The organism is Kiloniellales bacterium (assembly GCA_030066685.1).
Taxonomy (GTDB): Bacteria; Pseudomonadota; Alphaproteobacteria; order Kiloniellales; family JAKSBE01; genus JAKSBE01.
The window spans coordinates 110916-167757 of sequence record JASJBF010000026.1; the positions used below are offsets into that span (position 1 = coordinate 110916).

The 56842-nt window shown below is 69.6% G+C and carries 46 protein-coding genes (2 of these 46 only partly in view); 25 read left to right on the top strand and 21 right to left on the bottom strand.

Translation table 11 applies throughout. The features are described 5' to 3' along the window. The 7 genes from QNJ30_15225 to QNJ30_15255 all read left to right on the top strand — a co-directional run. Positions 1 to 2241, top strand: partial view of a molybdopterin-dependent oxidoreductase gene (locus QNJ30_15225; protein ID MDJ0944818.1) — the 3' portion only. It extends 522 nt beyond the left edge of the window; only the last 2241 of its 2763 coding nucleotides appear in the window; the start codon falls outside the window, past its left edge; it ends in the stop codon at positions 2239 to 2241. After that, positions 2234 to 3721, top strand: a complete 1488-nt coding sequence (locus QNJ30_15230; protein ID MDJ0944819.1) for a 6-hydroxynicotinate reductase — start codon at positions 2234 to 2236, stop codon at positions 3719 to 3721. The genes QNJ30_15225 and QNJ30_15230 overlap by 8 nt, the downstream gene beginning before the upstream one ends. Next, a complete protein-coding gene (locus QNJ30_15235) occupies positions 3718 to 4581 on the top strand; it encodes a UPF0280 family protein (protein MDJ0944820.1) in 864 nt (287 codons plus the stop codon). Before QNJ30_15230 ends, QNJ30_15235 begins: the two co-directional genes overlap by 4 nt. A gap of 18 nt (positions 4582 to 4599) precedes the next feature. Continuing rightward, entirely contained in the window at positions 4600 to 6639 is a 2040-nt protein-coding gene (locus tag QNJ30_15240; GenBank protein ID MDJ0944821.1) for a hydantoinase/oxoprolinase family protein, read from the top strand. A gap of 148 nt (positions 6640 to 6787) precedes the next feature. Beyond that, positions 6788 to 8539, top strand: a complete 1752-nt coding sequence (locus QNJ30_15245; protein ID MDJ0944822.1) for a hydantoinase B/oxoprolinase family protein — start codon at positions 6788 to 6790, stop codon at positions 8537 to 8539. Positions 8540 to 9027: 488 nt separating this feature from the next. Further along, complete coding sequence (locus QNJ30_15250) at positions 9028 to 9609, top strand: hypothetical protein (GenBank protein MDJ0944823.1); 582 nt, start codon at positions 9028 to 9030, stop codon at positions 9607 to 9609. Between the two features lie 327 nt (positions 9610 to 9936). Next, positions 9937 to 10965, top strand: coding sequence for a MerR family transcriptional regulator (locus QNJ30_15255; protein MDJ0944824.1), 1029 nt, complete (start codon positions 9937 to 9939; stop codon positions 10963 to 10965). 166 nt (positions 10966 to 11131) lie between these two features. On the opposite strand, the gene QNJ30_15260 is transcribed toward QNJ30_15255, so the two are convergent. Continuing rightward, positions 11132 to 12022, bottom strand: a complete 891-nt coding sequence (locus tag QNJ30_15260) for a LysR family transcriptional regulator (protein MDJ0944825.1) — start codon at positions 12020 to 12022, stop codon at positions 11132 to 11134. A 156-nt stretch (positions 12023 to 12178) separates the two neighbouring features. On the opposite strand from QNJ30_15260, the gene QNJ30_15265 reads away from it, so the two are divergent. The 3 genes from QNJ30_15265 to QNJ30_15275 all read left to right on the top strand — a co-directional run bounded on the left by QNJ30_15265 (position 12179) and on the right by QNJ30_15275 (position 15940). Further along, the gene (locus tag QNJ30_15265; GenBank protein ID MDJ0944826.1) at positions 12179 to 12832 is read left to right on the top strand and encodes a class I SAM-dependent methyltransferase; all 654 of its coding nucleotides are present in this window, start codon (positions 12179 to 12181) and stop codon (positions 12830 to 12832) included. A gap of 82 nt (positions 12833 to 12914) precedes the next feature. Continuing rightward, complete coding sequence (locus tag QNJ30_15270) at positions 12915 to 13652, top strand: methyltransferase domain-containing protein (protein MDJ0944827.1); 738 nt, start codon at positions 12915 to 12917, stop codon at positions 13650 to 13652. Positions 13653 to 13765: 113 nt separating this feature from the next. After that, positions 13766 to 15940, top strand: coding sequence for a hypothetical protein (locus tag QNJ30_15275; GenBank protein ID MDJ0944828.1), 2175 nt, complete (start codon positions 13766 to 13768; stop codon positions 15938 to 15940). A 49-nt stretch (positions 15941 to 15989) separates the two neighbouring features. Here QNJ30_15275 and QNJ30_15280 read toward each other — a convergent pair whose 3' ends face one another. After that, a complete protein-coding gene (locus QNJ30_15280) occupies positions 15990 to 16271 on the bottom strand; it encodes a hypothetical protein (protein ID MDJ0944829.1) in 282 nt (93 codons plus the stop codon). A 328-nt stretch (positions 16272 to 16599) separates the two neighbouring features. On the opposite strand from QNJ30_15280, the gene QNJ30_15285 reads away from it, so the two are divergent. Together QNJ30_15285 and QNJ30_15290 are read left to right on the top strand one after the other, a co-directional pair. Then, a complete protein-coding gene (locus QNJ30_15285) occupies positions 16600 to 16989 on the top strand; it encodes a CBS domain-containing protein (GenBank protein ID MDJ0944830.1) in 390 nt (129 codons plus the stop codon). A gap of 47 nt (positions 16990 to 17036) precedes the next feature. After that, the gene (locus QNJ30_15290; protein MDJ0944831.1) at positions 17037 to 19475 is read left to right on the top strand and encodes an FAD-dependent oxidoreductase; all 2439 of its coding nucleotides are present in this window, start codon (positions 17037 to 17039) and stop codon (positions 19473 to 19475) included. Positions 19476 to 19586: 111 nt separating this feature from the next. Here the strand turns inward: QNJ30_15290 and QNJ30_15295 are convergent, their stop codons facing one another. After that, a complete protein-coding gene (locus tag QNJ30_15295) occupies positions 19587 to 21431 on the bottom strand; it encodes a radical SAM protein (protein MDJ0944832.1) in 1845 nt (614 codons plus the stop codon). Between the two features lie 675 nt (positions 21432 to 22106). On the opposite strand from QNJ30_15295, the gene QNJ30_15300 reads away from it, so the two are divergent. Beyond that, positions 22107 to 22949 (top strand): aldo/keto reductase, encoded by an 843-nt coding sequence (locus QNJ30_15300; protein ID MDJ0944833.1) that lies wholly within the window; start codon positions 22107 to 22109, stop codon positions 22947 to 22949. Positions 22950 to 23006: 57 nt separating this feature from the next. After that, positions 23007 to 23759 carry a double-CXXCG motif protein gene (locus tag QNJ30_15305; protein ID MDJ0944834.1) on the top strand — a complete coding sequence of 251 codons (753 nt, stop codon included), beginning with the start codon at positions 23007 to 23009 and terminating at the stop codon, positions 23757 to 23759. 67 nt (positions 23760 to 23826) lie between these two features. Here the strand turns inward: QNJ30_15305 and QNJ30_15310 are convergent, their stop codons facing one another. After that, a complete protein-coding gene (locus QNJ30_15310) occupies positions 23827 to 24588 on the bottom strand; it encodes an SDR family oxidoreductase (GenBank protein MDJ0944835.1) in 762 nt (253 codons plus the stop codon). 180 nt (positions 24589 to 24768) lie between these two features. Between QNJ30_15310 and QNJ30_15315 the strand changes: the two genes are divergently transcribed. Then, the gene (locus QNJ30_15315; protein ID MDJ0944836.1) at positions 24769 to 25440 is read left to right on the top strand and encodes an NnrU family protein; all 672 of its coding nucleotides are present in this window, start codon (positions 24769 to 24771) and stop codon (positions 25438 to 25440) included. 182 nt (positions 25441 to 25622) lie between these two features. After that, positions 25623 to 27821 carry a cation:dicarboxylase symporter family transporter gene (locus QNJ30_15320; protein ID MDJ0944837.1) on the top strand — a complete coding sequence of 733 codons (2199 nt, stop codon included), beginning with the start codon at positions 25623 to 25625 and terminating at the stop codon, positions 27819 to 27821. A 25-nt stretch (positions 27822 to 27846) separates the two neighbouring features. On the opposite strand, the gene QNJ30_15325 is transcribed toward QNJ30_15320, so the two are convergent. After that, positions 27847 to 28299 carry a hypothetical protein gene (locus QNJ30_15325; protein ID MDJ0944838.1) on the bottom strand — a complete coding sequence of 151 codons (453 nt, stop codon included), beginning with the start codon at positions 28297 to 28299 and terminating at the stop codon, positions 27847 to 27849. Between the two features lie 153 nt (positions 28300 to 28452). Between QNJ30_15325 and QNJ30_15330 the strand changes: the two genes are divergently transcribed. The 3 genes from QNJ30_15330 to QNJ30_15340 all read left to right on the top strand — a co-directional run bounded on the left by QNJ30_15330 (position 28453) and on the right by QNJ30_15340 (position 32768). Next, positions 28453 to 30561, top strand: coding sequence for a 3-hydroxyacyl-CoA dehydrogenase NAD-binding domain-containing protein (locus QNJ30_15330; protein ID MDJ0944839.1), 2109 nt, complete (start codon positions 28453 to 28455; stop codon positions 30559 to 30561). Positions 30562 to 30587: 26 nt separating this feature from the next. Next, complete coding sequence (locus tag QNJ30_15335) at positions 30588 to 31541, top strand: 3-hydroxyacyl-CoA dehydrogenase (protein ID MDJ0944840.1); 954 nt, start codon at positions 30588 to 30590, stop codon at positions 31539 to 31541. Between the two features lie 294 nt (positions 31542 to 31835). Next, a complete protein-coding gene (locus QNJ30_15340) occupies positions 31836 to 32768 on the top strand; it encodes a 3-keto-5-aminohexanoate cleavage protein (protein ID MDJ0944841.1) in 933 nt (310 codons plus the stop codon). Positions 32769 to 32993: 225 nt separating this feature from the next. On the opposite strand, the gene QNJ30_15345 is transcribed toward QNJ30_15340, so the two are convergent. Then, entirely contained in the window at positions 32994 to 33707 is a 714-nt protein-coding gene (locus QNJ30_15345; protein MDJ0944842.1) for an SDR family oxidoreductase, read from the bottom strand. A 31-nt stretch (positions 33708 to 33738) separates the two neighbouring features. Continuing rightward, positions 33739 to 34317: an S-(hydroxymethyl)glutathione synthase gene (gfa, locus tag QNJ30_15350; protein MDJ0944843.1), complete on the bottom strand. Its 579-nt coding sequence runs from the start codon at positions 34315 to 34317 to the stop codon at positions 33739 to 33741. 273 nt (positions 34318 to 34590) lie between these two features. Between gfa and QNJ30_15355 the strand changes: the two genes are divergently transcribed. Next, positions 34591 to 35214 carry a DUF2799 domain-containing protein gene (locus QNJ30_15355; protein MDJ0944844.1) on the top strand — a complete coding sequence of 208 codons (624 nt, stop codon included), beginning with the start codon at positions 34591 to 34593 and terminating at the stop codon, positions 35212 to 35214. Positions 35215 to 35241: 27 nt separating this feature from the next. On the opposite strand, the gene QNJ30_15360 is transcribed toward QNJ30_15355, so the two are convergent. Next, positions 35242 to 36108: a tyrosine-protein phosphatase gene (locus QNJ30_15360; protein ID MDJ0944845.1), complete on the bottom strand. Its 867-nt coding sequence runs from the start codon at positions 36106 to 36108 to the stop codon at positions 35242 to 35244. A gap of 297 nt (positions 36109 to 36405) precedes the next feature. On the opposite strand from QNJ30_15360, the gene QNJ30_15365 reads away from it, so the two are divergent. Continuing rightward, the gene (locus tag QNJ30_15365; protein ID MDJ0944846.1) at positions 36406 to 37377 is read left to right on the top strand and encodes a 2-oxoglutarate and iron-dependent oxygenase domain-containing protein; all 972 of its coding nucleotides are present in this window, start codon (positions 36406 to 36408) and stop codon (positions 37375 to 37377) included. Between the two features lie 36 nt (positions 37378 to 37413). Here QNJ30_15365 and QNJ30_15370 read toward each other — a convergent pair whose 3' ends face one another. Continuing rightward, positions 37414 to 38430: a hypothetical protein gene (locus tag QNJ30_15370; protein MDJ0944847.1), complete on the bottom strand. Its 1017-nt coding sequence runs from the start codon at positions 38428 to 38430 to the stop codon at positions 37414 to 37416. A 293-nt stretch (positions 38431 to 38723) separates the two neighbouring features. On the opposite strand from QNJ30_15370, the gene QNJ30_15375 reads away from it, so the two are divergent. The 3 genes from QNJ30_15375 (at position 38724) to QNJ30_15385 (ending at position 42680) form a co-directional block, all read left to right on the top strand. Next, positions 38724 to 39752, top strand: coding sequence for a Gfo/Idh/MocA family oxidoreductase (locus QNJ30_15375; GenBank protein MDJ0944848.1), 1029 nt, complete (start codon positions 38724 to 38726; stop codon positions 39750 to 39752). 359 nt (positions 39753 to 40111) lie between these two features. Next, on the top strand, positions 40112 to 40549 hold the full coding sequence (locus QNJ30_15380; GenBank protein ID MDJ0944849.1) for a GFA family protein: 438 nt from the start codon (positions 40112 to 40114) through the stop codon (positions 40547 to 40549). A 523-nt stretch (positions 40550 to 41072) separates the two neighbouring features. Beyond that, positions 41073 to 42680 carry a di-heme oxidoredictase family protein gene (locus QNJ30_15385; GenBank protein MDJ0944850.1) on the top strand — a complete coding sequence of 536 codons (1608 nt, stop codon included), beginning with the start codon at positions 41073 to 41075 and terminating at the stop codon, positions 42678 to 42680. 94 nt (positions 42681 to 42774) lie between these two features. On the opposite strand, the gene QNJ30_15390 is transcribed toward QNJ30_15385, so the two are convergent. The 4 genes from QNJ30_15390 to QNJ30_15405 all read right to left on the bottom strand — a co-directional run bounded on the left by QNJ30_15390 (position 42775) and on the right by QNJ30_15405 (position 46805). Continuing rightward, positions 42775 to 43650 carry a LysM peptidoglycan-binding domain-containing protein gene (locus QNJ30_15390; protein ID MDJ0944851.1) on the bottom strand — a complete coding sequence of 292 codons (876 nt, stop codon included), beginning with the start codon at positions 43648 to 43650 and terminating at the stop codon, positions 42775 to 42777. A 59-nt stretch (positions 43651 to 43709) separates the two neighbouring features. Further along, positions 43710 to 44387: a rhodanese-like domain-containing protein gene (locus QNJ30_15395; GenBank protein MDJ0944852.1), complete on the bottom strand. Its 678-nt coding sequence runs from the start codon at positions 44385 to 44387 to the stop codon at positions 43710 to 43712. Between the two features lie 51 nt (positions 44388 to 44438). Beyond that, positions 44439 to 45665 carry a TAXI family TRAP transporter solute-binding subunit gene (locus QNJ30_15400; protein ID MDJ0944853.1) on the bottom strand — a complete coding sequence of 409 codons (1227 nt, stop codon included), beginning with the start codon at positions 45663 to 45665 and terminating at the stop codon, positions 44439 to 44441. Between the two features lie 570 nt (positions 45666 to 46235). Beyond that, positions 46236 to 46805 carry a hypothetical protein gene (locus QNJ30_15405; GenBank protein MDJ0944854.1) on the bottom strand — a complete coding sequence of 190 codons (570 nt, stop codon included), beginning with the start codon at positions 46803 to 46805 and terminating at the stop codon, positions 46236 to 46238. A 237-nt stretch (positions 46806 to 47042) separates the two neighbouring features. Here QNJ30_15405 and QNJ30_15410 point away from each other — a divergent pair, with 237 nt between their 5' ends. Continuing rightward, the gene (locus QNJ30_15410; protein ID MDJ0944855.1) at positions 47043 to 47714 is read left to right on the top strand and encodes an aspartyl protease family protein; all 672 of its coding nucleotides are present in this window, start codon (positions 47043 to 47045) and stop codon (positions 47712 to 47714) included. A 67-nt stretch (positions 47715 to 47781) separates the two neighbouring features. Here the strand turns inward: QNJ30_15410 and QNJ30_15415 are convergent, their stop codons facing one another. The 8 genes in view from QNJ30_15415 to QNJ30_15450 are tightly spaced (at most 1 nt apart) and all read right to left on the bottom strand, a layout consistent with a single transcriptional unit that may run on beyond the window. Continuing rightward, positions 47782 to 49182, bottom strand: a complete 1401-nt coding sequence (locus tag QNJ30_15415) for an FAD-dependent oxidoreductase (GenBank protein MDJ0944856.1) — start codon at positions 49180 to 49182, stop codon at positions 47782 to 47784. After that, a complete protein-coding gene (locus QNJ30_15420) occupies positions 49179 to 49793 on the bottom strand; it encodes a cysteine hydrolase (protein MDJ0944857.1) in 615 nt (204 codons plus the stop codon). Before QNJ30_15420 ends, QNJ30_15415 begins: the two co-directional genes overlap by 4 nt. 1 nt (position 49794) lies before the next feature. After that, positions 49795 to 51861 (bottom strand): hydantoinase/oxoprolinase family protein, encoded by a 2067-nt coding sequence (locus QNJ30_15425; protein ID MDJ0944858.1) that lies wholly within the window; start codon positions 51859 to 51861, stop codon positions 49795 to 49797. Further along, positions 51858 to 53597 (bottom strand): hydantoinase B/oxoprolinase family protein, encoded by a 1740-nt coding sequence (locus QNJ30_15430; protein ID MDJ0944859.1) that lies wholly within the window; start codon positions 53595 to 53597, stop codon positions 51858 to 51860. The genes QNJ30_15425 and QNJ30_15430 overlap by 4 nt, the downstream gene beginning before the upstream one ends. Then, positions 53594 to 54484 (bottom strand): isocitrate lyase/phosphoenolpyruvate mutase family protein, encoded by an 891-nt coding sequence (locus tag QNJ30_15435; GenBank protein MDJ0944860.1) that lies wholly within the window; start codon positions 54482 to 54484, stop codon positions 53594 to 53596. The genes QNJ30_15430 and QNJ30_15435 overlap by 4 nt, the downstream gene beginning before the upstream one ends. Further along, entirely contained in the window at positions 54481 to 54993 is a 513-nt protein-coding gene (locus QNJ30_15440) for a 3-isopropylmalate dehydratase (GenBank protein ID MDJ0944861.1), read from the bottom strand. Before QNJ30_15440 ends, QNJ30_15435 begins: the two co-directional genes overlap by 4 nt. Further along, positions 54990 to 56273, bottom strand: a complete 1284-nt coding sequence (locus tag QNJ30_15445; protein ID MDJ0944862.1) for a 3-isopropylmalate dehydratase large subunit — start codon at positions 56271 to 56273, stop codon at positions 54990 to 54992. Before QNJ30_15445 ends, QNJ30_15440 begins: the two co-directional genes overlap by 4 nt. Next, a protein-coding gene (locus QNJ30_15450) for a TRAP transporter large permease (protein ID MDJ0944863.1) crosses the window boundary here: on the bottom strand, positions 56274 to 56842 show its 3' portion. Its footprint extends 769 nt past the window's final position; 569 of the gene's 1338 nt are visible here — the last part of the coding sequence; its start codon lies off the right edge, out of view; the stop codon is at positions 56274 to 56276. It abuts the gene before it with no gap.

Here is a 56842-nt window from a genome sequence, read left to right on the forward strand (position 1 = left end):
GTCGACGGCCTGCAGAAGCTCACCGGCGCCGAGGTCTACGCCGCCGACCGGGCCCCGGCGGATGCGCTCTGGCTCCGCGCGCTCCGCTCGCCCCACGCCCGGGCGCGCTTCTCCGTCGGCGACCTGGGACCGCTGCGCGCCGCGCACCCCGGCCTGGTGGCGGTGCTGACGGCGCGCGACGTGCCGGGCAGCAACGCCTTCGGCATCTATCCGGTCGGCAAGGACCAACCGGTCCTGGCGGCCGAGGAGGTGCGCTTTCGCGGCGAGGCGGTGCTGCTCCTGGTCGGCGACCGGCGGAGCATCGACTCGATCCGCGACGACGAGGTCCCGATCGACTGGCGGCCGCTGGACCCGGTCGAGGGCCTGGAGGCGGCCCTGGCCGAGGGCGCGCCGCTGGTCCAGGCCGATAAGCCGGGCAACCTCCTGACCGAGGGCCTGGTCCGCAGGGGCGACCTTGCGGCCGGCTTCGCCGCGGCCGACTTCGTCGCCGAGGGCGCCTGGGAGACCTCCTTCGTCGAGCACGCCTACATCGAGCCCGAGGCCGGCTGGGCCCGGCGCGAGGGCGACCGCCTGACCGTCGCCGTCACCACCCAGACCCCCTACATGGACCGCGACGAGATCGCCCACATCCTCGGCATAGAAAAGGACCAGGTGCGGCTCATCCCGACCGCCTGCGGCGGCGGTTTCGGCGGCAAGCTCGACGCCTCGGTCCAGCTCCTGCTCGGCCTGGCCGCCTGGACCCTCGACCGGCCGGTCCGCTGCAGCTACAGCCGGCCGGAGAGCCTGGCCTCCACGACCAAGCGCCATCCGGCGAAGATCGCCGCACGCGCCGGCTGCGACGCGGCGGGCCGGCTCACGGCCTTCGAGTTCGACGGCGACTTCGACACCGGCGCCTACGCCTCCTGGGGGCCGACGGTCGCCGACCGCGTCCCGATTCACGCCACCGGCCCCTACACCGTGCCCAACGTCCGCAACCGCAGCCGGGCGGTGCACAGCAACGGGCCGCCTTCGGGCGCCTTCCGCGGCTTCGGCGTCCCGCAGTGCGCCTTCGCGCACGAGGCGCTCTGCGACGAGCTGGCCGAGCGCTGCGGCCTCGATCCCTTGGAGTTCCGCCTGCGCAATGTCCTGCGCGTGGGCGACGCCACCGCGACCGGCCAGGTGCTGGAGGCCAGCGCCGGCCTCGCCGATTGCCTGGAGGCCCTGAAGCCGCGCTGGGCCGTGGCGCGCCGCGCCGCCGAGGCCTTCAACGCCGACGCCGGCGAGCTGCGCCGCGGCGTCGGCCTGGGCTGCATGTGGTACGGCTGCGGCAACACCTCGCTCTCCAATCCCTCGACGATGCGGGTCGGGATCGACCGAGACGGCCGGCTGACGCTCTACAACGGCGCGGTCGACATGGGCCAGGGCGCCAACACGATCATGGTTCAGATCTGCGCCGACGCCCTGGGCGTGGCGGCCGGCCGCTTCGCCTACGTCATGGGCGACACCGACCTGACGCCGGATGCCGGCAAGTCCTCGGCCTCGCGCCAGACCTTCGTCTCCGGCCGCGCCGCCCAGCTCGCCGGCGAGGCGCTGCGCGCCGAGATCCTGCGCCTGGGCAACGTCGGCGACGCCGCCGTCATCGAGCTGGGGCAGGGCGAGATCATCCTGCGCGACGCCGGGGCGGAGCGGCGCATCGACCTGACCGCCCTGACCCCGGACGCGCGCGGCGACGTCCTCAGCGGCGAGGGCCACTTCGATCCCCCGACCCGGCCGCTTGACGCGAACGGCCAGGGCGTGCCCTACGCGACCTACGGCTTCGCCGCCCAGATGGCCGAGGTCGAGGTCGATAGGGAACTCGGGACCGTCAAGGTCCGGCGCATCGTCGCCGCCCACGACGTCGGCCGGGTCATCAACCCGATCCAGGTCGAGGGCCAGATCCACGGCGGGATCGCCCAGGGGCTCGGCATGGCCCTGATGGAGGAGTACATCCCGGGCGTCACCGAGAACCTGCACGACTACCTCATCCCCACTTTCGGCGACCTCCCGCCGATCGAGACCATCCTGATCGAGGACCCGGAGCCCCTCGGCCCCTACGGCGCCAAGGGGATCGGCGAGCCGGCCCTGATCCCGACCGCGCCGGCGATCTTCGGCGCGGTCCATCACGCGACCGGAGTCCGTCTGCGCTTCGCCCCGGCGACCCCGCACCGGGTGCGCGCGGCGATCCTGGCGGCGCGGAAGGAGAAGGGAGGCCGCCATGCCTGACGACGCAGCGAAACCCTCGATCATCACCTGCGACGCCTGTCCGGTGCTCTGCCGGATCCGCCCCGGCCGCAGCGGTGCCTGCGACCGTTACGGCAACGTCGACGGCAAGCTGACCCGCCTCGACCCCTTCGTGGTCACCCAGCGGATCGCCGAGGGCGAGGGCGCCCTGGTGCCCTTCGGCGGCAAGGACTGGGACGGCGCCCTGGTCTCCGGCGCGCCGACCTTCGTCACCGGCATCGGCTCGGGCACGACCTATCCGGACTACAAGCCGGCGCCCTTCATCGTCGCCAGCGCGTACGAGGGCGTCGACATGGTGACCGTGGTCTCGGAAGGGATCTTCAGCTACTGCGGCCTCAAGGTGAAGATCGACACCGACCGCTTCCTGGGCCCGGAGACCGCGGCGGTGCGGGCCGCAGGCGAGCAGGTCGGTCACGTCACGACGGCCGAGTACGGCTCGCAGATGCTCTCGCTGGGCGGGGTGCGCCACCTGACCGGCGGCTCCAAGAAGGAGGGCACGGTCACCTGCGACATGATGCTGAAGCTCTGCAGCGGCGAGGCGGTGGAGCTGGCCATCGACGGCGGCGCCGGGATGACTCTCCAGGCGGGCGCGCCGCCGGTGATCAACGGCGTGCATGAGGAGCGCATGCGGGTCGGCTGCGGCTCCGCGACCATCGGCATCTTCGCCCGGCAGTGGCAGGACCATGCCGACGAGGTCATCGTGGTCGACGATCATATCACCGGGGTCCTGACCGAGCACCAGGCCGGCCGCTTCCTCGAAATGAAGCCTTCGGGGATCCGGGTGCGCGGCCGCAGGTCGACGCCGGGCCGCTACTTCCAGGTCGCCGAGCCCGGCACCGGCTGGGGCGGCACCGACATCACCGAGCCGCTGTCGATCATCGAGAAGATCGATCCCAAGACCGCCTGGCCCGGCCTGCGCCTGCTGATGGTCAGCACCACCGGCGAGGACGCCGCCTTCTTCGTCCTCGATGAGAAGCTGGTCCCGGTCCCGGCGCCCATGCCGGCGCCCCTTCAGGTCGTGGTCGAGCGGATCGGCGAGAACTGCGAGCCGGCCCTGGCCACCGTGCTCTTCATGGCCGGCGCCGGCGGCAGCCTGCGCGCCGGGGTGACCGAGAACCCGGTCCGCCTGACCCGCTCGGTCAAGCAGGCCCTGACCCGGGTCACCACCGGCGGGGCGCCGGTCTACGTCTGGCCGGGCGGCGGCATCACCTTCATGGTCGACGTCACCACCCTGCCGGACAAGGCCTTCGGCTACGTGCCGACGCCGGCCCTCGTCGCGCCCATCGAGTTCACCCTGCGGCTCGAGGACTACGCCGCCATGGGCGGCCACCTCGACGCCGTCCGCCGCCTCGAGGAGGTCGCCGCCGAACCCGGGCGCGACGGCCGCCTCAAGACCCTGCGCTGGCACGAACGGGCGCCCTGGCCGGGGGCGCCGCTCACCGGAGAGGAGGACCAGACGTGAGCAGATTCGGCGTTCCCCCCTGCATGTCCGTGCTGCCGGACGGCCGCCGCCGCCACCTCCAGCACGGCCCGATCGACATCATCCTCGAGGCCTTCGGCCCGGCGGCGGAGCGGACCCGGGCCTACGACCAGGCCTGGCAGCGCTTCCACGCGCTGCTCGACGAGCTGGTCGCGGAGCTGCCGCTGCTGCGCCGCCCCGTCGATGGCGGGGACGCTGGGCTGCGCGGCCCGGTGGCGCGGCGCATGTACGCGGTCAGCCGGCCCCACGCCGCGGTCTTCGTAACCCCCATGGCCGCGGTCGCCGGCGCCGTGGCCGACGCCGTCCTCGCGGCGATGGTCGAGGGGCGGCGGCTGGAGCGGGCCTACGTCAACGACGGCGGCGACATCGCCCTCTACCTGGCGCCCGGCCAGAGCTTCACCACCGGCATCGTGACCCTGGGCGAGACCCCGGCCCTGGACGGCGCCTCGCGCATCGCCGCCGAGAGCCCGGTCCGCGGCATCGCGACCAGCGGCTGGCGCGGCCGCAGCTTCTCCCTCGGCATCGCCGACTCGGTCACGGTCCTGGCCGAGAGCGCGGCCGCCGCCGACGTCGCCGCGACCCTGATCGCCAACGCGGTCGACGTCGCCGACCCGGCGGTCCTGCGCGTCCCCGCGCGCGAGCTCTCGCCGGACAACGAGCTCGGCGCGCGCCCGGTCACGGTCGAGGTCGGGCCGCTGTCGCCGGTCCAGGTCGAGCGCGCCCTGGACGCCGGTGCCGCCGTGGCCAGGGACATGGCGGCGCGTGGCCTCATCGTCCAGGCGCTGCTGAGCCTGCAGGGCCGCTCCCGCATGGCCGGTGCGCCCCAGCACGTCGCGGCCTGAGCGTGACGTGATCGCGGCATGACCGGGGCGCGCAAGGTCATCGGGGTCGATGTCGGCGGGACCTTCACCGACCTGATCCTGATGGACGAGGCCGGCGCCGGCCTGCGCGTCGCCAAGGTGCCTTCGACCCCGGAGAACCAGGCCCGGGGCGTGCTCGCCGCGATCGCCGAGACCGGCGTGCCGCTCGACCAGGTGGGGACCATCGTCCACGGCACCACGGCCACCACCAACGCCATGCTGGAGCGCAAGTTCGCGACCGCCGGCCTGATCACCACCCGGGGCTTCCGCGACGTGCTGGAGCTGGGCCGCCGCACCCGGCCCAAGCCCTACGGCCTCAAGGGCTGGTTCGAGCCGCTGATCCCGCGCGAGCGGCGCCTGGAGGTGACCGAGCGCCTCGACGCCGAGGGCGAGGTGCTCGAGCCGCTCGACGAGGCCGGAGTCCGCGCCGCCGCTGAGGCCCTGCGCGCGGCCGGCTGCGATTCCCTGGTCATCCACTTCCTGCACAGCTACGTGAACCCGGCCCACGAGCACCGCGCCGCCGCGATCGCCGCCGAGGTCTGGCCGAACCGCCACATCACCACCGGCCACGCCATCCTCTCCGAGTACCGCGAGTACGAGCGCGGCGTGACCGCGGCGGTCAACGCCTGCGTGCAGCCGGTGCTCGACCGCTACCTCACCCGCCTGCGCGAGGGCCTGGCCGAGCGCGGCTATCCCCGCGACCTGCTGGTCATGCAGGGCAACGGCGGCACGGTCTCCTCGGGCATCGTCGCCGAGGCCGCAGTCAAGACCGTGATGTCGGGGCCGGCCTCGGGGGTCATGGCCGCGGCCTACACCGCCAAGGCCGCCGGCATCGACGACGTCATCACCTACGACATGGGCGGCACCTCCTGCGACGTCGGCCTGATCCGCGGCGGCGTGCCGGCGGTCAGCTCCGAGCTGGAGCTGGAGTACGCCATGCCGATCCACGTCCCCATGGTCGACGTCCACACCATCGGCGCCGGCGGCGGCTCGCTCGCCCGGGTCGACGAGGCCGGGATCCTCCAGGTCGGGCCGGAGAGCGCCGGCGCCGACCCGGGGCCGATCTGCTACGGCCGTGGCGGCCGGCGCCCGACCATCACCGACGCCAACCTGCTGCTCGGCCGGCTCAACCCCGAGGCCCTGCTCGCGGTCGAGAACCCGGTGTCGCTGGACGACCTGCGCGCCGTGTTCCAGCAGGACCTCGGCGAGCCGCTCGGCCTCGACGCCGAGGGAACCGCGGCGGCGGTGCTGCGCATCGCCAACGACCGCATGGCCGGCGCCCTGCGCCTGGTGTCGCTGGCCCGCGGCCAGGACCCGCGCGACTTCGCGCTCTTCGCCTTCGGCGGCGCCGGCCCGCTGCACGCCTCGGCCCTGGCCCGCGAGCTCGGCATCCCCCGAGTCCTGGTGCCGGCGCGCCCGGGGATCACCAACGCGCTGGGCTGCCTCGCCGCCGACCTGCGCCACGACTACGTCAACACGGTCAACCTGCCGGTGCCCGATCTCGACATGACGACGGTGCGCGGGATCCTGGAGGCGCAGATCGCCGAGGGCGAGGCGACCATCGCCCGCGAGGGCGTCGAGATCGACGGCCTCACCGTCCTGCACGGCGCCGACATGCAGTTCCAGGGCCAGAGCCACATCCTGACCGTCCCGCTGCCCGGGGTCGCGGCCACCCGCGAGGACCTGCAGCAGGCCTTCGAGGCCGCCTACTGGACCCGCTTCGAGGTCGAGCTGCCGGAGATCCGCGCCGTGCTGGTCAACCTCAACACCGCGGTCATCGGCCGCCGCAAGGGCGTGCCCCTGGAGGCCCTCGCCGACTCCGGGGCCGAAGCCGGGCCCGGCACCCGCCGCGTGTGGTTTCCCGAAGGCTGGCGAGAGACGCCGATCCACCGCCGCGGCGCCCTGCCGCCCGGCACGACCCTCGAGGGCCCGGCCATCGTCGAGCAGCTCGACAGCACCACCGTCGTCGAGCCCGGCGACCGTGTTACGGTCGATCCACTGGGCAACCTGATCATCGACGTTGCGGGGCGCGCCGCATGACCCGGACGCTGTTACCCACCTGCAAACTTCCGGGAGTCACCCCCACCCAACCCTCCCCCAACAAAGGGGCGGACTTAAATGGGCGGTGGCCACGATGTTCTCCCTCCCCCTCGATGGGGGAGGGCCGGGGAGGGGGTGATACGCCGATATGAGCAAGCCAGCACGCGACCCCGTGACCCTCGACCCCGTCACCCTGGCCGTGATCCAGAACGGCCTGACCCAGGTCTGCAACGAGATGGACCTGGCCTTCGTGCGCGCCGCCTTCAGCCCGGTCATCTCGGAGGCCCTGGACCGCTCCGACGGCATCTACCACCGCGAGACCGGCGCCCTCATCGCCCAGGGCGAGCTCGGCCTGCCGGTCTTCGTCGGCACCATGCAGTTCGGCACCCAGGAGGTGATCCGCCGCGCCAAGGACCTGCGCCCCGGCGACCTCTACATCGTCAACGACCCCTACCTCGGCGGCACGCACCTGATGGACGTGCGCTTCGTGAAGCCCTTCTTCTATCGGGGCGAGCTCTTCTCCTGGCTGGCCAACACCGGCCACTGGCCCGACACCGGCGGCGCGGTGCCCGGCGGCTTCTCGGCCAATGCGACCGAGGTCGAGCAGGAGGGCCTGCGCCTGCCGCCGGTCAAGCTCTTCAAGGCAGGGGTGATGGACGAGGAGATCCTCTCGATCATCCTTTCCAACATTCGCATCGCCGACCAGCGCATCGGCGACATCAAGGCCCAGGCCGCCGCGCTGACCGTCGGCGAGCGCCGCCTGACTGCGCTGCTCGACCGCTACGGCCGCGACACGGTGGAGGCCGCCATGGCCGAACTGGAGGCCCGCGCCGAGCAGCAGATGCGCGCCAAGATCGCGCTCATCCCCGACGGCGTCTACCGGGGCGAGGCCTTCGTCGATTCCGACGGCGTGGTCGACGCGCCCCTGCGCATCGCCATGACCATCACGAAAGAGGACTCGACGCTCACCTTCGACATGGCCGGCTCCTCGCCGCCCTGCCGCGGGCCGATGAACAGCGTCATCGCCACCACCCGCTCCTCGATCTACCTGGCGATGAAGCACATCTTCCCCGAGGTGCCGATCAACGCGGGCACCTTCGCCCCGCTGCAGATCGTCGATCCTGTGGGCACCTTCCTCTACGCCGAATACCCGCGCCCGGTCTCGGGCTGCGCGGCCGAGGTCAGCCAGCGCATCGCCGAGGCGGTCTTCGCCGCCCTGACCCCGGCGATCCCCGAGCTGCTCTTCGCCGCCCCGGCCGGCACCAGCGGCAACTTCGCGGTCGGCGGCCAGGACCCGGCGACCGGCCGCGGCTACGTGATGTATCTCATCTCCGGCGGCGGCTACGGCGGCAGCCGCGACGGCGACGGCATCTCCAACGGCTGCTCGACCATCGGCATCTCCAAGACCACGCCGATCGAGATCATCGAGCAGCGTTATCCGGTCCTGGTCGAGCACTATGCCCTGCACGAGGGCTCCGGCGGCGCGGGGCGGCAGCGCGGCGGCATGGGCGTCGCCTACAAGGTCCGCCTGCGCCGCGGTACGGCGCGCGCCTCCTTCGTCATGGACCACGGCCGCACGGGGCCACTCGGCGCCCTGGGTGGCGCCGACGGCGGCGTCAACCAGGTGATTGTCGAGCGCGACGGCGCCGCCTATCACCCCCCGCACCGCTCCAAGGACCAGGACATCCTGATCGCCGCCGGCGACACCATCACCGTCCGCACCCCCGGCGGCGGCGGCTACGGCGATCCGCTTCAGCGCGACCCGACGCGCGTCGCCCGCGACGTGGCGAGGGGGTACTACACGGCCGAAGAGGCCGCCACGCGCTTCGGCGTGGTCCTGGACCCGGAGACGCTGGCTGTGGACGAGGCGGCGACCGCGGAACGGCGAAAGACGATGTGAGGAAGACCCGCCGCCGTCACCGCCTCCCCGTTGTCACTGTCTCACCGCTGTCATGCCCGGAGTTGATCCGGGCATCCATCGGGCCGTTCACACGATGGTCGACAGGGTATCGCGCGATCGTAGCGCAACCTCAGGCGCGGCCTGCGCAGAGGCCAATTACGCATCGGATGACTGTCGCTGCAGCTTCCGGCGAAGATCGCCGACAAGGTCCCAGCGACCGTCGTCGCCAAGGAAACCGACAAGGAGCTCCAGCAAGTCGGCCGCCTGCCGGTCGTCGATCCGGCTGACATCCCAGCCTGTCCGGCCGAGGTCACAGCCTTGTCGGCCGTACCGAGCAGCAAGACGAGATCCCGCTGCCGCGCCCGCTCCAGGATCTTCTCCGGCCCCCGGCGGCTTCCGTCAGGATCGCGAAGCTGATGGCTCGACCTCAACCCTTTCTTTCAGGCTTCTTGCCATTGTATGGCAGGTGTTCCGAGGGGATGAAGGACATGGCGAAACGCACACCCTTTCACGAGATTCTGGCTGTGGAGGCAAAGGCGCGTGGCTACAAGCGCTGCGGTTCGGCCTGGGCCAAGGACTACGGCGATCTGGTCGCGCACGTCCACATCGATCGATCTGCGAAGGTGAGGCACCACTACAGCTGCTGGATCAGCCTCTTCATCAAGGTGGAGGGCGTCCCGCCCGAGTACACGCAGCTGATAGAAGAGCTGAAGCTGGCCCCAGGGTCCCTCCACATCTACATACCGCCGAAAAGGTCTCCGGATCGGACGAGCCATCTCCTGAAACTCGTCAACAAGCCGCAGATCGGTCCGTCGAAGGACGGTGAGTCTCCTTCATCCCTGACAGAAGAAGAACGGAAGACAGAGGAAACGATCCGCAAGGTTTTCACCCTCTATCCGGACTCGGAACCCGACGCCAAGCAACTGGAACAAGTTCGCCGACTGATGATCGAATGGGGTTTCGACAAACTCGCCCTCTGCAAGTCGAGGGCAGAACTGGCCGAGCGATTCACCGCAGGCGCGCCGCCCTTTGGGGTGTTCTTTGACTACGCGAAGGCGTACCTGACATAGGGCGCAGCGTCTGCTCGCCGCTGGCCCGCGACCCATTGCCCGCCGCGCCACCTCAGTCCCATGTCCGCCACGGGATCTGGAAGATGCGCGCACCGTACTTCGCCAGCTGGCCAGGCGCGGTTCCCTGCTGGAGGGACTGGCCCAGGTGGCGTTGGAACGCGTCCCCGTCCAAAGGGCGCTTGCGCAGGCGATCGGTGACCATGGCGCGGTGCAGGACGCGCCCGCCCAGGACCGGGTCCGCCGTCGCCAGGTCTCGCGAAAAGCCTCTTGACCCGTCCCCTGTGGCCGCCCCTACAAGAAAGGGTCAGACCGACAGGGAGGCGATCCATGAGCTCTGCCGCCGAGTTCCTCACGCCCGCCGAGGCCGCCAAGCGGCTCGGCGTCTCGGCCAAGGCCCTTCGGGTCTACGAGCAGCGCGGGCTGATCCGCCCGACCCGCAGCGCGGCCGGCTGGCGCGCCTATGGTCCGGAGGAGATGAGGCGCGCGGCCGGGATCGTCGCCTTGCGGTCGCTCGGCTTCGGCCTGGCGCAGATCGCGCGGGTGCTGGATGCGGATCCCCGGGGCCTGGAGCAGGCCCTCGCCGGCCATGAGGCTGCGCTCGAAGGCCGGCTGCGCGAGATCTCCGCCACCCTGGACCGGGTGCGCAGCCTGCGCGACGACCTCGCCGGTGGCCGCGCGCCGGCGGGCAGAGAGCTGGCGGGCCTGGGCGCGCCGGCCAAGGCGCCGGTCGTCGCCTTCGACCTGCCCTGGCCCTGGGGCGGGGAAGCCTTCGAGCTGCGCGAGCTCCGCGCGCTGACCTTCATCGTCGGCCCGCTCTTCAGCGGCAAGACACGGCTCGCGCGGTGCCTCGCCGAGCGGCTGCCCGACGCGGCCTTCCTCGGCCTGGAGCGGTTGGACGACGGCGGCGCGGCGGCGCGCCTGGCGGCCGATCCGGCGCTGGGATCGCGGGTCGAGCGGGCGCTGGCCCGGCTGGTCGTGGCGGGCGCGACCCGCTCCGACGCCCTCGTCGCCCTTCTCGCCGGGCTCGAAGCCGAGGGGCCGGCCGCCCTGGTCGTCGACATGGTCGAGCAGGGGCTCGACGCGGCCACGCAGCGCGCCGTGATTGCCCGCCTGCGCCGCCGCGGGCCGCGGGCCAGGCCGCTGTTCCTGATGACCCGGTCCTGCGCGATCCTCGACCCAGCGGCCCTTGGCGACGACGAGGCGATCATCTTCTGCCCGGCGAATCACGGTCCGCCGCTTTGCGTCGAGCCCTACCCCGGCGCCCCGGGTTACGAGGCCGTCGCCACCTGCCTCGCCTCGCCCGAAGTGCGGGCGCGGACGGAGGGGGTCATCGCCTGCCGGCCGGCGGCGGCGTGACGGGCCGCTAGAGCGGGATGGTTTGAAGTCGATTGGACTTCAAATCTGAATCCCGCTCTATTTCAGCAGGTTAGAGCACGATGATATGAGGTTGGTTCAACCTCATATCATCGTGCTCTAGCGCACCTCCCGGTCGGACGCGACTCGTTTGGCCGGATGCAAGGCCCTACAGCTTGCGGAATTCCTCGGCCAGCCAGTCGAAGACCAGGCGGACCCGGCGGCTGGTCTTGAGGTCCCGGTGCGACACCAGCCAGAGCGCGAAGCTGAAGGTTTCGAGCCAGGGCGCGACGCGGCGGACGAGGGGCTCGGCGTCGCCGACCCGGGTATTCATGGCGCCGATCCCGATGCCCTGCTTGGCCAGCTCCCACAGAACGAGGTGATTGCCGCAGATGACCGGGAAGTTGCGCGCGCTCAGGTTCAGGCCCTGCGCGTTGAGCCATGCCAGGTAGGCCTCGTTCTCGTCGAAGCCCAGGAACTCGGCGTCGGCGAAGTCCTCCGGCGTTCGTGGATCGCCGAGCCGCGCGAGATAGCCCTCCGAGGCGTAGAGGCGCGCGGTCTCGTCGCTCAGCTTGCGGGCGATGAGCTCCGGGTCGGAAGGCCGCACGCTGCGAATCGCGATGTCGGCCTCCCGGCGGCGCAGGTCGCGCAGGCTGTTCGAGGCGACGACCTCGACCTGGATCCCGGGCTCGGCGCGGCGCAGCCCGGCGACGATCGGGGGCAGGACGAAGGCCGACTCGACCTCGGTCGCGGTGATGCAGACGCTGCCCTCGATCGACTGCGACTGTCCCGAGGCGGTGAGGGAGACCCGGCTCGCCGCCTCGCCCATGTTGCGGACGTGCTCGACCAGCTCCAGGCCGCTGGGCGTCAGCTCCAGTCCCCGCCCGATGCGCTCGAAGAGGGCGACGCCGAGCTCCTCTTCGAGCGCGCTGACCTGGCGGCCGAGCGTCGGCTGCGTCATCCCCAGGGCGCGGGCCGCAGCCGAAAGGGAGCCCTCCTCGGCGGTGACCAGGAAGGCCCGCGCCCGGTTCCAGTCGAACTTCACGGAACGCCAATCCATGCGTCTACGCATATCAAACAGACGGATTTCGTCAATTCCCCTTCTAGGCTTGCAGAGATACATCCCTCCCGCACAGACTTCTGCCGGCGCCTCGCCCATCTCGGCCGGACCGGCGGAAACCTCAGTTCTCAACACGGCCATCGAAAAGGCAGAGCCATGACCGCAGCCGAACAGACGACATGCACCCCGGATCCGACCGCCCGGTTCTGGGACCGGATCGCCGAGCGCTATGCGCGCAAGCCCGTCGCGGACGAGGCGGCCTACCAGGAGAAGCTGCGGATCACCCGGGACTACCTGCGCCCGGACATGGCGGTCCTGGAGTTCGGCTGCGGGACCGGATCGACCGCGCTCGCCCACGCGCCCTACGTCAGGCAGATCCTGGCGACCGACATCTCGGCGAAGATGATCGAGATCGCCGAAGCAAAGGCGCGGGCCGCCGGGGCGGGCAACGTTGCGTTCCGGCGCGTCGGCATCGGCGAACTCAGCGTGCCCGACGGCAGCTACGACGTCGTGCTCGGCCTGAGCATCCTGCATCTGCTCGCGGACCGGGATGCCGCGATCTCGAAGGTCTACCGGATGCTCAAGCCCGGCGGCGTCTTCGTCTCCAGCACCGCCTGCCTGGGCGATTTCCTGCCGATCTTCAGGTATATCGGGCCGCTCGGCCGGGCTCTCGGGCTGCTGCCCCTATTGAGCGTCTTCACCGTGAAGGAGCTGGAGGCCAGCCTGACCGGGGCCGGCTTCGAGATCGAGCGGCAGTGGCAGCCCGGCAGGCGCAAGGGCATGTTCATAGTGGCCCGAAAGCCCGGCTGACCGCGGCCCTGTCGCCGGACCGCAGGAAAAAAGTCGGGCGCGGCGCGCCCGTAGACCTCCCCGAACACGGACCTTGCACCTCATGAACGCGCACGACGCTCGGCCCGCGGGGCCGGCCAGAGACGGCATGATCCCGGTCTTCGCGCAGTCGATCGGATCCTGGCGCCTGACGCTGCAGCGCCAGCTGCTCGGCCCGGCCGAGCTCGCCGCCAGGTACGACCGCGCCGCCGCCGGCTGGGGCCGGACGATCGACCGGCTCGGCTATCCGCCGGTCTACCAGGGCCTGCTCCGGGCGGCGCTGGCGCGCGGGGCCCCGGGGCGGCGGATCCGCGCGCTCGACTGCGGGACGGGGACCGGCGCCCTGTCCTGCGCGCTCGCCGCGGTCGCTGGCGCCCCGCTGCAGCTGGACGCGCTCGACATCTCCCTGCGGATGCTCGACCGGGCCGGCGAGCGCTTTCGCGAGCGCGGCCTACGGGCGGCGCTCCACCTGGGCGATGCCCAGGCCCTGCATTTCGACGACGCGACCTTCGACATCGTCATGGCCGGGCACGTCCTGGAACACCTGTCCGATCCCGGCCGCGCCCTCGCCGAGATGGTCCGGGTGGTTCGGCCCGGCGGTCTTGTCGTCGTCTTCCTGACCCGGCGCACGCTTCTGGGCCTTTACGTCCACCTGCGCTGGCGGACGCACATGGTCTCCGAGTCCGACGCCGTCGCCTGGCTCCGCCGCGCCGGCCTGGAGCAGGTCCGGCCGCTGGCGTCCGGCCGAGACGGCCTCTTTCGCAAGCTCAGCATCGCCTGCATCGGAACCAAGCCGGCCTAAGCCGAGATCGCTCCCCGGCCGGCCGCGGCCGGGGACTCTTGCTGACAATAGGAATATTGGCGTAGGCTTGCCCCCGGCCGAGAGGGGTAGAGACCGGTTTGACCAGCCAGTCGATGACGCGCGCGCCAGACGCCGACCTTTCCGAGCAGGCCTTTCGGTTCGTCATCCTGGTCGGCCTGACGCCGGCCATCATGACCAGCCTGATCGCGCCGCGCTTCTGGATCGAGCAGTTCGCGCTCTGCCTGGGCAGCTGCCGGCCGGAACGGCTCATCGAGCCCCTCGTCGCGGGTTTCCCGCTCTACACCGCGATCGCGTTCCTGGCCCTCGCGCTGGGCCTCGCCCTCGCCCTGCGCCGGCTTATGCGCTGGCGCACGCTCCTGCTGGCGCCGCTGCTGCTTTTCGTCCTGCGGGGCCCGCTGGACATCGCGCTGGACGGTGTCCTGTCGGCACTGCTCGAACCGGGCCGCTACTTCTTCGGCGAGTGGCTCTACAACGTCTCGACCTCCGTCGTCTTCGTCTGCCTGGCGCTCTCGCCGCGGCGCGTCATCCGCACGCCGGTCTTCGCGGCCTTCGTCGGCTTCCTGGTGCTGGCGATGCTCGTCGAGCCGCATTTCGGCGCGGGCGAGTGGCTCTTCTTCCTCGCCAGCTTCGCCGTCGCGCGGATCGTCGTGGGCTTCGTCCGCGAGAACTGGGCGCTCTTCGCGCGGATCGGCATGGGGCGCACGGCGGTGCTGCTGGGCAGGTCGCTGGTGCTGATGATACCGATCCTGGTGCTGATCGGCTTCGGCGAGCTGCTCCGGCAGAAGCTGGACTCGGCGGTCTCCGCTGCCGCCTACGACAACCGCCCGCTCTGCGCCTATCGGGAGCGGCTGCCGCGTCCAAGCGGCCCGCAGCCCGACGTGGCGGACCCCGGGATCCCGCTCATCCAGTGCAAGCTCGGGCCACTGGAAGGCGAGGCCGAGGCGGCCAGGAAGCTGAAGATCCACCACAAGAAGCTCGCGGCGGCCGACTCCTGCCTCCGCTACCACCGCGAAAACGGTGCTGTGACGCCCGCGCCCGAACTGGAACGCGATCTCTGCTACTACACCGAATACCTCTACGCCGGCCGGGCGGAGGCCATCGACAAGGCCTTGCTGAAGCACACCAACGGCACTGCAAAGACCGCCGACCAGATTCGCAGTGACGCCGAGGCCGCGGTCGAGACCGCCCTGCCCGACGTCAGGATCTACAACCCCAAGGTCCGCTGCACGGATTTCCCCTGGCTGCCCTGCGAGCTTAAGCAGGGTGTCCTCTACATCACCGAGGGCGCGGTCAACGGCGCCATCGGCCGCGCCCGGGGCTCGGTCGTCGACGCCGTCAACGACGTGGTCGGGGAGGCCGAGGAGCTCGATGCAGAGATCACGGAGGCGCTGAGGCAGCGGGTCGAGGACACGACCGAGCAGCTACGCCTGGCGACCCGGGCGGCGCTCGCCAACGGCTTCGATCTGGTCGGCGTCTTCGATCGAGTCCTGCTTGTGCTGCTGGTGCTCGCCTTCCTGAAGAGCCTGCTCTTCATCTTCGCCCGGGTCGTCTTCACCTCGGTCGATCCCAACGCGGTGATCGAGTTCGCCGAGCCCGGGAGCGAGATGCCCCGCGGCCGCATCGTGGTCCACGGCAAGCGCTACACCCTGGAGGGCGAGCAGCGCGTCTTCTACGCCCGGCAGGCGCAGGTCGAGGGCATCGCGCCCAGCATCGCCCTGCCGCGGCCCTTCGCCTGCGTGCTCAACCGCCTCGCCTCGGGGGTCTACCTGATGAACCGGGCCGACCCGGCGCGCGCGCCCGAGGGTCGTATCGTCTTCAAGACCGGCGACGTCCGCCAGTTCGTCGAATGGGACCTCGCGGCGGGCGAGGAGGTGATCTTCCACTTCAAGGATTTCATCGCCGCCGATAAGAGCGTCGGCTTCTCGACCCTTGTCAGCTTCAAGATCCCGACCCTGCTGATGGGCCGCTTTCTCTACCGGGTGGCGCGGGGCCCCGGCCGGCTGATCCTGCGCACCGACGGCGCCGCCGAGACCGTGGACGAGGCCGATGCGACCCTGTCAAAGCCGGTGCACCGGGTCGTCGCCTGGCATCGGGCCGCGCGCTTCAAGCTGGAAGCCGAGCAGAGTTTTGCCGACATCTACCTGAGCGGCGTCCACGTCAAGATGAGCCCGGGCGACATGGTGGTCTTCGTCGCCGAGGCCGGTGACCGCCGCCGCGTCGGCACCGGCGCGGTGCGCTTCCTCAAGAACTTTATCCTGCCGGTCTGAGCCGCCCGGCCCGCCGGCCGCCCCTGGCGACGGCGCCCGCGCGAAAACCCTACTGCGCGGTCGCTTCGATGCGCCCGGTCCTCAGTTCGATCCTCAGCTTCACGGGCTTGTCTTCCCAAAGCGCCCGGGCCTCGCAGATTCGCCCGCCGCAGGTGGTGTTCTCGACCCCGGTGTAGCCCACTTCCTGCAGCGCCGCCGCGACCTTCGTCGCGTGCTGCGCCGCGTTGGTGCCTTCCAGGATCGATTTCATCTGGCTTGGCGGATCTGCGGCCATCGCCGCCGCACTCCCGCCGATCGTCAGAGCCATGCAGAACACCGCTAAACGCGTCATCGCTTCTCTCCTTCCCAAAGCTGTCATCTGCCCCGAGACCCGGCCTCGGCAAATCGCCCGTGTCGACTTCACGGCGACGGACACGAAGGCGCCGAAGTGCAGCACCCGGAACCGGTGAATTGCGACGTACTCTTGCGATACGGTGGGGTCGTCTTCTCCAGATCACCCTCAGACCCTTCGTGACCCTGCTTTCGGCAGCGCCGGTCCGCGCCTTGCGCTCGACACGGAATCTCACGGAGCGGGCCGCGCCCGAGTTTTGCCGCTCCGACCGCCGGCGATTATGATGTCTTGGGCCGCATAGCCGTGACACTGGGATCGGGAGGCATTCATGAAGCACCGGGAAGTCGGGCAGCTGATCACGAGGAAGGACCTGGTCTGTCTCACGGGTGGCGCGACGGTTCGAGAAGCCTGTCGGCTCATGGCCGAGCAGCGGGTCGGCGCGGTCCTGATCTTGGAGGGATCTACCCTTCAAGGGATCTTTACCGAGCGCGACGCGCTGAACCGCGTGCTGGCCGCGGCGCGCGATCCGGACACCACGCGCCTCTTCGAAGTGATGACGGAGAAGCTGGTCACCTTGGGGCCGAATGCCGCGGCCGTGGACGCCTTGCGGCTCATGAGCGAAATCGGCTTTCGCCATCTGCCGGTGGTCGAAGACGACCACATCTACGGCATCATCTCCCTACGCGATTTCATCGGCGCCGAGTTCCAGCAGGCCTGACGACCATATGGCGGGGAAGGGGTGCCAAGCAGTGGATCGGCGTGGCCGTGACCGATACTTCGCCTGCAGGAACTGAGTCGGACATCCCCGCCCAGGCCTCCGTCGTCGTGATCGGCGGCGGCGTCATGGGCTGCTCGACGCTCTACCACCTGGCCAAGCAGGGCGTGAGCGACGCCATCCTGCTCGAGCGCAACCGGCTCACCTCGGGCACGACTTGGCATTCCGCGGCGCAGGTCCGCGCCCTGCGCTCGACCCGCAACCTCACCGAGCTGATCCGCTATTCGATCGCGCTCTATCGCCGGCTCGAGGAGGAAACCGGACAGGCGACCGGCTGGATCAACGCGGGCTCGATCTCCATCGCGACGACCCCGGACCGACTCACGCACATTCGCCGCCAGGCGGCTTTGTCCCGCCTCTACGGCCTGCGCGCCGAGGTCATCGGCGCCGGCGAGGCCAAGGAGCGCTGGCCGCTGATGAACGCGGCGGACGTGATCGGCGCCGTCTGGTCGCCCGAGGACGGGCGGGTCAGCCCCTCGGACCTCTGCGCGGCGCTGGTCAAGGGCGCCAGAGCCGCGGGCGCGCGGATCTTCGAGAACACGCCGGTTACCGGGATCGTTACCAGGGGCGGGCGGATTGCCGCGGTCGAGACCGCCGGCGGCCGCATCGGCTGCGATGCCGTCGCCCTCTGCGCGGGCTTGTGGAGCCGCAAGGTCGCCGCCCTGGCCGGGGCGCAGGTGCCGCTCTGGCCCTGCGAGCACTTCTACCTCCTGACCCGGCCGGTCGAGGGGATCGAGGGCAATCTGCCGACGCTCTCGGACCACGACAGCCATCTCTACCTCCGCGACGACTCCGGCGGCCTTCTGGTCGGCTGCTTCGAGCCCCTGGGCAAGGCCATCGACCCGGACAGCCTGGGCGAGGACTTTTCCTTTCAGCTGCTGCCCGAGGACTGGGATCACTTCGAGCCGATGATGGTCAAGGCGCTGCACCGGCTGCCGGCGCTCGAAGACGCAGGGGTGCGGATGCTGCTCAACGGGCCGGAGAGCTTCACCCCGGACGGCAGCTTCCTCCTGGGCGAGACGGCGGAGACCGCCGGGCTCTTTCTCGGCTGCGGCATGAACTCGGTGGGCGTGGCCACCGGTGGCGGCGCCGGCATGGCCCTGGCCCAGGCCATCGCGACGGGACACTTGCCCTTCGACCTGCAGGAAGCCGATCCCATGCGCTTTCCCGCCTGCTTCGACTCGGCGGAGGTCCTGGCCGCCCGCGTGCCGGAGGTGCTGGGCAAGCACTACGAGATCGCCTATCCGCACCGCCAGTGGTCGAGCGCGCGCGGTCTGCGCCGGACGCCGCTGCACGCGCGCTGGTGCGAAGAAGACGCCTACTTCGGACAGGTCGCCGGCTTCGAGCGCCCCCTTGTCTTCGGATCCCCGACGGCGCCGAAGCCGAGCTTCGGCCGGCCGGACTGCTTCGAACAGGTCGGCGCGGAGGTGGCGCAGGCCCACCGGCGCGCCGCGGTCTTCGATCAGTCGACTCTCGGCAAGATCGCCGTGCGCGGCCCGGACGCCGAGAGCTTTCTCGATCGAGTCTGCAGCAACCGGATGGACCGGGCGCCGTGCCGCCTGGCCTACACCTTGATGCTAAACCCGCGCGGCGGGATCGAAAGCGACATGACCGTGCAGCGCCTGTCCGAAGAGTGTTACCGGCTCTTCGTCGGGACCGCGGCGCTGAAGCGGAACCTCGCCTGGCTGAATCGGCACCTGGGAAAGGGCGAGCGGGTCGAGATCGCCGACGAGACGGAGGCCTTCGCGGTCCTCGCCCTGATGGGCCCCGACGCCTCCCGGATCGTGGCGGATTTGGGCGCCGGCGCGCTGAACGCCCTTGGATACTTCCGGCACGGCGTCGCCGAAGTTGCCGGCGTCGCCGTCCGCGCCGCGCGCCTTTCCTATGTCGGGGAGGCGGGCTGGGAGTTGACCTGCGCGGCCGCGGCGGCGGACAGGCTCTATCAAGCCTTGCGGGCCGCGGGCGCCAAGCCGGCCGGCGCCCTCGCGCAAACCTCCATGCGGATCGAAAAGCGCTTCCCCGCCTTCGGTCCCGATCTCGACAGCGATCTCTCGCCGGACGAGGCCGGCCTCGGCTTCGCGCTGGCGATGCAGACGGACTTCATCGGCCGGGCCGCGGTGGAAGCACAGCGGCGAAATCCGCCCGGCCGGCGGCTGGTCAGCGTCCTGCTCGACGATCCGGCGGCCGTGCCCTTGGGCAACGAGCCGGTCATCCGCGACGGCGCCATCATCGGCAAGTCGACCTCGGCCGCCTTCGGCTACCGGGTCGGCCGGCCGGTCGCGCTTGCGCTCATCCAGACCGCGCCCAGCCGCGACCTCGAGGGCCTGCAGGTCGAGATCGACATCGCCGGCGAAACGTGGCGCGGCGCCGTCACGGCACGCGCCGTCTTCGATCCGGCCGGAGACCGGATGAAGCCGCCGAGCCGATAGAGCGGGATGATTTGAAGTCGAATCGACTTCAAATCTGAATCCCGCTCTACTTCAACAGATCAGAGCACGATGATATGAGGTTGCTTCAACCTCATATCATCGTGCTCTAGCCTACTCTTGTGCCCGCCTCGAGGTCATGGTCGCCCCGCCGCTGACGCCTTGCGCTCGGCTATCGCTGCGCAGAGGCGCCCGAACCCTGGCATGTCGCCGACGCCGCTTCACCACTTCGGCCTTTGCCGCCTCCCTTGAGTTGAAGAGGTCCAGTTCGACGGCCTCGTCCTCCGCCGCCGGCGTGAGGGACAGGTCGGAATAGGCCGCGCGCCGCGGATCACGCTCGATCTGCCGGCGAACCCGGTTCATCCGCCACGCGACTCGCGCGATGTGCGCATGTTTGACCGCGAAGTCGACGACATAATGCCAATAGAAGCTCAGTCGGTCTTCGACCGGAAGCCCCGGACGCCGGTCGCGCCGATACTTGCGCCGCAGGATGCCGCCTTCCAAGGGGTGTACCTTCTCCAGGAAGATGAGGCCGTAGAACCACAGCAGATCGGCGAGGATCCAGGTCACGTCGATGCCGCGGGCCGCGGCGCGGCGCATGACCGTCTCCATGTGCGCCGGCGTGTAATAGGTCTCCCACGCCAAGAAATTTGCCCGCTGCCATTCGGCCTCGCTCATCCGCGGATGCTGCATGGTGACATGGTTGAGGTCGTAGCTGTTGAGATCGGGTGCCATCCATTGGCCCTTGGCGGCCATGTCGCGGTGATCGGCGGACCCGGGCAGCGGCGTCAGGTTGAAGAACTCGACAAGGTCGAGCGGCAGCTCGCGCTGGATGATCTCGATGTCGCGGACGATCGTCTCGGCATTGTCGCCCGGGAAGCCGAGGATATAGCCGGCATAGGTGCGGGCGCCGATGTCCTTCCAGGCCTGGAGCATCGCGCGGTATTCGGTGATCCGGTTTTGCCGCTTGGAGACCCCGACCAGGCTTTCCGGATTGATGTTCTCCAGGCCAATGAACACGCGGTCGATGCCGGCTCGCCCCGCCTTTTCGACGAAGTTCGGGATCTTGTGGCACAGCGTATCGACCTGTACGAGGAAGCGGATCGGGAGCCCTTCCTTCTCCCGCAGATCGATCAAGCGGTCGAAGATCGCTTCCCAGTTCTTGTTGCGTGCGAGGTTGTCGTCCGTGATGAAGAAATGGTCGACCCCCTGAGCCAGGTTGTCGCGGACGATCTGCTCGACGGCGTCGGCGTCGCGGAAACGCGACTTGCGGCCCTGGACATTGATGATGGTGCAGAACGAGCATTGGAAGGGGCAACCGCGCCCGGCATCGAAGCTCGACTGTGCGCCGATGGTGCGCCGGACGCGCGCATAGGGCAGGAAGGGCAGGGCCGCACCCTGCAAGTCGGGAACCGCCCCTAGGTGGTTGTAGACCGGCTTGAGTGCGCCCCGGTAGGCGTCGCCGAGCACTTCCGCCATGCGACCTTCCTCGGCCTCTCCCGCAAACAGGGAGATCCCAAGATCTTGCGCCTCACGCAACTCGGGCGTGAGGCCGGGCAGCATCGCCAGGCAACCGGACACGTGGAACCCGCCGATACAGACCTGGACGCCGGCTGCGCGCAGCGGTCGCGCGATGTCCATGGCGCGCGGGAACTGGTTTGACTGCACGCCGACGAGGGCGACCAGGCCGCGGCCGCCGGCTTTCCTTATCCGCCGGATGATCTTTGCCGGCTTGATGCGGGCGTTGGTCTCGTCGAGGGCCGTCAACTCCAGGTCCACGTTGTCGCCCAGCACTCTCCGCGCACGGCAATCGACCGCCAATCCGTAGATCGCAGCCAGCGAATTGGAGGGGATCCAAGAGCGCAGCCACTGTATGACGTAGCCGTCGTCGTCATAGTGCGACGGCTTGATCATCACCAGGCAGAACGCCTTGCGGGTCTTGCGCCGAAACTTAGCCATTGTCGCACCCGTGATCGAGATCGAAACCATGGATCGGCCTGAGGCCGTCCACAGGCGGAGAAGCTACCTTAAGCTCTCTCATGGCGGTGCTCTATCCGGATCTGGTAAGTCCTGAAGTCCCGAGAACCTCACTTTCCTCACGCGGCAAAGCCATGCATGCCTGGACTCGCGAGCGCGCCGAAGGGCTCCGTGATGTCCGAGACTTCGGAAAGCACGTCCATCCTGGGTCTTTGCGTCCGGCGGTAAGCGATCTCGGCCGCTGTCCGATCTGATGGAACCGCCATGCCGTCCATCTCGCCGGGTTCGGCGCCCCGAGTTCCAGGTGTGAGCGCAGCATCTCGCCCAGACGCGGCCGCGTCCGATCATGCAGTGCGCTCCACAAGGGGTTTGGCGGCAAGGTTACATTGACTCCCTCGGCTCCGGATAGCCTGCAACGGCATCGCCCTGCCGACTCGGGGTCAGGACAGGCCTTCAGGCTGCAGGCCTCGAAATCCGCCAATGGAATTGCACTTGGCAAGCTGCCGCGCGTCCCTTTAGCCTTGGCGGGGTCTCGGTCGAAGGGTTCAGGTGCGGAGAGTTTCCTTCCCCGAACTCGCGACGGAGACCGCAGGGCGTTGCCGCGGAAAGACGGCGGCCCTGTGGCCGGCGGCTCTTGGCGGTGTTTGGAAGGCGAAGATGACGGTTTCGGTGCACAGGCTGCCGGCGAACGGCGCGGACATCCCGGCCATCGGGCTGGGAACCTGGACCTATGACGACGAGACGGCAACGCGCCTGGTCTCGGAGGCCATCGGCATCGGCTACCGCCACATCGACACCGCCGCGATGTACCAGAACGAGGCCGGCGTCGGCGCGGGGATCCGCATGTCCGGCACGCCACGGAACGAAATCTTCCTGACCACGAAGGTCTGGCACACGGACATCGCGGCGGGCGACCTGCAGCGCTCGGTCGAAGCGAGCCTCGAGCGCCTGGACGCCGGCTATCTGGATCTCGTTCTCATCCATTGGCCGTCGCGCGGGGTTCCGCTGGCGGAATCGATCGCGGCGCTGAACGACGTCCGCGACCGGGGCTACGCGCGCCACATCGGGGTATCGAATTTCCCGGTGGCGCTCCTGGAGGCGGCCGTGAAGCTCTCGAAGGCGCCCTTGGCCTGCAATCAGGTCGAGTATCATCCCTTCCTCAGCCAGGACAGGTTGCTGGCGGCCTGCCGGGCCCACGGTATTGCTATGGTTTCCTATTGTCCCCTGGCGCGCGGCAGCGAGCTGGCGTCAGAGCCCGCGATCGCCGCGGCGGCGCAGCGGCTCGACAGGAGCCCGGCACAGATCGTCCTGCGCTGGCATGTTCAGCAGTCCGGCGTCGCCGCCATCCCGCGGTCGTCGCGGCCCGAGCGGATCGCGGAGAACCTGCAGGTCTTCGACTTTTCGTTGTCGGACGAGGAGGTCACCTCGATCTCCGCCCTCGGATCGCGCGGCGCGCGGATCTGCGATTTCGAGTTCTCTCCCGACTGGGATCCAGCCTGACCGGGCTGGCGTCGCACCGCCGCCTGACGTCGTGTCCATCGAAGATCGCAAGTCCATATGCGCGTCTACAGAATCAAACCGGGTCCCGCAGGAACCGTTGATGTGTTCGGCCACGTTGAGGGCTCTTTGGCAGGGGTGGATTGTCCGGTGTGCACACAGTGGGGCGGCGGGTTTCGTTACCCAACGATCGGATGCGCGGAGGTGGCCGCCTTGGGCGAGGACGTCGGAAAATTCCTCGAGCTAGGAAAGGTAGATTTTCGACGGAAGGGACCAGACCCCATGACTGTTGACGAATACGCCTCCGTCCGAGACATGCTGAAGCCCCTTTTGGGTCCGGACCGGCCTGTAATGCCTGGAACCAGCTTCGGACCCCTCAAGGGCGAGTTGCGCGGCCCCGTAAATGATTTCACGTGGGGTCTGCTTTCCAGTGTGTTTCTGCGCGAATCCGTGTTCGAGGAGATCCGAAGGGCTGGTTTCCCGCTTGCCGGCGCCCGCGCGGACCTGACGTTCAAGACCTTCAGGGGGCGGAGATGGTTCGGGCATGAGGGGCCGGGCGAGCCGCTCGTCGAGCTCGAAGTGCCGCCGACCGCGAGGCTTGCGCCCTCGGTTGAGCATCAACGATGCGACGTCTGTGGCCGACCTCAGGTGAGGCGCCGAAAAATCGTCGATCGGACCTCTTTCGACGAGTCGAAGCCGATCCAATGCCTGTATGAGCATCGACCTCTTGTCGTCGTCAATGAAGCCCTCGGACAGTTCATCCGGGCCAGGAAGTATTCAGGTGTAACGGTGACCGTTCAGGACTCCGAGTGAAGAAGCGCCATGCAAGGCCGATCGTGCCTCGGCGCCGATCGGCGGTCCGCTCACCCTGCACCGACCGTCACCCCCGCGCCGCCGGCGCCATGTGCAGGCCGCCGTAGCTCTGCTCGTTCGGCACGATCTCCAGGGTCGAGATGTTGACCCGCCAGGGGGTGTCGAGGGCGTAGAGGATGGCGCCGGCGACGTCCTCGGGCTGCAGGTCCTCGATGCCGCTGTCCTTGACCTTGGCCGCGACCGCGGGGTCGTCGAAGGCGACGTCGAAGATCTCGGTCTCGACCCGGCCGGGGCAGACCTCGGTCACCCGCACCCCGCTGCCGCGCAGTTCCAGGCGCAGGTTCGGGCCCAGCATGTGGACCGCGCCCTTGCTGCCGCCGTAGATCGCCGAGGTGATCGGATAGAGCCCGGCGGTCGAGCCGATGTTGACCACGTGGCCGCGCTTGCGCGCGACCATCCCGGGCAAGAGCGCGCGCAGCAGGTGATAGACCGCCACCACGTTGGTCCCCAGGGTCGTTTCGATGTCCTCGGCCGAGGCTTTGCAGACGCCCTCGAAGCCGCGGCCGGTCCCGGCGTTGTTGACCAGCACGTCGACCTCCAGGCCGGCGAGGCGGTCGTAGAGCGCCCCGCTGTCGCGCAGGTCGAGCGCGACCGGGACGATGGTCCCCGCGGCGGCGCCGACCGTCTCGGCCAGCTCGGCCAGGCGCTCCGCCCGCCGCGCCACCGCGTGGACCTCTAGCCCCCGTTCCGCCAGGGCCCGGGCCGTCGCCCGCCCGATCCCGCTCGACGCGCCCGTCACCAGGGCCGTCCTGTAGTCGCTCAAGGCCATGACTCCCTCCCACTGTTGAGCAGAAGCGCCACTGTAGCGGAGCGGCTCCACATCTGCAGGCCGCGGGCACGGCCCCGCGCCGAGCCTTGCGCTGGGGCGACGCCTGCGGCTATTCATCGCTCTCTGCCGGCCTGCGCAGGGCTCGGTTCGTCCTCGTTCCGTTATCGGAGTTCAGGCGCTATGGACGTCGCGATCGCCATGGGCGTCTTCCTCCTCAGCCACGTCGCGATCGCGCGGACCGGCGTCAGGCCGTTCCTGATCGAACGCCTGGGGCGGCGCGGCTACCTCACGGCCTATTCGGCCCTTTCCGTCGCGCTGCTCGCCTGGGTGATCGTCGCGCTGCTCGAGAGCCCGCGCGTCTGGCTCTGGCCGTCGCCGGGCTGGGCCTACCCCTTCGCCCTGATCGTCAGCGCCGTCGCCTTCGCGCTGATCGGCATCGGGGCCGTCGTCCGCAATCCGCTCTCCGTCGCCTTCCGCGCCGAGGGCTTCGACCCCGACAGGCCGGGCATCGTCGGCTGGGTCCGGCATCCCCTGATCTGGGGGCTCGGGCTTTGGGGGCTCGCCCATATCCCGGCCAACGGCGACTGGCCAGGCCTTCTGCTCTTCGCCGGCTCGGCGCTCTTCGCGCTGATCGGCGCCCGGGCGGTCGAGCGGCGCAAGAAAATGCGTTTGGGCGCGGCGAAGTGGCGCCGCCTGACTTCGGGCCCCGGCGGGCTCGATCGACCCGCGCTGCTCGGCGCCGGCCTGGGCTTCGCCCTCTGGGCGGCCGCGCTCGCCCTGCATCCGGTCCTCTTCGGTGTCGATCCCTGGGGCCTCACCAGGGCTCTGCTTTTCAGCGAGGCCGGCGGCTAGACCGCAAAGGCCGGCCGAGCGAGCGAGAACCGCGGCCTATAGGCTTAGCGAGCTGCAGATGCCGACGGCTTTGCTCCGGGTCTGAGGGGTCGATCCGGTCGAGACTTGGTCTAGACTGGCGTTTTCGGAAACGCCAGCCGAATCGCGGTCGGCGCGCCGCCTCAAGGGAAGGGCAAAGAAGGGTGACCAGGGAGACACGCAAGTCGGCGCGGATCCCGCTCGCCACACAGGTCTTGCTGGGTCTGGTATTCGGCGTGGCGGTCGGTATGTTCTTCGGCGAAATCGTCGCGCCGCTGAGGATCGTCGGGCAGGCCTTCATCCGGCTGCTTCAGATCACGGTCATACCCTACATCGTCGTGGCGCTGATCACCGGCTTGGGGCGCCTCAGCTATGACGAGGTCAAGAAACTCGCGGCCGCGGGCGGCAGCGTCCTGTTGACGCTCTGGGCGACCGGCATGGCGCTGGTGCTTCTCTTGCCGCTTTCGTTTCCGAATTGGCCGTCGCGTTCCTTCTTCCAGAAGAGCTCGATCGAGGCCAGACCCGTCCCTGATTTCCTGGAACTCTACATTCCCTCGAACCCCTTCTATTCCTTGGCCAACGCGCTCGTTCCGGCGGTCGTCGTGTTCAGTATCATGATCGGACTTGCGCTGATCGGCGTGAGGAGGAAGGAAGTTCTGATCGAACCGCTCTCGGCAATCGCCGAGACCCTGTCGAAGGTCACCGGCTTCGTGGCCAAGCTCGCACCGCTGGGCGTCTTCGCGCTGATCGCGAGCACCGCCGGCACTTTGAGCTTCGGCGATCTGGCCCGACTGCAGGTCTATGTCGTGATCATGGTCTTGATCTTGTTGACGCTCGGACTATGGCTCCTGCCTGGCCTGGTCGCCTGCGTGACGCCGCTTCGCCACGGCTACATTCTGCGCCAGCTTCGCACGCCGCTGATAACCGCCTTCGCGACCGGCAGCTCGCTCGTCGTGCTGCCAATGCTGGCGGAAATCTGCAAGAACCTTGTGGCCGAGGCCGACAGGCACGCCGCTTGGCCCGAGGACGAGGAAGAGGCCGAGTCATCGGTCGATGTTCTGATCCCGACCTTCTTCAGCTTTCCGACCATCGGCAACGTCATGTCGCTGGCCTTCGTTCTCTTCGCGGGCTGGTACATCGGTTCGGCGGTTTCGCCGGCACACTATCCCTCCTTGACCTTTGCGGGCGTCGCCAGCCTGTTCGGCGGCACGGCCCTGGCCATCCCCTTCGTCCTCGAGCTGGCCGAGCTGTCTCGTGATCTATTCCAGGTGTTCCTGTCGGTCGACGTGATCATCAGCCGCTTCGGGACCCTTGTGTCGGCGATGCACTACGCGACCATCGCCATGATTGGAACCTTCTTCCTCCGCGGTATCTGGCGTCCGCGGCTTTGGCCGCTGCTGCGCGTGGTTATCGTCGGTGTCCTGTTGATTGCCGCGGTGCTGGTCGGCGTGCGCGCCTTCTACACCCACGTCCTCGTCGTGCCCTACACCAAGGACCAGGCCCTCAGAGGCCTGCAGCTCCTGCGCCGCCCCCAGCCGGCGGTCATCCACAGGGAGCCGCCGACGGAGGCCGAGGCGGCCGGACCTCGATCCTATTCCCAGATCATCGACAGCGGCGTCCTTCGGGTCTGCTATCTGCCCGGCAACTACCCGCTGTCGTTCTTCAATGCCGACGGCGAGCTGGTCGGCTTCGACATCGAGATGGCGCACCGACTCGCCGAACGCCTGACTCTCAGCCTCGAATTCCGGCCCCTCGCGAGACTGAAGAGCGGTCCGCAGCAACTCGATTCCGGCTACTGCGACGTCGTCTTCAATTCCGTGGCCATGGGCTTGACGAGAATGGAGTCGGCGGCGGAGACGGATCCTTTCAATACGGTGACCCTTTCGTTCCTGGTGCCCGATCATCGGCGTAGAGATTTCGCGACCTGGCAGGCGGTCAGGAACCAGGGGGAGATCACGATCGCGTCCAGCGCATTTCAGACCCTGCCGAGAGACATCTGGATCCGATTGCCCGAGGCGAACATCGTCCGGCTCCCGTCATTTAAGGACCAGGCCCAGTACTTCGAGAGCGGTGGCGAGGGGGCGGATGCCTTCCTGGACACGGCGGAGGAAGGGTCGGCCTGGACCATCCTCTTTCCGAACTTCACGGCCGTCGTCCCGCGGCCGGTCATGCAGGCTCCCGTCGTGTACCTGGTCGCGCGAGACCGACCGGTTCTGCTGCGGGCTATGAACGCCTGGCTCCTGATCGAGAAGCAGAGCGGTGGCATCGACGAACTCTACGACTATTGGATCCAAGGTCGGACCAAGCAGGTGCAGCCGCCGCGTTGGTCGGCGATCCGCGACCTGCTGGGCTGGGTCGACTAGGGCGAAGGGGGCGGCCAGGCCGCGCTCAGGGCGCCCAGTTGATGAACAGGCCGACGTCGCCGGGCTTGCCGTCGGGAAAATCGACGATCATCGCCGTCATCCTGAAGCCCTTGTCCCGGCCCTCGGTCTTCCAGAGCTCGTAGAGGTCCCGCGCCTTTCCCGGCAGCGTCTCCGGCCAGTCGGTCTCGTTGTTGTTGATCGCGCGGCCGTGGTCCTCGCAGAGGCTCGACGGGAACCTCATCACCATCACCTCCGTCAGACCGCGTTCGGCGGCCTGGCGGGCCTTGGTGAGCATCTGCGCGACCTCCGCGTCGGAAAGGTGGTTCTTGGTGAACTGCTCGACGAAGTCTGACATCGCCTGCTCGGCGGCCCTGCGCTTGCGCTCCTGCTTCTCGATCCGCTCCATCTCCAGTTCGGACATGTGCTGGCGCAGCTCCGCCGCCGTCAGGCTTGGACGCTCCGACTTTGTCTCGCTCATACTGACCTCCTGTGAACTCTCTGTGCTGACTTATCACGACCCGCGGGCAGCATAGCATCGGGCAACGTGACTCGCACAAGGGCGCCGGCTCCAAAGGCGTGAAGTCCCCGGCGGCGCCCGCTACACTCCCTGCGGACCTTTGGGAGGAGGCAGATGGCAGGGCCCGTCACCACCGAACGCCGCGGCAGGATCGCGATCATCACCGTCGACAATCCGCCGGTCAATGCGCTGAGCCAGGCGGTGCGCCAGGGCCTCGACGAGGCCGTGGCCGCCGCCCAGGCCGAGGCCGGGGTCGAAGCCCTGGTCGTCGCCGGGGCCGGGCGCACCTTCATCGCCGGCGCCGACATCCGCGAGTTCGGCAAGCCGCCGCAGCCGCCCTCCCTGCCCGAGGTGGTCAACAGGATGGAGGCCGCTGAAAAGCCGGTGATCGCAGCCCTGCACGGCACGGCCCTGGGCGGTGGGCTCGAGGTCGCCTTGGGCTGCCACTACAGGGTCGCAGTGCCCGGCGCCAAGGTCGGCCTGCCCGAGGTCTCGCTCGGCCTGATCCCCGGCGCCGGCGGCACCCAGCGCACGCCGCGGCTGATCGGCGCCGAGACGGCGCTGGAGCTGATCACCTCCGGCCGCCAGGTCGCTGCCGAGGAGGCCTTGGCCCTGGGCCTGATCGACGAGGTCGCCGAGGATGCGGACCCGGTCGCCGCCGGCCTCGCCTTCGCCGAGACGGTCCTGGCCGAGGGCCGCCCGGTCCGGCGCAGCGGCGAGGTCGAGGAGAGGATTGCCGCCGACCGCGCCAATCCCGCGCTCTTCGACGAGGCCCGCAAGGCGCTGGAGAAGAAGGCCCGCGGCCTCTTCTCGCCCTTCAAGTGCGTCGAGGCGGTCGAGGCCGCCGTGACCCTGCCCTTCGCCGAAGGCCTGAAGCGCGAGCGCGAGCTCTTCCTGGAGTGCATGGACTCGCCCCAGCGGGCGGGCCTGATCCACGCCTTCTTCGCCGAGCGCGAGGTCCGCAAGATCCCCGAATCCACGGCCGATCCGCGCGAGATCGCCGCGGCCGGCGTGATCGGCGGCGGCACCATGGGGGCCGGCATCGCGGTCGCGCTGCTGACCGCCGGCTTGCCGGTGACCCTGGTCGAGCGCGACGCGGAGAGCCTGGCCCGCGGCCGAGACAACGTCGCGCGTATCCTCGACGGCGGGGTCAAGCGCGGCAGGATGACCGCCGAGGCCAGGGACGCCCTGCTGGACGGCAAGTTCGCCACGGCCCTCGATTATTCCGCGCTGGCCGAGGTCGACCTCGCCATCGAGGCGGTCTTCGAGGACATGGCGGTCAAGAAGCAGGTCTTCCAGCGGCTCGACGCGGCCCTCAAGCCGGGCGCGATCCTGGCCAGCAACACCTCCTACCTGGACATCGACGAGATCGCCGCCGTCACCGCGCGGCCGCAGGACGTGATCGGCCTGCACTTCTTCTCGCCGGCCCACGTCATGAAGCTGCTGGAGGTCGTGGTCGCCGAAAAAACGCTGCCGGAGATCGTCGCCAGCGGCTTCGCCCTGGCCAGGCGCTTGGGCAAGGTCGCGGTGCGCGCCGGGGTCTGCGACGGCTTCATCGGCAACCGCATCCTCTCGGTCTACCGGCGTCAGGCCGACTACATGGTCGAGGACGGCGCCTCGCCCTACGCCATCGACGCCGCGCTGTTGAACTTCGGCTTCCCGATGGGGCCCTATGCGGTCGCCGACCTGGCCGGGCTCGACATCGGCTGGGCCAACCGCAAGCGCTTGGCGCCGACCCGCGACCCGGAGGCGCGTTACGTCGAGATCGCCGACCGGATCTGCGAGCGGGGCTGGTTCGGCCAGAAGACCGGGCGCGGCTACTACCTTTACGCGGAAGGATCCCGCAGGGGCGAGCCCGACCCCGAGGTCGAGGCCATCATCGCCGAGGAACGCGCGAAGAAGGGCATCACCCCGCGGGACTTCTCGGAAGAGGAGATCGTCCGCCGCTACCTCGCCGCCATGATCAACGAGGGCGCAAAGGTGGTCGAGGAAGGGATCGCGCCCCGGCCTCTGGACGTCGACGTCACCCTGCTCTACGGCTACGGCTTCCCGCGCTGGCGCGGCGGCCCGATGAAGTACGCCGACATGCAGGGTCTCGACAGGATCCTCGCCGACATCCGCGGCTTCGAAGCCGAGGACCCCCGGTCCTGGCGTCCGGCCAGGCTGCTGGTCGACCTGGTCGAGCGGGGCGAGACCTTCGACAGCTTGAACCGCAGGGACTGAGCCGTGATCTCGGGGAGGCAAGGGCCATGACCGCAGACAAGATCGCCCTCGTCGGGACCGGGCTGATCGGCCGGGCTTGGGCCGTCGCCTTCGCCCGCGGCGGCCGCCGGGTCGCGCTCTGGGATGCGCAGCCGGGCGCGGCGGCGGCCGCCCTGGACCTGATCCCGGCGATGCTCGACGACCTCGCCGAGGCGGGGCTGCTCGGCGGCCAGGCGCCGGCGGCGGTCCTGGCCCGCATCGAGGTGGCGCCCGAGCTCGCTGCCGCGCTGGAGGGCGCCGGCTACGTCCAGGAATCCGCGCCCGAGGTGCTGGAGACCAAGATCGAGATCACCGCCGCCATCGACGAGCTGGCCGGGCCGGAGGCGGTCATCGCCAGCTCGACGTCGGGCTTCGTGCCCTCGGCCTTCACCGAGACCCTGCCCGGCCGGGCCCGCTGCCTGGTCGCCCATCCGATCAACCCGCCCTACCTGCTGCCGGCGGTCGAGATCGTGCCGGCGCCCTGGACCGCGCCGGCCGCGGTCGACACCGCCCGCCGGGTCCTCGAGGCGGTCGGCCAAGACACTGTGGTCCTGTGCAAGGAGCTCGACGGCTTCGTCCTCAACCGGCTGCAGGCCGCCGTGCTCTGCGAAGCCTTCCGCCTGGTCGCCGAGGGCTACGTTTCGGCCGCCGACCTTGACCGCGCCATGGCCGGGGGGCTCGGCCCGCGCTGGAGCTTCATGGGCCCCTTCGAGACCATCGACCTCAACGCGCCCGAGGGCATCCGCCAGTACGTCGAGCGCTACGAGCCGCTCTGCCAGCGCCTCGTGCCGTCGCAAAAGGTCCCCTGCGACTGGACGGCGGCATTGGACGCCGGCCTGGAGGCGGCGCGCCGCGAAGCCTTGCCGAAGAATGGCCTGGGCGAACGCCAGGCCTGGCGCGACCGCCGCCTCATGGCCCTGGCCGCCCACAAGCACAGGGCCGCGAGAGAGATCGGTGACTAGCCGTACGAGCCTTGAATGTGGATCGCGAAGGCTCAATCCCCTCCCCCCTTGTGGGGGAGGGTAGGGAGGGGGGTGTCGCGCAGCGAGAACCAGGCGCTGAGCCTCCCAGTGAGGCCTGACGGCCGCCACCCCCTCCTGTATCCTCCCCCATCAAGGGGGAGGAGGCGTTTGGAATTGGCCGTTCCGGTCTAGAACGGACAGACTCGGACCAATCCCGGTCACGCCATCGGATAGTGTGATGACCAAACCACGGATCTCGGCGGTCGCCGTCATCCGCCAAGGGGGAGAAACAACATGGCCAGCCCGCGCAAAGTCATCATAACCTGCGCCGTCACCGGATCGATCCACACGCCCTCGATGTCGCCCCACCTGCCGGTGACCCCGGACGAGATCGCCGAGGCGGCCATCGCCGCCGCCGAGGCCGGGGCCACGGTCCTGCACCTGCACGCCCGCGATCCGGAGGACGGCCGGCCGACCCAGGACCCGGAGGTCTTCCGCCAGTTCCTGCCGCGCATCAAGCAGTCGACCAACGCCGTGGTCAACATCACCACCGGCGGCGCGCCGCGCATGACCATCGAGGAACGCCTGCAGCCGGCCCTGCAGTGCCAGCCCGAGGTCGCCTCGCTCAACATGGGTTCGATGAACTTCGGGCTCTTCCCCATGCTGGGCCGCTTCACCGAGTTCCGGCACGACTGGGAGCGCCAGCACCTGGAGAAAAGCCGCGACCTGGTGTTCAAGAACACCTACAAGGACATCGAGTACATCTTGACGTCCTGCGGCGCCAACGGCACCCGCTTCGAGTTCGAGTGCTACGACATCGGCCACCTCTACAACTTGGCGCATTTCCTCGACCGCGGCCTGGTCCAGCCGCCGCTCTTCGTGCAGAGCGTCTTCGGCATCCTGGGTGGCATCGGCACCCATCCCGAGGACCTCATGCACATGCGCCGCACGGCGGACCGGCTCTTTGGCCGCGACTACCAGTGGTCGATCCTGGGCGCCGGGCGCAACCAGATTCCGCTCGCCACCCTGGGCGCGGCCATGGGCGCCAACGTCCGGGTCGGCCTGGAGGACTCGCTGTGGAGCGGCCCCGGCACCCTGGCCAAGTCCAACGCCGAGCAGGTCATGAAGATCCGCCAGGTCCTGGAAGGCCTCTCCCTCGAGGTCGCCGCGCCGGAGGACGCTCGCGCCATGCTCAGCCTCAAGGGCGGCGACGCGGTCGGGTTTTAGTGGAGCCGCCGCGGACCACGACCCGTCAGCGGATTTGGCGCCGGTCCCTCCATTTCCACATCTGTCATTGCCGGGCTTGACCCGGCAATCCATGGCGCCGCTTGACGCCTAGCTTTGGTCATGGATCACCGGATCGCGCGAAGCGCCGCGCGCAGGCGCTCCGGTGATGACAGCGAGTGTGATGGCGACCTGGAAGCGTGAAGACTAGACAGCGTCGCCCATCTCTCACACGTGCCGGGTCTCGCCGCCGTCGACGCGCAGGCTCTGGCCGACGATGTAGCCGGCAGCGTCCGACAGCAGGAAGGCCGTCGCCTTGGCGACCTCGGCGACCGTCCCGATCCGCCGCAGGGCGATGCCGTCCGGCCGGTCCTCCCGGTGTGCGATGGAGTCGATGGCGCCGGGCAGCAGGCAGTTCATGCGCACGCCCTGGCCAGAGTAGCGGTCGGCGTGCAGCTTGGTGAAGGCGCTGATCCCGGCGCGGAAGGTCGCCGAGACCGGGAAGCGCAGGGTCGGCTCGAAGGTCGAGGCCGTGGTGACGTTGACGATGGCGCCGCCGCCCTGGCGGATCATGACCGGCGTCACCAGCCGGCTCATCCAGATCACGCTCATCAGCACCAGTTGGAAGGACTCTGTCCAAGTCTCGTCCGGGATTTCCAGAAGCTCGCCGGCCGGCAGGTGGCCCGGGTTGTTGACCAAAGCGTCGATGCGCCCGTAGGCCTCGAGGGTGCGCGCGACCAGGGCCTTCAGGTCGGCCGGCTCGGCCACCGAGCCGCGCAGCCCCAGGCCGCCCAGGTCCTTCGCCACCCTTGGCCCGCTCTCCGAGGGCGTCAGGATCGCCAGGCGGTAGCCCCGCGCCGCCAGCTCTCGCGCGATGGCCGCCCCCATGCCCCGGCCGCCGCCGGTGACGATGGCGACTCTGCCGGTCTCGCTTTCGACCATGGCTCCCTCCCGAGCCGCGACACAGCCGCATTCAGCCCGCGAAGACGCCCTTGGCCTTGGCGGCGTGGATCGCGATCACATCCATCAGGGGCGGCGAGAGGCAGTCGTAGGGCTCCAACCCCAGCTCCCTCAGCCGCGCCCGGATCCCCTCCATCTCGCTCGGCCGCGTGCCGGACTCGATGACCGAGGAGACGAAGGCGGCGAACTCCGGCGGCGCCCAGCCCCGGTCCTCCGAGAGCTCGGTGTGGATGAAGTCCAGGCCGTAGAAGGGATGCTCCTTGTTCTCGATCCGCCCGAGCATGTGCACGCCGCAGTCCCGGCAGGCGTGGCGTCGGATCGCCGCCGCGGCATCCACGACCTGGAGCTTGCCGGCGTTGGCGGTCACGCTGACCCGCTCGCGCGGCACCACCGCGATCTGCGAGAAGACCGCGCCCTGGGGTTTCCAGCACTTGGTGCAGCCGCAGACGTGGTTGTGCAGGCACTGTCCCTCGACCCGAACCTCGACCGGGTTGTCCCGGCATCTGCACAGCAGCATGCCGCCTTCGAAGCTCGGATCGGCGGGGGTCAGGCCCTGATCCACGGCCGGATGGATGGCAATCGCACTCGTCATGTCCGATTTCTCCCCTTTCGTCGTGCGCGCGAGCGTTTCCAGGACGGGTCCCCGGTTGTTGTTAACTTTGGTTAACGCTACCACAGCGGTCCCTATACCAAGGAGCGTTGATAGGGACTCATTCTTGTCCTGCGGCGCCTACCTGGCAGGCTCGGCCCATTTTGTCCTCAGACCCGCGGAAAGGCGCGCAGGCCGCCGGCCTCGGCGGTTAAACGCCGCTTAAGCTGGCCTTAAGGTCTGGGCGCCTAGGCTGGCGCGAAAGCGAGGCCCGCCATGCGACCCCTGTTCCTTCTTCTTTTCCTGCTCGCGGTTTCCGGCTGCTCAGGCATGAGTGCCGAGGAATGCAGCGTGGCCGACTGGCGCGCCATCGGCTACGAGGACGGGGCCAAGGGCCTCAGCCCGCAGGCCTTCGGCCAGCATCGGCGGGCCTGCGCCGAGCACGGCGTGGCCGCCGACTTCGACGGCTACCTCGCCGGCCGGAAGGCGGGCCTGGCGCACTACTGCCGGCCGCAGAACGGCTACAGCCTCGGCGCCCGGGGCCGCCGCTATTCCGGAGTCTGCCCGACCGAGCTCGAGGCGGATTTCCTGGCCGCCCATGCCGAGGGCTTCGGTCTCTACGAGCGGCGCCGGGAGCTCAACCGCATCGGCCAGGAGCTGGACCGGGCCCGTGCCCGCGCGGACGAGATCGAACATCTGGTGGCGGAGAACACCGCGCTTCTGATCTCGCCGGGGATCCCGCCCAGCGAACGCGCCGCCTTGGTGATCGAGCTCAAGCAGCTGGCGGAAGAGAAGATCACGGTGGAAGAGAGCATTCTCGATCTCGAGTACGACTACGCCGCCGCCGAGCGCGCGCTGGACGACTACCGCGCCGCCATCGCCACCCGCCCCGCCGACTGACGCCGGTCGCGCCCGGCGCCACGGCCGTCACTCGGTCAGGACCGTCCGCAAGCGGGCCAGGGTGGCTTCGTCGAGGTCCAGGCCGTCGCGAAGATAGGCGTCGAAGGAGCCGTAGCGCTCGTCGATCGCGGCGAAGGCGGCCTCGAGATACGCACGGCGAACCTCGAGAAGCGGCCGCACCTCGCTCCTCGGCACCCGGAACAGAGACCCGAAGGACGCGAGGAAGGCATAGAGCCTCGTTCGGCGCTCGAGGAAGACATTGCTCAGCAGGAAGTCCTCGTAGACCGTCTCGCGCGGAACGCCGACCGCGCTCAGCACCACCGCGACCGCAAATCCGGTGCGGTCCTTGCCGTCGGCACAATGGATCACGGCCGGACGGGCGCCCGGCGCCGCCAGCCTGCGGATGAGTCCGGCCCATTGGTCATTGAAGTCGAGGGCGAAGGCACGGTTCGCCTCGATCATGAGCTCCTGGAAATGCCCGTTCTCGACTTCGCCCGCGAGGATCTTGCGCCGCGATTCCCGGCGGTCGAGCGGGGGATAGTAGACCGGGACCTCGACGACCTCGACGGCGCCCTCTGAGGGCAGGCGGCTCGGATAGGCCGAGCGCTCGTAGTCGTGACGCAGGTCGAAGACGGTCCGGACTCCGAGATCGGAAACGATGTCGAGGTCCGCGGTGTTGAGTTCGGCCAGATGGTCGGAGCGAAAGAGCACGCCCTGTTTGACCCGCTTGCCGTCGACGGTGTCGTAGCCGCCGGCATCGCGAAAATTCAGTGTCCCGGACATCGACACGCGCTGCGGATGGTCCGGTGGCGTGGTGCAGGCGGCGACCAGAAGAAGGACGAGGACCGCCTGCAGCCCCAGAGAGAGCGACGAAATCGCAGACTTAGGTGTCATCTGCATCGCGCGCGCCGACCTGCTTTCAATGATGGGCCCTTGGACAGAACCTGCCTATTGAAGACCGTATGGCAAGTCAACGGCCGCTCACGTCACCACAGCGGCTTTAAGGTGCGCTTGCGGGAACGTTACCCAGGCGCCGACGGCCTGCGGCGCATGGCAGGGGCGACGTCGCCGATCGCGGCCCTTGGGATCGCTCCGCCCAGCCCGCCGGCCGGCGCCGGGCCGCTGCCCTCCGATCCCGATGCGTGCTAGTCTGGCCGATCGCCGATCCACGCGCGGAGTCCGCTTGGCACGATGAGCAAGCCTTCCGGCACCCTCCCGGTGATCGATCTGGGACCGCTGCGCGGCGGCGCCGAGGCCGGCCTGACCGCCGTGGCCGGCGAGATCCGGCGCGCGGCGGAAGAGGTCGGCTTCTTCTACGTCGCCGACCACGGCATCGACCCGGCGCTGGCGCGCCGCGCCCAGGCCGCCGCCCTGGACTTCTTCGCCCGGCCCGAGGCGGAGAAGCGGCGGGTCTCGGTAAACCAACGCAACCGTGGCTTCCTGGCCATGGGCGACTGCCGCCTGCCCGGCGCCGAGGCCACGGACCTCAAGGAGGTCTTCTTCTGGGGGCCGGAGGCGGCGCCCGACGACCCGGAGGTCCTGGCCGGCCGGCCCCTGGTCGGCCCCAACAATTGGCCGGACTTCCAGCCCGAGCTGCGTGCCGCGGTCTGGCCCTACTATATGGCGGTGCTCGAGGTCGGCGCCGGCCTGCTGCGCGCCGTGGCGGTCAGCCTCGGCCTCGATCCGGACTTCTTCGCCGGCCACTACCGCCGGCCCCTGGGCCGCGGCCAGCTCGTCTTCTATCCGCCCCACCCGGTGGAACGCCCCGTGCCGAACTTCGGCGCCGCGCCGCATTGCGACTTCGGCTGCCTGACCCTGCTGCTGCAGGACGAGAACGGCGGCCTGGAGGTCATGACCCGCGCGGACCGCTGGATCGCGGCGCCGCCGATTCCGGGCACTCTGGTGGTCAATATCGGCGACCTCCTGGCGCGCTGGAGCAACGACCGCTTCCGCTCGACCCTGCACCGGGTGGTCAACCGCTCGGGGCGGCGGCGCCTCTCGATCCCGGTCTTCTACGACCCCGACAGCAGCGCCCTCGTCGATCCTCGCGACCTCGGCCTGCCCCCGGGCGAGGCGCCGCGCTACGACGCCATCGCCGCCGGCGACTACATCCTGTCGCGCAACAAGCTCTCCTTCGCCCACTACGCCGAGGCCGAGGCCTGAGGGGCGCGGGGTCCGGGCGCGCGCGCCGCGCGCCGGTCACGTGCTGACGATGGCGCGGAAGACCGCGTGGCCGACGAAGACGAGGTAGAGCGGGACCGTGATCGCCGCGGTCGCCCGGTTCAGTCGGCTTGCGAGATCTGCTCGCTCCGCGCCGATCAGCCTGACGCTGATCACCGTCACCACAAAGGCCACGGCGATCATGGCGAAGGTGGACAGCCCGATCTTCTCGGCCAGGCTGAACGAGGAGGGCGGCGGGTAGTTCGTGTCGATGACGTACTTGTTGCCGATGGTCGCGAAGATGCTGCCCATGAGCATGTTGATGCGCGGCTGGAGCGGCAAGACGTCGACGGCGTAGAGCAGCGAGGTGATCAGGAAGGCGATCAGGTAGCCGACGTAGACGCTGAAGAACAAGGCGATGTTGTCGCGCTCGATGGAAATCCTTGCCGTCATCCGCGGATAGACCGCGGGCTTCGCGGAGGTCACGCCGAAGGTCGAAAGATAGCCGTAGTTTTCCGGGATCAGGTTGACGCCGAGAATCCGCCAGCCGTCCAGCGCCAGGTCGCGGCCGAGCGTAGAGTTCTCCTGGTCGGGATAGAACTGCAGCTGGTGGGCGCGAAGGCCGACGCTTTCCAGGACGATCGGGAGCTTCTGCCGGTCGAAGGGGAAGTGGGTCAGGTCCCAGTCCTGCCACAGCGTGGCGACGAACTTGGCCGCGAGGTGCCGCGAGCCGTCGTCCAGGGTGCGCCGCACCACCGACTCCAGCTTGAAGTCGGCGGCGTTGACGATCTCGATCTGCTCCTGCGGCGCATAGTCCTCGTCGTCGTAGACCCACCAGACCCAGAAGGTCGCCTTGAAGGTGCCTTCGAAGAAATCGAGGTCCTTGATCGAGGCGACGTGAAGACCGAGTGTGACCTGTTCCTGCTCGCCCGTCTCGGGCGAGAGATCGACCTGGGCCTTTGCAGCCCCCGTCCCGGAAGAAAGCCCGACGATGAGGGCCAGGATCAGGGCGGGCAAGGGCCGGGGCGCGAAGAAGGGGAAGGGACTCAAAGACACGAGCGTGACCGGTGGAGGCTGACCGACGGCGTCTGGGGCCGCTTCGAGACGTTAGCACCTCAGGGGATCGACCGCGACCCGGACCTTGGCGCGCTTCGCTTCGCCCCGGCCGAGCGGTTCCCGGACCCTGCGGACATCGTAGCACCTCCAGGGGATAGGCCGCCGGCGATGACGCCACGTTCCGCAACGCGCGCGCCTTCGCGTAGTATGGCGCGGCCGAGGGCCGAAAAGAGCGCGCGTCCGGCGGGCGAGTTGAGCGAAGGAAAAGAGAGATTCCGCGAGATCCGATCCGTATCGCCGTCGTCGGCGCCGGCCTGGTCGGCAGGCGCCACGTAGAGGTCCTCTGCAGATCGGCGCGGGCCCGCGTCGCGAGCCTGGTTGATCCGGATCCCGCGGCGGCGGCCTTCGCGGCCGAGCGGGGCCTCGAGCTGCATGCGAGCCTCGCCGAGATGCTGGCCGCGGACCGGCCCGACGGCGTCATCGTCGCGACGCCCAACCAGCTGCACGTCGAGCACGGGCGCCAATGCCTGGGCGCCGGGCTTCCCCTGCTGGTCGAGAAGCCGATCGCGGACGAGTCGCGATCCGCGACCGGCCTGGTCGAGCAAGCCGAGCGCCTGGGGATTCCCCTCCTGGTCGGACACCACCGGCGCCACAACCCCATCGTCCGGGCGGCCAAGGCGCGGATCGAGTCCGGGGCCATCGGCGAGGTCGTCGCGGTCCAGGCCGCGTGCTGGCTCTACAAGCCCGAGGGCTACTTCGACGCCGCTTGGCGGACCCGCCCGGGCGCCGGCCCGGTCTTCATCAACCTGATCCACGATGTCGACCTCCTGCGCCACCTCCTCGGCGAGGTGGTGGCGGTCCAGGCCTTCGATTCGCGGCAGGCCCGCGGCCACGAGGTCGAGGACACGGCGGCCATCCTGCTCCGCTTCGAGGGCGGCGCGCTCGCGAGCGTCACCGTCTCCGACAGCATCGTCGCGCCCTGGAGCTGGGAGCTGACGGCCGCCGAGAACCCGGCCTATCCGGCGACCGGGCAGAGCTGCTATCTGATCGGCGGCACCCGCGGCGCGCTCGAGATCCCGGCCGGCCGGATCTGGTCGCAAAAGGGCGAGCGCAGCTGGTGGCGGCCGCTCGACCGGGCGACCTACGCGGTCGAGCCCCGGGATCCCCTGGACCTACAGCTTTGCCATTTCTGCGATGTCATCGAGGGCAAGGCGGCGCCCCTGGTCTCCGGCCGCGAGGCGCTGCGGTCGCTCCAGGTGATCGAGGCCATCCTGGCGGCCGCCCGCTCGGGCCGAACGACCTCTCCGGGCGAACCGGATTGAGCCTCTTGGCGCCCGGAGCCCGCGCTCCGGGGAGGGCAGGGCGGTCCGCGCAGGTCCGCGACACAAGGGGCGAGGTTCACGGCGCGGTCCTATTGGACTAGACTGGGTTTCTGGTCGGTTTCCGCGTGGATGAAAGATGTTCCCCATGGAACCGCTGGGTGCCGAAAGAAGGCAGACCGCCACTCTTGCCGCTGACGTTCTTGGCCGAGGCCATCGCGTGATCGCGGCGAGGCGCGCATGCTCTTGTCATCGACGAGCTATTGGACGTGAGTCGCAGGGGCAAGCGCATCCGCCCCGTGGTGGCACATAACTGCACAAAATCGGCCGATACGAGGCACAACCAAGCAAGGGAGGATAAGATGTCACACAAGTACTCTGGAGGCTGCGACCACGTACACACGCATTCGGACAACGAGCCGGTCGACAACCACACCTGTCATTGCTCGGTCTGCAAGCGCGTCACCGGCCAGGACACGACCCATGTCGTGTTCTTCAGGCACGGCGACGTGGCCGTCGACAACCCCGAGGGCTTGAACCGCCAGCCCTTCAACGATCAGAACCCGGACGGTCCCCTAGAGCTCTGCACCTGCGCGACCTGCGGCACGCCGATCATGCTCGACGACAAGCAAGGCCGGATCCGCGTGATCGTGCCGAACCTCATGGGATATGACCCGGCGAGCCTGCCCGCGACCTATCACGCCTTCTACGATCCGGCGACCGGTGCGCCGGCGCCGAGCGACGGGCGTCCCGTCCACGAAGGCCTGCGCCCCGACTTCGTCTGGCCAGAGCCGGCCTGAGAGCCGGCCTGACGGCCTTTCCGTTTCCGAAGTCGCCGAAGCGCCCCGCATCGCTCTGCCGTTGCGGGGCGTTCCGCCGCGCCCGGTGTCGCGGTCGGCCCGGCGGCGGGCCCATCGCCCGAAGGCCGGATCGCAACGGCAGAACTTCAGCATTGGCCCTTCGTCGACTGGTAGTGGCGGGCAAAAGAACAATCAAGCGAAGGTGGCAGCCGGCCCTGTGCCGAGCAAGGCAAGATATTGCCCGCTAGCGACACGGTCTAGGCGCGAATAAAACTTTTGCAGGTTGAATTTTATCCTAAAATATAGTTAATTTGTCCTCACCCATAAAGCCAAGTCCCTGTCAAACTCTTGGGGGTGAGGCGTAGACAAGGTTGAGGACTCGAGGCGTCAAGGCGACGGGAGCTTCTGGAGATCGATCGCCCCAGCGGCTGGAGCGCCGAAGTTGTCGGCCGCACAGGCGACCGCCCGCGCGGTGGTCGCCGGGCCCCCTTTTGACACTGGCGAACACGGAGGAGAGGGAGACATGGCCAAGATCGAGCTTCGGATTTGGAGGACCGGGACCCCCTCGGGCAAGCGGCTGCGGCCTGCCGGGCTGTTTCTCGGCTTTGTTCTGGCCGCCGCCGCGATGGTCCCGCCCGAGGTGCAGGGCGAGGCGGGCGAAGCGGGACCGCAGCATGTCGATCAGCTCAATCTGCTCGATCTCGTGAAGTCGGGTGCCCGGCAGAAGGCCTTCGAGGACGCCTTCGAGCTGGGCGACGAGCTTTTCGAGACACAGTTCAGCGCGCGCGACGGGGTCGGCGCCAACGTCGGCGAAGGGCAGCGCTTCACCCGCGTGCCCCGGGCCGATCTCAAGGGCCGGGGCGAGTGGTACAACCACGTGCCGCCGCGCAGCACCGGACCCAACGGCCGCTCCTGCGATGAATGCCACAACCAGCCCTTCAGCGACGGCGCCGGCAGCGCGGCGCTGGCCGTCCACCGCAGCCCCCTGCGCGAGGTCTCGCCCGCGGCCTTCATCCGGCGCGACGCCCCGCACCTCTTCGGGCTGGGCGCGCTCCAGCGCCTGGCCGAGGAGATGACCCGCGACCTGCTCGTCGAGCGCCTGCTCGCCGGCGTCGAGGCCTGCAAGCTCGGGCAGCCGGTCACCAGGCCGCTCGAGGCCAAGGGGGTCTCCTTCGGCGAGATCGTCGCGGTTCCCAGCCTGGAGAAGTCCTGCCAGGTCGCGTTCGACACCGCCAAGGTGACGGGCGTGGAGCCCGACCTCGTGGTTCGCCCCCTGCAGTGGAAGGGCAACTTCGTCTCGGTTCGCGACTTCACCCGAGACGCCGCCCACAACGAGCTCGGCATGCAGCCGGTGGAGACCACCGGCGACGGCGTGGACGGCGACTTCGACGGCGTCGTCGACGAGCTGACGGTCGGCGACCTGACGGCCCTGGTCCTCTACACGGCCGCGCAGCCGCGCCCGACGACCAGGCGCGAGCTGGCCTCCCTGGGCGTGATCGAGCCCCTGACCGCGGAGGAGCAGAGGGCGATCGCGGCCGGTCGCAAGTCTTTCGAAAAGGCCGGCTGCGCCTCCTGCCATCGCCCGGAGCTCAAGATCGAAGACCCCGTCTTCTCGGAGCCGAGCCAGCACCTGGCCTATCGGGACGAGGTCTTCCCGGCCGGTCAGGACCCCCTGGCCCTCGGCGTCGACCCGCGACATCCGGTGTCCTTCGATCTGACTGCGGACCAGCCGGACAACGTCATCAAGGACGAGGCGGGCGAGGTCACTTTCCACCTCGGCGCCTTCCGCCGGGACGAGGCCGGCCGGGCGGTCGTCGAGCTCTTCGGAGACCTGAAGCATCACGACATGGGGCCCGAGCTCGCCGAGAACGTCGACGAGACGGGAATCGGGGCCTCGGTCTTCCTGACCGCGGAGCTCTGGGGCGTCGGCTCGACGGCGCCCTATCTGCACGACGGGCGGGCCACCACGCTGGCCGAGGCGATCTCCTTCCACGGCGGCGAAGCGGCAGAGTCCCGCGACGCCTTCAAGGCGCTCAGCCTGCTGGAGCAGAAGAACCTGATCGCCTTCCTCAACGACCTCGTCCTCTTCAAGTTCGAAGAAGAGGAAGAGGAGGAGGACGCGGAAAGCTAGCGGACGGCCCGATCGGACGCGAGGGCGTCTGATCTGGCAGCGCCTTGGAGCGGAACTCGGGCTTGACGTCCGATCGGCTTCAGGTGAGGCCGACTCAGGGCAGGCGCAGCTTGGCGCCGACGTAGATCAGGTCCGGACTCTGCAGCCGGTCCCGGTTTGCCTCGAAGATCTTCACGTAGGCCAGGGCGTCGCCGTAGAACTTCCAGGCGATGCCGCCGAGGGTGTCGCCGGGGCCGATGACGACGGTCGCCGGCCGGGTCTCGGGGCTGGCTTCGATCTTCGCCGGCACCGCCCTCGAGGCGGTCTGCTCCCGGCCGCCGGACGCCCCGGGTCCGGTCCGCCTCGCGGTGGTTGCGGCCTCGCCCCGCAGGGCGGCTAGGTAGTCGGCATCCGCATCGGCCTCGGCGGACTCCAGGGACCGGCCGACGACGCTCTGGACCAGCATGGCGGTATCGAGATTGCCGTCCGCGCCCAGCAAGGCGAGCGGGACCTCCGAGCCGGAGCTCGCGACGGCTTCCTCGATCAGCTTCAGGACGTAGTCCTCCGTCTTGCCTCGCTCGTCGGCGTGCTTGACGATCTCGCGGATCGCGGCGCGCAGGTTCTCGGCCGCTTCCTCGACCTCGCGCGACGAGGCCGATGCCTCGGGATCCGTCGCACGGTCGAGGTCGCGAATGGCGTCGACCACATTGGCGCTGAGGATCTCCTCAGGCTCCGGGGGCTTGCCGAAGTTCCGGACCGCCTCGACCGCGTCGCTGGTCATGGATCGGAAAGCCTCGTCTTCGCTGGCGGACTTCGGGGTCTCCGCCTGCGCGAGCCGCGGCGCGCGCGGCGCCTCTCGGAGGTCTTCGGGCCCGGCCGGAGGTTCCGCCGTCGCGGGCCGAGCGGGATCCCAGCCGAAAGTTGCGCCGAAGGCGGCCGGGATCACGGCCAGCCCGGCAACGAGGAACACGGCGGGTCGCAGCGCCACCATTTGCCTGCCTCCTGTAGATCTCGGGTTTCCGGTTGTGTCGAGGACGGTGTCGGCGGCCGCTACTGCCGACCGGCGGTCTCCAGACCCGGTGGAATGCTCGTGGAGAGCCCGAGGACCGACCAGTTCTGCATGCCGCCGCGGTAGTAATAGAGCTTCTGCGGCGGGTAGCCGATCTCCAGGAGACCGGCGATGGCCCGCGGCGACTGGTCGCACCAGGGACCGTTGCAGAACATCAGGAGCTCCTTCGCGCCGTCGAAGGCCCAGGCGTCGGCCCCGGCGCGTTCGGCGCCCAGGACCAGAAGCAGGTCTTCGAGGTAGGGGTTCTTGGAGGAGAACAGCGTGAAGGGGATGTTGACGGAACCGGGGATGGTGCCCTTGTTGTGCCACTCCGGGATTCGCGCATCGACCAGCAGGCCGCGGCCCGTGCTGACCTTCTTCTTCAGGAAGTCGATGATCTCGAGCTCGCCCACGGTCTCGACGCCTTCGGCCGCCTTCATCGGGTGGATGCAGAAGGGCGGGCAGGACCGGGAGGTCTTGGCGAAGGTGCCCGTGATCACGTTCTCCTTGTCCTGGATCCGCTCGATCACATAGCTTTCCGACCCGATCTTGAACTCGACTCGGGGCGTGTCGGGTGCGATCCAGACGTCCTCTGCCTGGACCGCTGCCTGCGGGATCGTGGCGGCGAAGATGATGGACGTCAGCCCGGCAAGGGCGGGGCGAAGTCTCTTGGGCGGCATCCGGGGTTCCTCCGCTTTATCCGAGGCGCAGATTCGATGACGATGGGTGCCTTATTCGATCGGCTTTTTGCTCTCGAGCTCTCTCCAGGCCATGAAGCGTTGGAAGAGCTCGAGCATTTCCTCGTCGCTCGCCTCGCGCCGGTCCCCCCGGGCGCGCATGTAGTCTACGAAAGCCTGGAATTCGGCGTTCTGGCGCAGGCTGTCGGCGGTCGCGGCCTCTGCGCGACGCTGGCGCTCCGCGGCCGCGGCTTCTTCGCGGCGCTGGCGCTCTGCGGCCGCCGCGGCCTCGATGCGGCGCCGCTCCTCCAGCTTCGCCACGGCCCAGGCCCGGGCCGGCTCGAAGCGCTTCCAGCCTGGCGTGACCTTGGAGGCCGGATCGAAGTTCCGCCAGCGCGGGTGGAAGGGCGGCTCGTGCATGGCCTCGACGTTGTCGAACAGGGCGGTCATGAACTTGGCGACGTTGCGATAGCGCGGGTTGTCCGACTTCCAGTTGTAGACCGCCATGATGGTGCCGAATCGCAGGGTCGGCACCTCTTCGCCCGGCGCGATCAGGTTCGGGTAGTGCTCGGCCGTGAAGACCGCTGGCTCGTAGGTCTCCGCCAGGGGCGGGCCGAAGGGCAGCGGCAGGAAGCGCAGGGTCTCCGAGGGCTCGAGGCCCTGGACGAATTCCGAGCCCCGGACCGTCGAGTACATGATCGCCGCGATCTCGCCCTTCTCGATGCGCTCGATCGCCGGCGCCCAGTCGTCGTAAACGGTTTCAATCTCGATGCCGAGAAGCTCGAAGGCGGTCAGCGCGCTGATGGTCGAGCCGGAAAAGTCGTTCTTGCCGATCACCACCTTCTTGCCGGCCAGCTCGGCGACGCTCCGGATGTCGCGGTGCGCGATCAGGTGGAAGTACTCGTCGTAGAGCTTGGCCAGGAAGCGCAGCCGGTTGCGCGCGTTCGGGAAGATCCCGCGCCGCTGCACGAAGGTCAGGGCGTCCGAGTGGAGGATTCCGATGTCGATGCCCTTGAGGTAGAGGATGTCCCGGATGTTCTCGACGGGCCCCTCGCCCATGATCGGCAGGACCCGGAGCTCGCCCGGCTCGTTGGTCGCGGCGGCCATCTCGCCGGCGTAGCGCAGGTAGGAGCTGTTCACGTACTCGGCCCCGCCGGTGATGATCGTCACCCGTCCGGCGTTGACCTTCTCCTGCATCGAGCCCTGAGCGAAGGCGGTGTCCGCCTGCCAGCTCGACAAGGCCAGCAGCGCGGCAAAAACGGTTACAGATCTCTGGATCATCTTTCCCCCTCTCTGGTCCGTCTGAGCGGAACCACTTGCGGCACGTCACGCCCAACCGGCCGGCGCTTCCATCTCCCGATGGCTGCAGGGGTCGCGAGATCCAGCCATACCTGTGCGTGATCGCCGCTCGGGAGGCTTTCCCGGAGATTGGGCACTTAATCCTAAGGGGATAGCCTAATCACAGTTTTCGTGTCGTCACTGTGTCAACTCAAATAGAGTTGTGGAAAAGTCCTGAGTCCCTGTGGAACTCGGTTCAAAATTTTGTGAACTGCCGCGACCTTTACCTGATAAATACCTCAAACAGGTTAGGACTAAAGATAACTTTCTCCTATCGGTTTCTTAGGAAAGAGCGGCGACAACCTACGGATCAGGCTTGCGCCGGACTCCCGCGCGGAGCGCCGCCGGATTCGCGTTGCAAAGGCTGGCCGCCCCCGGCTTCCGGCCGAAGCAGGCGTACTCTCGCCGCGTCGAGACTGCCGCGGCGCCTTGTCGGTTGTCTTTGCCACCGACCCGCAGCGAAGAGGAGAGGCCGGGCCGCCGCGCCCGGGCGGCGGCCCGCCTGTGTGCCCTTTACTCGGCGGTCGCCTCGATGCGCCGGGTTCTCATTTCGATCCGCAGCTTCATGGGCTTGTCTTCCCAAAGCGCTTGGGCCGTGCAGATTTCGCCGCTGCAGCGGGTGTTTCGGACTTCGCTATAACCCACCTGCTGCAGCGCGGCCGTCACATTGCCCGCATTCTGTGCCGCGTTGGCGCCCTCGTTGACGTTTTGAAGCAACTTGTTCGGCGGACCGTCGGTCGCCGCCGCACCGCCGGCGATCGGCTCGACGCGGCCAGTTCTGAGTTCGACCCTCAGCCTCATGGGCTGATCTTCCCAGGCGGCTTGGGCCGTGCAGATTTCGCCGCTGCAGCGGGTGTTTCGGACCTCGGTATAGCCCGCCTCTTGCAGCGCCGCCGCGACGTTGCTGGCGTTCTGCACCGCGTTGCTGCCTTTCCGGACGGATTGACCCAAGGTGCTTGGCGGATCGGCGGCCAGCGCCGCCGCACTTCCACCGACCGTCAGGGCGACGCAAAGAAGAACAAACCTCATCACGGGACCTCCCAAATCGAGATAAGTGGTCCCTTTCCCCATAAACTCGACCATAGCAACGGGACCCGTGAAGTCCAATGGCGAAGCGGGCCGGGCTTGGCCAAGCCCGCGCTTCCGCGGGAGTCAGGGCTCAGGGGTATTGCGAGCCGCCCGTCGTGCTAGGCTTCCTGTCGGGAGGAGACGGTCTTGGGGCGTTTCGGACGGCGAGCTTGGCGAGAAGGCCCTGCGGCGACGCGCGCCTTTCTCCGGCGCCTGGCTTCGACCTGCGCCCGCCTCGTGCGCTACGCGGGGATGGCGTCAGTCCTCTTGGCGCTCGCCCTGGCTGCGCGGGCCGACACCGGCGAGTCGCACGCGGATCTGAGGGCGCAGATCGAGTCCCTGGCGTCCCGCCACGGCTTCGCCGTCGTCGGCCTGGACCGCCTCGAAGACGCACCGGCCAGGGTGCTGGCGGGCGACGGCCTCGAGCGCGATCTGCGGGCCATCCTCGGGAACTACAACTACCTCCTGGTCCACGATCCGGACGGCAGGGTCCGTCGGCTCCGAATCCTCGGTTTGAAGTCGCCGGCGCCGCGCCGCCACAGCATCCGGACCACGCGTCGCGGCAGCCATCACCTCGTCGAGACCGAGCTGGTCGGGCCGAGCGGTGAATCGCAGACCTTCTCCCTGATGCTGGACACCGGCGCCTCGCTCATCGTGCTGCCGAGCTCCAAGATCGAAGCGCTCGGCTTCAGGCCCGAGGAGCTCAAGCTCGGCACCGCGAACACGGCCAACGGCGAGGTGCCCATCCGCCTCGGCACGCTTCGGCAGGTCTGGATCGGGCAAGCCAGGGTCGACGAGGTCGCCGTCGGCTTCGTCGCCGACGACAGGATCGGCGAGCGATACCTGCTCGGCATGAGCTTCCTGAACCACTTCCGGGTGACCATCGACGACAGGGCCAACCGCCTGACCCTGCTGCCCCGGTAAGCGGCTGCGCGGATAGGAAGCGCGGCGCTGCGCCGGAACGCGGGGATGTCCCTCGCTCCGAGCAGCCTTACGCCCTGACCAGAGCCGCCGCGCGCTGCCCGGCGATGCGGCCGAGGGTGATCGCGGTCAGCAGGCCGTTGCCCGAGAGGTAGCCCTCGATGCCCGGACCCGAGACGCCGCAGGCCGCGCCGCCGCCGGCAAAGAGGTTGGGCAGCGCGCCGCCGCCCGCGCGTTGCACTCGCGCCGCCTCGTCGACCGCCAGGCCGCCCTGGGTGTGGAACAGGGCGCCGGTGACCTTGACCGCGCAGTAGGGCGCGGTCAGCGGCGGCTTGCCGGTGAAGTCGCGGCCGAAGGGGTCGCGCTGCAGGCCGGCCTGGCTCCGGCGGACGGTCTTCAGGGTCTCCGCCAGGGCCGCGGGCGGCAGGCCGGTCGCCGCGGCCAGGGCCTCGGGGGTGGCGCCGTGCCGGATCGCGCCGGCGGCCTCGGCGTTGCGGAAGTCCTCGAACTCCAGGCCCAGAGCGTGCAGGCGTTCGTCGAAAACGTCCCAGGCGATCCCGCCGGGCTGGCGCAGCACCGCCAGGGCCTGCTCGGAATAGCCAAGGTGCTCGTTGGAGAAGCGCCGGCCCTCGGCGTTGACCTGGATGCCGCCCTCCATCATCAGCGCCCAGCTGATCAGGACGTTGTGCGGGGTCGCGACCGAGCCGTGGCCCTGGCAGGCGCCGAGCTGCCGCAGCTCGGCGCCCAGGGCCTCGCCCCAGCGCAGGGCCTCGCCCCGGTTGCCCGCGTGGCCGAAGTACTGCGCCGCCGCCATCTCCGGGATGTGCCGGGCGACCAGCGCGGGATCGCCGCCGAAGCCGCTGCTGGCCAGGATCAGGGCCTCGCAGCCCAGGGTCTCGCTGCTGCCGTCCGGGCGCAGGATCCGCAGCCCGCGGACCCGGCCGTCCGGCTCGGCGAAGAGGTCGGCCACCTCCGCGCCGGTCAGGATCTCCGCCCCCGCCGCCCGCGCCGCCTGCAGCAGGCGCGCCTCCAGGTCGGCGCCGGTCCGCGCCGGGGTCGCGTGCATGCGCAGCACGCCGTGGCCGGGGTACTGGAAGCCGGTCACCAGCTGGAAGCCCAGGCCGTGCGCGTCGCTCAGCCATTCGATCGCCGGCGCCGCGGCCTCGGTCACCAGGCGGACTAGGCTCGCGCAGGCCTTGCCCCCGGCCTTGGCCTGGATGTCGGCGGCGAAGGCGGCCGGGCCGTCCTCGATGCCCTGCTGCCGCTGGAAGCGCGTGCCCGCCGCCGGCACGAAGCCCGAGGACAGGGAGGTCGAGCCGCTGGGCGAGGCGTCGCGCTCCAGCACCACCACCTCGGCGCCGGCCTCGCGCGCGGCGATGGCCGCGGTCAGGCCGCAGGCCCCGGCGCCGACGATCGCCACCGGCAGCGTCAGCTCGAAGCGCTGATCCTCGGCGGGCAGGACGGCGGTCATCGGCGCACCAAGGCGTCCAGCATCTCGGCGCAAGGCACGATCGTCGCGACCGTCGCCAGGTCGGCCAGCGCCGCCTCGTGGACCTCGGGCCGGAAGGCGGCGCAGCCGTCGCTGAGGACGATCGTTTGCAGGTCGCGGACGTGGGCGTCGCGCACGGTCGAGGCGACGCCGCCGTTGGTGACGATGCCGCCGACGATCAGGGTCGCGATCCCGGCCCGGCGCAGGACCCACTCCAGGCGGGTCATGTAGAAGGCCGAATAGGCGACCTTCTCCACCGCCAGGTCAGCGGGCTGCAGCGCCTCGACCAGCTGGTGGCCCCAGGCGCCGGGGCAGAAGTCGCCCTTGCCCAGGAAGGGCCGCAGTTCTTTCAGGTGTGCGGAGATGAAGGGCGCGCCCCCGCGCCCCGGCACCAGGGTGAACTGGGTCGAGACGATCCAGCCGCCGGCCTTGCGCAGCGCCGCCGCCAGCGGCGCCAGCCGGCCCGGCAGGGCTGTGATCTCCGGCGCGCTCTGGCCGGCCCGGCCGTAGGCGCCCTCGGGATGCAGGAAGTCGTTCTGCAGGTCGACCAGCAGGAGGCCCGTGGCCTCCGGCCGCAACTCGGGAACCGCCATCTCAGGCCTCCCCCTTGCGCGAGATCACGATGTTGCCGAAGCGGTCGACCCGGCCGTCCAGGTCCGGATCGATGAAGATCGTGGTGTCCGGCTGCTCCAGCAGCGCCGGGCCCGGCACCAGGGCGCCGACCGGCAGGTCGAGGCGCTCGTAGACCTTGGCGTCCCGCCAGCCGCCCTCGACCCAGACCCGCCGCTCCCCCAGCAGGCAATCGTCCGGCGACTTCTCGCCGCGCGGCGCCAGGATCTCCAGGTCGAACTTCGGCCGCCGCCCGATCACCGCGATCCGCAGGTTCATGACCCGCATCGGCAGGCCCTCCAGCAGCCGTCCGTAGGCCGCGCGGTAGGCGGTCTCGAAGGCCGCGCGGATCGCGTCCCGCGTCACCCCGGTGGTCTTGCCCTTCGGGGTCAGGGCCAGCGGCGCACTCACTGTGTGGGTCTGCCCGAGGTAGAGCATGTCCAGCTCGAAAAGGTGGTCGACCCGCTCGAAGCGGACGCCCGCGGCCTCCAGCAGGGCCTCGCCGCGTTGCGCGGTGCGCAGCATCTCGCCGTCGAGGGCCGCGATGTCGAGCTCGTCCAGCAGCCGGTTCAGGGTGTGCACGAAGTCGTGGCGCATGTCGGCGATGACGCAGCCCAGCGCCGAGGTCACGCCGGGATAGCGGGGCACCAGGGCCTTGGCCAGGCCGACCTCCTTGATCAGGGCGCCGGTGTGCAGCGCGCCGCCGCCGCCAAAGGGCATGGCGACGAAGCGCTTTGGGTCGTGGCCGCGCTCGACCGAGACCAGGCGGATCGCCCCGGCCATGCGGGCGTTGGCGACCCGAATGATCGCCTCGGCGGCGGCCAGAGGATCGAGCCCGAGCGGCTTGCCGACCTCGGCCTCGATGGCGCGGATCGCGGCCTCGAGGTCGAGCCGATCCAGCTTGCCGCCGATCGGCCGCGCGGCGTTGATCCGGCCCAGGACGAGGTTGGCGTCGGTCACCGTCGGCCGGGTATTGCCCAGGCCGTAGCAGGCCGGGCCCGGGTCCGAGCCGGCCGACTCCGGACCGATCTGCAGCAGCCCGCCGCGGTCGACCCAGGCGATGGAGCCGCCGCCGGCGCCGATGGTGGTGATCTCGATCATCGGCGTGCGCACCACCAGGCCGAAGTCGATCGCGGTCTGCGCCGCCAGGGCGCTCTCGCCCTCGGCGACCAGCGAGACGTCGAAGGAGGTGCCACCCATGTCGCAGGTGATGACGTTGGGGAAGCCGGCGGCGGTCGCGATCTCGGCGCCGGCGATGACCCCGGCCGCCGGGCCCGAGAGCGCGGTGCGGACCGGCAGGCGGCGCGCGGTCTCGAGCGACATGACCCCGCCGTTGGACTGCACGATCAGCACCTGGCCGCCGAAGCCGCCCTCGGCCAGCGCCCCTTCCAGGCGCGCCAGGTAGTCGGCGACCACCGGCTGCAGATAGGCGTTGAGGGTCGCGGTCGAGAGGCGCTCGAACTCGCGGATCTCCGGCAGGATCTCCGCCGCCGCGCTGACGTGCGGGTTGGGCCAAACCTTCTCGAGCGCCTCCAGCGCCCGGCGCTCGTTTCCGGCGTTGGCGTAGCCGTTGATGAAGAACAGAGTGACGGCCTCGCAGCCCTGGTCCAGCAACGCCTTCGCGGCGGCCTCGACCTGGTCGGGCGCGACCGGAGTCTCGATCGTCCCGTCGGCCAGGGTCCGCTCGGCGACCTCCAGGCGCCGGTCGCGCGGCACCACCGGCGCGAAGCGGCCCCAGAGGCCCCAGGTCTGCGGCCGGTCGCGCCGGCGCATCTCCAGCACGTCGCGAAAGCCCTCGGTGGTGATGATCCCGGTCCTGGCGCCGCGCCGCTCCAGCAGGGCGTTGGTGCCGACCGTGGTGCCGTGGACCACGGTGCCGATCTCGGCGAAGTCGGGCGCGCCGACGCGGATGCCCTCGACGAAGCCCCGGGACTGGTCGCCGCGCGTGGTCGGCACCTTGGCGACCTCGATGGTCCCGCCGGCCTCGTCGAGAAAGAAGAGGTCGGTGAAGGTGCCGCCGACGTCGACCCCGATGACCAGGCGCCCGCTCATGCCCCAGCGTCCCTCAGCTTGCGGGTCTCGGCTTCGTCGACCTCCCCGCCGTCGTCCAGCGCGACGCCGTAGTCCCGGGCCGCCGCGTCGGCACTGACGTAGCCCAGCCGCAGGTCCTCGGCGACCGCCGCCGGATCGCGCTCGAAGGGCGGGCCGTAGCCGCCGCCGCCCGGCGTCTCCAGGGAGAGCCGCTGGCCGCGCGCGAGCCTGATCCCGACCATCTTGGAGGCGAAGGGTGGCTCCGCCGTGCCGCCGTCCTGCGGGTAGCGAAAGACGTTGCGCGCCCCGGCCCGGCCGCCGACCACGCCGGGCGGCGCGAAGCGGCCGCGCTCGCCGAAGAGGAAGGCCTCGGCCGAGTCGTCCAAGAGCTCGATGCCGTAACGCGCGCCCAGGCCGCCGCGGTGGCGCCCCGGCCCGCCGCTGTCCGGTCGCAGCGCCCATTCCGTGAACTTCACCGGATAGGCCGCCTCCAGGATCTCCAGCGGAGGGATGGTCGCGGTCGAGATCGGGGCGTTGCCGTGGTTCAGGCCGTCGCCCTCGGGATGGCCGCCGTGGCCCCCGCCGAAGAAGGAGAACATCACCCAGCGCCGGCCGTCGGCGCGGTGCCCGGCGATCGACAGGGCATTGATGGTGCCATAGGCGCAGCCGTTGACCCGCTCCGGCGCGACCTGTGCCAGGGCGCAGAAGACCACGTCGATGACCCGCAGGATGGTCTCGGTGTAGCCGCCCACGGGCTTGGGCGCGGTGACGCTCAGCAGGGTGCCCTCGGGGATCACGAAGCGGATCGGCGTCAGCACCCCGGCGTTGGCCGGCACGTCGGGAAAGAGATGCTTGAGCGCGACGTAGCAGGAGGCGATCGCGGTCGAGCGGGCTATGTTCACCGGCCCGGCGCAGGCCGGCGAGGAGCGCGAGAAGTCGAGCACCATGCCCTCCTCGTCGATGGTCAGGTCGAGGGCGATCTTCAGCGGCGCGTCGACGATGCCGTCGTTGTCCAGGAAGTCCTCGGCCGAGACCCTGCCCCGGGGCAGCTCGGCGATGTGAGCGCGCATCAGCCGCGCGGCCCGCTCTTTGAGCTCCGCCAGGGCCGCGGCCACCGTATCGTCGCCGTAGTCGTCGAGCAGTTCGCCCAGGCGCCGGACGCCCAGCTCCAGGGCGTTGATCTGGCCGTTGAGGTCGCCGTAGAGGCTGCCGGGCAGGCGCGAGTTGGCCTTGAGGATCTCGACGATGTCGCCGCGCAGCTCGCCCCGGTCGAAGAGCTTCACCGGCGGGATCAGCATCCCCTCCTGGAAGCACTCGGTGGCGACGGGATTGTAGTTGCCCGGCACGTTGCCGCCGACGTCGTGCCAATGCCCGACCGAGGCCAGGTAGCAATAGACCTCGCCGTCGCGGAAGTAGGGCCGGACAAGCTTGAAGTCCGAGAGGTGGGTGCCGCCGTCGTAGGGGTCGTTGAAGATGTAGACGTCTCCCTCCGCCGGGCCCTCTGCCGGCGCGCCCTCCCGCGCGATCTTGTCGATCACCGCCTTGACCGCGAAGGACATGGCGCCGACGAAGACCGGCAGGCCCGACTTGCCCTGGACCAGAGTCTCCCCCGTCTCGGCGTGGTAGAGGCCGTGCGAGGCATCGTGGGCCTCGGCAATGATCGGGTTGAAGGCGCTGCGGAACAGGGTCGCGTCCATCTCGTCGGCGACCTGCTCCAGGCGGCCTTTCAGGACGGCCAGGGTGACGGGGTCGATCATGTCCGCTTCCGGATGGTCTCGGGGTCGTAGTCCCGGCCGAGCTCGAGCAGCTCCGGCGTGCCGATCACCGCATTGAGCGCGTCGAAATCGACCATGCGCTCGCGGAAGGGCCGGTTGCTGCCGTTGGCCAGCAGGGCGGCGAAGTAGTCCTGGGCCATGGCCACGAAGGCCCGGACCAGGCCGCCCGGGAAGATCACCAGGTCGAAACCCAGGTCCTCCAGCTCGGCGGCGGTCAGCGGCGGGGTCTTGCCGCCCTCCACCATGTTCGCGACCAGCGGCACGCGCCCGCCCAGCTCGGCGATGATGCGTTCCATGTCCGCGCGGCTCTGCGGCGCCTCGACGAAGAGCAGGTCGGCCCCGGCCTCGGCGTAGGCCGCGGCGCGGTCCAGGGCCGCCTCCAGGCCCTCGACCGCGATGGCGTCGCTGCGCGCGACAATCAGGGTCTCCGCGCTGCGCCGGGCGTCCCGGGCCGCCGCGATCTTGCCGCGCATCTCCTCGGTGCTGACCAGGCTCTTGCCGGCCAGGTGGCCGCAGCGCTTGGGCAGGGTCTGGTCCTCGAGCTGGATCGCGTCGGCGCCGGCGCGCTCGAAGGCCCGGACCGTGCGCCGGACGTTGAGCGCGTTGCCGAAGCCGGTGTCGGCGTCGACCACGATCGGGCAATCCACCCGCTCGCGGATCGCCGCCAGGACCTCTGCCACCTCGGTCATATCGACCAGGCCGATGTCCGGCCGGCCGAAGCGGGTGTAGGCGATGCTTGCGCCCGAGAGGTAGACCGCCTCGGCGCCGGCCCGCTCGGCGAGCAGGGCGGAGAGGCCGTCGTAGACGCCCGGGGCGACCAGGATCCTTCGCTCCCTGAGCCGGCTTCGCAGCCGGGGGGTATCGGTCATGGGCTGGCCTCCTTCCGCTGGGCCTCGATTTTCTTCTCCAGGTGCGGCACCAGGCCGCCGTCCCGCAGCATCGCCATCAGGAAGTCGGGGATCGGCTCGCAGGCCAGGACGTCGCCGCTGGTCAGGTTCTCGATCCGCCCGGCCGCCGGATCGACCCGCAGCTTGTCGCCGAAGCGGATGCTGCGCGCCTCGGGACAGACCAGCACCGCCAGGCCGAGGTTGAGGGCGTTGCGGTAGAACAGCCCGGCGAAGGACTCGGCGACCACCGCGACCACGCCCAGGTGCCGCAGGGCCTGGGCCGCCTGCTCGCGCGAGGACCCCAGGCCGAAGTTGCGCCCGCCGACCACCACGTCGCCGGGCTTCACGCCCGCCGCGAAACTCGGATCGATCGCCTCCAGGCAGTGCGCCGCCAGCACCTCGATCGGTGCCTTCATGTAGGCGCCCGGCGCCAGGGCGTCGGTGTCGACATCGTCCCCGTAGACCCAGGCCTTGCCGCCCTCGCCGGTCATCGTTCCTTGCCCTCCGCCAGGATCTCGCGCGGATCGACGATCCGCCCGGCGACCGCCGCCGCGGCCACGCTGTAGGGCGAGGCCAGGTAGACCTGCGACGAAGCCGCGCCCATGCGGCCCTTGAAGTTGCGCGCCGTCGAGGAGATGCAGACCACGTCTTCGCCCAGCCGGTCGTCGCCGTAGCCGGCGCAGATCCCGCAGGCGTTGGGCAGCAGCTTGGCCCCGGCCTCGACCAGGACCCCCAGGCTGCCCTCGGCCGCGGCCGCCTCCTGGTCGCGCAGCGAGGCCGGCGCGACCAGCAGCTCGACCCCCGGCGCCACCTTGCGCCCGCGCAGCACCTCGGCGGCCATGCGCAGGTCGTCCAGCTTGGCGCCGGTGCAGGCGCCGATGTAGGCGACCTGCGGGCGGACCCCGGCGAAGTCGGCGGCCGGCGCGGCCAGCGCCGGGCTGTGCGGCGCCGCGACCTGGGGCGTCAGCGCGCCCGCGTCGAAGGTGTGATGCTCCGCGACCGCCGCCCCGGGGTCGCCCTGCCAGGCGCCGACATCGCCCGGATCCGCGCCGATGCCCTCGAGGTAGCTCGCCGTCACCGCGTCGGGCGCGATCAGCCCGGCCTGCCCGCCCAGCTCGGCGGCCATGTTGCACAAGGTCATGCGCTCCTGCATCGACAGCGCGGCCAGGGCGTCGCCGGCGTACTCCACCGCCTGGTAGCGGCCGCCGTCCATGCCCAGGCGGGTGCAGAGGAAGAGCATGATGTCCTTGGCCACGACCCCCGGCGACAGGCGACCGCGCCATTCGATGCGGATGGTCTCGGGCACCTTGAGCCAGATCTCGCCGGTCACCAGCACGCCCGCCATCTCGGTCGCGCCGATGCCGAACATGTAGCAGCCGAAGGCGCCGCCGGTCGGCGAGTGGCTGTCGCCGCCGACCACGAGCATCCCGGGCCGCAGGTGGCCGCTCTGCGGCAGCACCACGTGGCAGATGCCCTCGCGGTCGTGGAAGGCGCGGATGCCCTGCTCGGCGACCCAGTCGCGGGTCAGGTCCAGGATCTCCCGGCTGCCCGCGTCGTTTGCCGGGACGAAGTGGTCGGTGATCACCACGACCTTGTCCGGGTCCCAGACCGTGACCCCCAGGCGCTCCAGGATCGGCTTGACCCGCCTCGGCCCGCCGGAGTCGTGCATCATCGCCAGGTCGACCCGGCAGGTCACGATCTCCCCCGGGGTGACCGACTCGCGGCCCGCGGCCCGGGCGATGATCTTCTCGGCGAGGGTCAGGGCGCTCATCTAACGGCTCACCGAGGGCAGCCAGGTCGCCAGCTCCGGCACCGCGATCAGCAGCAGCACCAGCAGCATGGCGCAGGCCATGAAGGGCAGGGCGGCGACGCAGATCTCTACGAAGCGGGTGCCGGGCGGCGCCACGCTCTGCATGACGAAGAGCAGCAGGCCGAAGGGCGGGGTGGTGAAGCTGATCTCCAGGGCCAGCAAGATGATGACGCTGAACCAGATCAGGTCGAAGCCGAACTGCTGGGCCAGGGGATAGAAGATCGGCACCGTCAGCAGCATCATCGAGAGCTGGTCCATGAACATGCCGAGCATCAGCAGGACCCCGAACATCACCGCGAGCATTGTGAGCGGCGCGATGTCGAAACTCGTCACCCAGGCGATCAGCCCGGCGCTGCCGCCGGAGAAGGACAGGATCTTGCTGAAGGTCGCCGAGCCGAAGATGATCAGCAGCGCGACCACCGTGACCCGGGTCGCCCCGGCCAGCGACTTCCACAGCGCCGAGGGGGTCAGCGAGCGGAAGGCGGCGGCCACCACCAGCACGCCCAAGCAGCCGAAGGCCGCCGATTCCG

What these genes read in the sequence shown, in the direction of transcription:
- QNJ30_15230 (MDJ0944819.1), top strand. Translation starts at nt 2,234, where the DNA reads ATGCCTGACGACGCAGCGAAACCCTCGATCATCACCTGCGACGCCTGT.
- QNJ30_15240 (MDJ0944821.1), top strand. Translation starts at nt 4,600, where the DNA reads ATGACCGGGGCGCGCAAGGTCATCGGGGTCGATGTCGGCGGGACCTTC.
- QNJ30_15245 (MDJ0944822.1), top strand. Translation starts at nt 6,788, where the DNA reads ATGAGCAAGCCAGCACGCGACCCCGTGACCCTCGACCCCGTCACCCTG.
- QNJ30_15250 (MDJ0944823.1), top strand. Translation starts at nt 9,028, where the DNA reads ATGGCGAAACGCACACCCTTTCACGAGATTCTGGCTGTGGAGGCAAAG.
- QNJ30_15255 (MDJ0944824.1), top strand. Translation starts at nt 9,937, where the DNA reads ATGAGCTCTGCCGCCGAGTTCCTCACGCCCGCCGAGGCCGCCAAGCGG.
- QNJ30_15260 (MDJ0944825.1), bottom strand. Translation starts at nt 12,022, where the DNA reads ATGGATTGGCGTTCCGTGAAGTTCGACTGGAACCGGGCGCGGGCCTTC.
- QNJ30_15265 (MDJ0944826.1), top strand. Translation starts at nt 12,179, where the DNA reads ATGACCGCAGCCGAACAGACGACATGCACCCCGGATCCGACCGCCCGG.
- QNJ30_15270 (MDJ0944827.1), top strand. Translation starts at nt 12,915, where the DNA reads ATGAACGCGCACGACGCTCGGCCCGCGGGGCCGGCCAGAGACGGCATG.
- QNJ30_15275 (MDJ0944828.1), top strand. Translation starts at nt 13,766, where the DNA reads ATGACGCGCGCGCCAGACGCCGACCTTTCCGAGCAGGCCTTTCGGTTC.
- QNJ30_15280 (MDJ0944829.1), bottom strand. Translation starts at nt 16,271, where the DNA reads ATGACGCGTTTAGCGGTGTTCTGCATGGCTCTGACGATCGGCGGGAGT.
- QNJ30_15285 (MDJ0944830.1), top strand. Translation starts at nt 16,600, where the DNA reads ATGAAGCACCGGGAAGTCGGGCAGCTGATCACGAGGAAGGACCTGGTC.
- QNJ30_15295 (MDJ0944832.1), bottom strand. Translation starts at nt 21,431, where the DNA reads ATGGCTAAGTTTCGGCGCAAGACCCGCAAGGCGTTCTGCCTGGTGATG.
- QNJ30_15300 (MDJ0944833.1), top strand. Translation starts at nt 22,107, where the DNA reads ATGACGGTTTCGGTGCACAGGCTGCCGGCGAACGGCGCGGACATCCCG.
- QNJ30_15305 (MDJ0944834.1), top strand. Translation starts at nt 23,007, where the DNA reads ATGCGCGTCTACAGAATCAAACCGGGTCCCGCAGGAACCGTTGATGTG.
- QNJ30_15310 (MDJ0944835.1), bottom strand. Translation starts at nt 24,588, where the DNA reads ATGGCCTTGAGCGACTACAGGACGGCCCTGGTGACGGGCGCGTCGAGC.
- QNJ30_15315 (MDJ0944836.1), top strand. Translation starts at nt 24,769, where the DNA reads ATGGACGTCGCGATCGCCATGGGCGTCTTCCTCCTCAGCCACGTCGCG.
- QNJ30_15325 (MDJ0944838.1), bottom strand. Translation starts at nt 28,299, where the DNA reads ATGAGCGAGACAAAGTCGGAGCGTCCAAGCCTGACGGCGGCGGAGCTG.
- QNJ30_15330 (MDJ0944839.1), top strand. Translation starts at nt 28,453, where the DNA reads ATGGCAGGGCCCGTCACCACCGAACGCCGCGGCAGGATCGCGATCATC.
- QNJ30_15335 (MDJ0944840.1), top strand. Translation starts at nt 30,588, where the DNA reads ATGACCGCAGACAAGATCGCCCTCGTCGGGACCGGGCTGATCGGCCGG.
- QNJ30_15340 (MDJ0944841.1), top strand. Translation starts at nt 31,836, where the DNA reads ATGGCCAGCCCGCGCAAAGTCATCATAACCTGCGCCGTCACCGGATCG.
- QNJ30_15345 (MDJ0944842.1), bottom strand. Translation starts at nt 33,707, where the DNA reads ATGGTCGAAAGCGAGACCGGCAGAGTCGCCATCGTCACCGGCGGCGGC.
- gfa (MDJ0944843.1), bottom strand. Translation starts at nt 34,317, where the DNA reads ATGACGAGTGCGATTGCCATCCATCCGGCCGTGGATCAGGGCCTGACC.
- QNJ30_15355 (MDJ0944844.1), top strand. Translation starts at nt 34,591, where the DNA reads ATGCGACCCCTGTTCCTTCTTCTTTTCCTGCTCGCGGTTTCCGGCTGC.
- QNJ30_15360 (MDJ0944845.1), bottom strand. Translation starts at nt 36,108, where the DNA reads ATGACACCTAAGTCTGCGATTTCGTCGCTCTCTCTGGGGCTGCAGGCG.
- QNJ30_15365 (MDJ0944846.1), top strand. Translation starts at nt 36,406, where the DNA reads ATGAGCAAGCCTTCCGGCACCCTCCCGGTGATCGATCTGGGACCGCTG.
- QNJ30_15380 (MDJ0944849.1), top strand. Translation starts at nt 40,112, where the DNA reads ATGTCACACAAGTACTCTGGAGGCTGCGACCACGTACACACGCATTCG.
- QNJ30_15385 (MDJ0944850.1), top strand. Translation starts at nt 41,073, where the DNA reads ATGGCCAAGATCGAGCTTCGGATTTGGAGGACCGGGACCCCCTCGGGC.
- QNJ30_15390 (MDJ0944851.1), bottom strand. Translation starts at nt 43,650, where the DNA reads ATGGTGGCGCTGCGACCCGCCGTGTTCCTCGTTGCCGGGCTGGCCGTG.
- QNJ30_15395 (MDJ0944852.1), bottom strand. Translation starts at nt 44,387, where the DNA reads ATGCCGCCCAAGAGACTTCGCCCCGCCCTTGCCGGGCTGACGTCCATC.
- QNJ30_15400 (MDJ0944853.1), bottom strand. Translation starts at nt 45,665, where the DNA reads ATGATCCAGAGATCTGTAACCGTTTTTGCCGCGCTGCTGGCCTTGTCG.
- QNJ30_15405 (MDJ0944854.1), bottom strand. Translation starts at nt 46,805, where the DNA reads ATGGTCGAGTTTATGGGGAAAGGGACCACTTATCTCGATTTGGGAGGT.
- QNJ30_15410 (MDJ0944855.1), top strand. Translation starts at nt 47,043, where the DNA reads ATGGCGTCAGTCCTCTTGGCGCTCGCCCTGGCTGCGCGGGCCGACACC.
- QNJ30_15415 (MDJ0944856.1), bottom strand. Translation starts at nt 49,182, where the DNA reads ATGACCGCCGTCCTGCCCGCCGAGGATCAGCGCTTCGAGCTGACGCTG.
- QNJ30_15420 (MDJ0944857.1), bottom strand. Translation starts at nt 49,793, where the DNA reads ATGGCGGTTCCCGAGTTGCGGCCGGAGGCCACGGGCCTCCTGCTGGTC.
- QNJ30_15425 (MDJ0944858.1), bottom strand. Translation starts at nt 51,861, where the DNA reads ATGAGCGGGCGCCTGGTCATCGGGGTCGACGTCGGCGGCACCTTCACC.
- QNJ30_15430 (MDJ0944859.1), bottom strand. Translation starts at nt 53,597, where the DNA reads ATGATCGACCCCGTCACCCTGGCCGTCCTGAAAGGCCGCCTGGAGCAG.
- QNJ30_15435 (MDJ0944860.1), bottom strand. Translation starts at nt 54,484, where the DNA reads ATGACCGATACCCCCCGGCTGCGAAGCCGGCTCAGGGAGCGAAGGATC.
- QNJ30_15440 (MDJ0944861.1), bottom strand. Translation starts at nt 54,993, where the DNA reads ATGACCGGCGAGGGCGGCAAGGCCTGGGTCTACGGGGACGATGTCGAC.
- QNJ30_15445 (MDJ0944862.1), bottom strand. Translation starts at nt 56,273, where the DNA reads ATGAGCGCCCTGACCCTCGCCGAGAAGATCATCGCCCGGGCCGCGGGC.